The organism is Microbulbifer sp. GL-2 (assembly GCF_007183175.1).
GTDB lineage: Bacteria > Pseudomonadota > Gammaproteobacteria > Pseudomonadales > Cellvibrionaceae > Microbulbifer.
Genome location: NZ_AP019807.1, coordinates 3,658,698 through 3,716,368, shown reverse-complemented (window position 1 = coordinate 3,716,368; position 57,671 = coordinate 3,658,698). Strand labels below are relative to the sequence as shown.

Genomic DNA, 57,671 nt, shown 5'->3' with positions numbered 1-57,671 from the left:
CATTCCATGCTGCTTCAACAGAGTATGACTGGCATACTGGCTGCCTCGATCAGAGTAGTGTAGAAGACCTTTTGGTGGTGTATGCAAATTGACAGCTATCATCAACGCACGACTTATTAAGGCCATTTACATCTGGCGATCTAAATGCCAACCAACAATCCAGCGTGAATAGAGATCAATCACTACCACCCAGTACAGCCAGCCCTGCACAGTCTAAATATACGTAATATCAATAGTCCAAACTTGATCTTTAGCGCTCGGAAATAAATCACTATTCAGAAGGCTTTCTGCGATCGGCAGTTGGTGTTTGTTATCTGTCGTCACTGTAAATTGCTTCTTGTTTTTTACTGCCAAACGTAGCCTTGTATTAGCCTGTGGACATGATAGCGCCCAATTTTACGCCTTCTTTGCGTAACGGTTTCATTAACCGGCGGCTTTCGAGACTCTGTCGAGATTCTGAAAATAAAGCGGTCAAACGATGGCATAGTTTCCATGTCTGGCTATCTATTGAGCTATCACTACGACGACACCACTCGCACTCGTAATAGCTACTCTTATTTACTTGCATTACCCAACAGAGAGCCCTAATTGGAAAGTTGCTTTGCTGCTTTTTTATAAAGTTGTACTTTATTTCATTTCTTTGTCCATCCGCAACTGCTTGTTTTCGCGTCGCAACCGATCCAATTCAGCGCGCTCACCGGCATCCAGCAATATTCCGCTCTCTTCCTGCTTCAGCTCTTTAATCCAGTGCCTCCGCAGTGGCTCCTATAGCCTCTGCGGCCTTAGAGATCGGATACCCTCGCTCATCGACTAGGGCTATGCCACCTTTTTTGAACTCCGGCTTGAATTGCCGGCGTGTCTCTTTTTCTTTTATGCTTCACCTCGCTTAGTAGTTTTACCTTCTTAGCAAAGTGTCCGGAAGTATTAGACCGCCGTAGCACGTCTTTCGTTTTTTGTATACATTGTTTTCTTACCTTTATAGAAATTATACAATGCTTCATGTGACGCTTTAGAAAAAGTATCATCCCTATTGGTGTATTCCGCTATCCATTTTATCAGCATGTCTAAATTTTCGTCTTGAGCTTCCTTTGAAACGTACTTATGAGGCTCCCAAGGTCGATTCTTTGCATTGGAGATACACATCTGAACTGGCAAATTCAGAAATATAACTTCGCTGGATACTGGGAGAACTATTTCCAGTAGATCTGAGTAACAGCCTTCAATAACCCAACTTTCGTTGTCATTTAAAAACTTGTCAATCTCTTTCCTAGATTCGTCAATAGGTCTTCGAATGGGGGGAGATACTGGCTGCCATGCAACTGTATCCAGGTCGAAATGCGCCAAACCTTCTGACTTGGATAATTGTATGGCCAGGGTTGATTTCCCTGCTCCAGAATTCCCAAATATTACTATTTTTTTCAAACTTATTTCCTTTCGAACAGACAGCACCAAAATCAGCTATGGCTTATTTGGCATGTATTTTTGATGAAAAAGGGAGTACAACACTCACCAAAAATCCACAAATAAGACTTCGGCTACATTTAAATTTTATGGGCGAAGTCTCGCATACAGGTGTTCATCAACATAGACCCCTTCATGAACCACTGCTCCTTTTAAAACACCTTCCAATTTGTACCCAGCTTTCTCTAGTACCTTTAAGGATGCCTTGTTTAGAGATGTAACAGGGTTAAATAATCTTTTGAGGTCCGTGGTTTCAAAAATATATTTTGTAAATTTTATCAACGCCACAGTAGTGATACCTCTATTCCAGTGATCGTAACTGAGCCAATAGCCTATTTCGGCTGAATGCGAGTACTCAAAATTCTGGGTGTAAGCACCGATAACACCACAAAATGAGCCGTCAAAATCAATAGCTCGAACAACCCCAACCTCCTTACTACCAGATTCTATCCACCACTCAGCGTCTCCTCTCGTATATGGAGAAGGGATTCTCAAGGAAAGATATTTTGTAACCCGATCATCATTCAAGTGACGAATCAGTGAATTTTCATCTCCTCTGTGTAAGTTTCGGAGTTCAATCATTTCTGGTTCATATTAGGGTAAGATCTGAAGGCGCATAGCAGCGAAAGGGCCTTCCGAGGCCCGCTGGAGCAACAGTGCCCTATTGGCACATATCTAGGTATCTCGACCGACATAAAGTTCATCCCCGAGTAGCTCTAGAAACCCAAAAGGCTCATTTTCCTCAGAGCCAAAGAACTGTATGAGGATAAAGTTCTCCGCTTGAAATACTATACCTTTTTGCTCAAGGCTCTCGATTTCTAAATAAAGCGTCTTAGGATATCGCATTTTCGCCAAGTGCGGGGTCCGGGAAACAATATTTTTGAGTAATTACGAATTTTCAAGGGTTATCTTAATAAACGGGGGAAGCCCGTCTTTTGGTTGAGGAAGGCCATCACAGGTAACGTTTAACTTGTCACCATTATATTGCCCTTCCTCCAAATGATAAGTGCTTCAAAACCTTCCCATCCATAAGCTGAAGCCTGCCCGTTGATACCTCATGGATTTGGAATAGCCTCACCTGTCCATCCGAAAGGAAGCCATAAACGGGATGGCTATCACCCTCCAAGCTGCGTAGTACCATAATGCATGGACCTATTTGATAGCTTCCAGGCCTGCTATCACCCGGATAAAGGGAGGGGATTCCATCAATCCAGGTCAGGAATACAAGTGGAGGTAGAGTTGGCACAGGCATTACCGGAGGCACATGGAGATCCTTACTCGCTTTACGCGCTTATTGGGATTCGTCTATGCCCTGCCCCTGAATACCAACCCCTCAAGTTTAGAGATCTCACGCATAGAGCCTGGCAGCCCAGCCCTACAGCACAGCACTGTGACGCTTTATCTGCCCTACCTTCTCTGGTCGCTAGTTTGCCCTGATAGGGCCCCATAGAGTTGGGCTCTCCCCTTCTCGTAGCTCCCATGGTCAACCAGCGTCAAGTCCAAACTCCACAGTTGCAGTCTCTTGCCGTAGGCACCGGCCTCCCAGGCCCCTATTGTTATCTTCTCCATACATCATCATAAACTTAGGTGTTTAGACCGATATGGCTTAGAAAGGACTATACCTTGATGACCTCATACTGGAAGGTACGCTAAGACTGGCTTGGAAGATAGATCGGTGGAGATCACATCTGCCACCCCCTCCTCCATAAAAACTGTCCGAACTGAGCACCCCTAAATTCTGTTGAAGTGCCAAACTGTCACAGGATAAAAGCAAATGAAACTCCCAAATGAAGACCAACTATTTGGTTGCAAATGAAACCCTCGCCCTATTCTTTGCGGCACAGTAGGATAAGCTATCCGCCTGTAGGTGCAGCGCGGCACTAAGGAACAGAGTAACCAGAAGACGCCATGACCACACAGCAGTTCGATGACTTAAATGTTGTCTCACAGGAAGTTCTGATCAGTCCAGAGACGCTGAAAGCAGAACTCCCCATCAGCGATGCCGCCGAAACGGCTGTCGCTACAGGACGCGCCGCCGTGCGCGATATCCTCGATCGCAAAGACCACCGTTTGATGGTGGTTATCGGGCCTTGCTCCGTTCACGATGTGGACGCCGCGATGGATTATGCCAAGCGTCTGAAAGCGGTGGCTGACAAGGTTTCCGATACCCTGCTAATTGTCATGCGTGTCTATTTTGAAAAGCCTCGCACTACGGTTGGCTGGAAGGGCCTGATCAACGACCCCCACCTGAACGATTCCTTCAAGATTGAGGAAGGCCTGCATATCGGCCGCAAGTTGCTTTTGGATGTCGCCGAGCTGGGACTTCCCACCGCTACAGAAGCGCTGGACCCAATCTCTCCCCAGTATCTGCAAGACCTGATTTCCTGGTCCGCCATTGGCGCGCGCACTACCGAGTCCCAGACTCACCGGGAAATGGCCAGCGGCCTCTCCTCTGCCGTAGGCTTCAAAAACGGTACTGACGGCGGTCTGGAAGTAGCTATCAACGCCTTGCAATCCGTCGCCAACCCCCACCGTTTCCTCGGTATCAACAAGCGTGGTCAGGTCGCGATTATTCACACCGCAGGTAATTCCTACGGGCACGTAGTACTGCGCGGCGGTAATGAAAAGCCCAACTACGATTCTGTGAGTGTCGCCATGTGCGAGCAGGAACTGCGCAAGTCCGATATCGTGCCAAATATTATGGTGGACTGCAGCCACGCCAACTCTAACAAAAACCATGAGTTACAGCCCTTGGTTGTAGACAATGTGACCCACCAGATCCTCGACGGTAACCAGTCGATTATCGGCATTATGGTGGAAAGCAACCTGAAAGCCGGCAATCAGAAAATCCAGCCAAAGCTCAGTGATATGGAGTACGGAGTTTCCGTTACCGATAAGTGTATCGATTGGGAAACCACCGAATCACTATTACTGGGAATGGCTGAGCAGCTTCGTGAGCCTCTAAAACAGCGAAATACTTAATCGAATACTTTACTGGTATCAGGGTTTACTATTTTGCCCTGATACCCGGTTCTATTAACCCCTTTTCTTCGAAATAATTCTACTTAATAACCACTGACAATCTCAGTTTGCAGGAGTATTCTGCAGCTGGAGCCCCCGACTGATGGCACCATATTCCACTTATAGATTATGTTCAGTTATTAAGATGACGGTATTCTCCAACCTTGCTCTGACCATAAAAATGGAACTCCAGCCCATAACGCCTTAACCTATATACTCGGTGGGTTCGTCCTCGCTTGGTTATTAGTAAGCCTTAGCTTTGCCTTGGAAAGCAACTCAGAATTTCCCCGGGTTGTTACTGCCCTCCTTACGCTTCTCGCTTGCATCACTTTCCCATTCAAAAAGACATACGATATCGATTACCCAGAAAAGTTACTTATTCCCAAGGCCCGTATTCTTTGTCATAGCTGGATAGAAAAACAACTCCTCAGTATTTTTAAAGGAGTAAAGGCCATTTTCCATCACTCAGAGCGCAGTAGAAACAAGAGAGTTTTAGCCAGATTTTCTTCCAAGGAGGAGGAAGCCCAGGCTTATATAGAAAGCCTTTCAAAGTTAACCACACTTCCAGCCCTTGAATGATTTTTTTTGGTTATTGGTGCGAAACTATTACCTCAGAAAGAAGATAATTTTTAGGTTAGACATATAATTACCCATATTTTTCTACATGCATTGTTTGAAATAGAACCAACACACCTTAAGATTCCGCCCTACCTACTTGACTCCATACCCCTAGACCCGCAGTTTTATGACTTACCCGCATTATGACTATTCAGTCAACCCTTAAATCAACACAGGAGAGGTAAATATGGATTCCATTCAATGGGATATGTCTTCTTCAACGATTGTTCGCAAACTTTCTGTAGAAGCTAAGCAATCTACCTTCGCCCCACCCCATCTGGATAAGGTGAAACAGGGAGAGCTACTGAAATTCCATGCGCACATCAATGTGGAGCAAATGCCCGAGGGTCACCACCTGAAAAAAGCAACCATTTTTTCCAATGTCCCCAATGGAGGCACATGGGAACTGATCTGTGATGAAGGTACGGCAGTCGGCGGCCGAGGCAGCGCCCCCTCTCCTATCATGTATTTCTCCGCTGGATTGGCACTTTGCATGATGTCTCACGTAGAGATGCTGGCGAAACTGGCAGATATAAAGCTTAAAAGCGTGAAGCTTGAACAAAAAACCGAGTTTTCTACCACGTTGGATTTTGGGGGTATCAAGCCCGAAGAGGTTTTCGGCAAAGGTGATAAAGTGGAAATGCATTTGATCATTGAGAGTGACGAACCAGAGGAAAAACTTCTGGATTTTGCCCACTATTGTCGACAAGCTTGCATGTCGCTTCAAACTGTTGCTAATGAGACCCCAGTTTCAACCAAACTCTATTTAAATAATAAGGAACGACCATTCAAATAGTCGTTTAATACCTGTGATTACTAACTATACATTAGAAGGGAGACATCAATAACAATAGTTTTTTTCGAGCTTCCTTAGGTTCATTTATGTATTTATCAACTTAAGAAGACGTGTGACCATGCTGAGGATGCTGCAAAAACTGAAATAACAAATAATTCAAAAAAACTCTCTTCTTCTTTTGCCCACACGTAAATATCCAGATTGAACTTACTCACACCTATACATACTAAAAACAAAATTTATAGGTGAAAGATAAAGATAACACAACCATAGAAAACAAGGCCGCCATAAAATTACCAGGGATTCAGCCTTTAAAAATACTATTCCGAGGAAGGTATTTCTAACGGGAATCAACACTTCCTCAGAAGAATCAACACAGACCTCAAAAAAATGACAGTCTAGTCACCGCATAAAGCGCCAAATAGAGCGTTATCGGAACCCCCAACCATCTTCACAAGGCCATGTAAACATGGGCTTAAATTCCAAATCGAACCGGGGGTCTGGAACATAATTTAACCTATATAAAAATTACTAAAATATTCATTGCCTAAGCGCTAAAAAATTCAGACTTTTGAACATCAAAAAATTAATGCAAATAATATGAAACTTTCTAAATAGCACATTGGGACTGCACACATGTTCGAGTAGACTTGTTGCCAAGTTGGAGAAGGAGAAAACGTTATGCGTTATGTATTTTCAATGATATTACTGCTCTCTCTAGCAGGTTTCAGTTACGCGCAAGATCGTCTTGCACAGTTACCTGCTGGTTCTTCACCGGTACAAATACTTGGTAAGACCTATTACCAAAGCGGCAATACTTTCTATGCATTTAATGAACAAGGTCGTTATTTTTACCCGGTACAACCGCCTACCCGCATTCGTCAGTATGAGCAACCGAGAAATATGTACTGGCGTGGGCGCGATCATCGTGCTCGTTACTACAGAGGTACTCAACCCCGTTACTATATGCGTGGCACACAGCCCCGTTACTACATGCGTGGCACTCAGCCCCGTTACTATGGTCTGACTCGAGACCAAGTAGAGGGCTGTATGAATGCCGCAGCGGATAAAGCAAATGCCAATCATGCCATCGGTGGTAAGATATATATCCGCGAATATAACCAGTGCATTAGTAACCTGCGTTATTAGCGAGATGCTTCGCAAACTCAAGAAGCAAACTTCCAAGGGGCCTCAGGGCCCCTTTCTTATTCAGCCACCAAAACGGTTTCACAGTAAATTTATAGCTTAACGAGACCCACCGACCTGGAAGGCTGTGCTCTAACCTCAAAGGTACTACTTGTAAATTTGACCATCACTTATCGGTTACCTCCAAAGCCTCCCTATTGCAATAAGCAGATTTTACGATCTCCCGGACTTCTACCGATAGCGTCTCCACACCCGGCAGGCTCTCACACATAGCTTTCGTCAACAATTGAGACAGATTCTGGCGCTGCTCTAAGGTACGACCCGATAATAACGAACATTCGAGGTGCGCAAATACCGCTGAAGTATGCCCCACCAAGTAATACTCAGTGGGCATTATTCGAACTTTTATATCACCTTGCTTAAATAATCCGGAAGATTCTGCTGCATGATATACAGCTGTCATGAGAGCTGAAATATCAACTTCTTTAATAAAAACGGATGGGCAGTGGATAACACAGTGGGGCATAATTATTCCTGTAAATTAAAAAATCACGCAGACGTTAATTATCTGGTTATGACCGATCAGTGTTCCAAGAAACTGAGCCGCTGAACACTCCAGTTCAGGATTTGTGTTATCCATAAGCCATCTTTATCTGGATAAATTCCGTGCACAAAACCAAATTGATGAGGACCACGCCCAGGCTGCCCTTGATAACGGGAGAGTAACTTTCCAGATAGGTTGTATCGGCGGATCTCCTCTGCACGCGCATCTGTCACCCAAATATGGCCATCAGCCAACGCAAGCACATAGGGATATCCTGCATCCTCCCACTGGGCTATGTAGGTACCCTGTCGATCAAAAATCTGTATTCTTTGATTTTCCCGGTCTGCAACATAGAGTTGGTTATCCCAAATTACGAGTGAGTGAGGAAAATTAAACTGCCCCGGGGCATTTCCAATACTCCCCCATGCCTGAACAAACAACCCATTGGGGTCAAGTTTAACAATACGGCTATTCCCCTTATCAACAACATAGATAAATCCATCACTATCAACTGCAACATCCTGTGGTTGATCAAAGAGGACCAGATCATAATCTCGATCAAACCAGCCTTTACCAGCCAACCCTCGCTTACCAAGCACCATGGATACATCTCCACTCGGGGCAAACCTCAAAACCAAATGGGTAGAAGTATCCGTAGTCCAAATATTTCCATTGCTATCTATGCGCAACCCATGGGGGTTCTCAAATAAGCCCGCTCCCAACTCTCGTATGAAGCGCCTCTGACGATCAAACTCCAACAGCTGGTGGGCTCCTCTGTGAAGCACAAAAAAATGACCCTCTCTTGTGCGGGCTATTCCAGCAACTTCTCCCAAGGACCATCCTTCTGGTAGAAGGAACCTCTCTACCTTGCTTTGTAGAACCATACTTGTTTCTTTTTGGTCTCCAAAAGCCCATAACGGCAAAAGAAACAGAGTCAGAAATAACAGTCCTGTAGATTTCATAAGTCACCCCTAATAAATAGTATCCAATTACGCTATGCCGCATATTGTTACTGTTTCCCCAGGGGATATTAATACGATAGAATATTGATTCTTATTTTCCTAAACGGAAACAATAAAGGAAGGGACTGTTGAACAAGCTTCAATTGATGACTGTTTTCCGTACTGTCGCTCGCCATAGCTCCTTCACTCAGGCAGCCAAGGAGCTAGGGACCACGGTCTCAGCTGCCAGCAAGCATGTACAACAACTGGAGAAACACCTGGGTACTCGCCTTTTAAATAGAACAACACGCAGCCAAAGCCTGACTGATGCCGGTAAAGAATACCTTTCAACGACTGATCGTTTATTGACCGAACTTCAAGAGATTGAGGAGCGTATCGCTAACCGCGGCAGCCAACCAGCCGGACATATCCGTTTAACTGCGCCCACGGCACTTGGGCAGTTTTGGCTCAGCCCACTTCTTCCCCGGTTTACTGCTCGATATCCCCTGATTCGACTGGAGCTGGTCCTTGATGATCAGCTGAGAGAGATCACAAAAGAAGGGTTTGACCTTGCGCTGCGTACCAAAGCAGTATCAGTGAACTCCTCCCTGTATTCGCAGCAGCTGGGTGAACATCGCCGACGATTGGTGGCCTCACCGGAATATGTGCAGCAATCCGGCATTCCACAAGACCCTAAGCAGTTGCCTGACTATGCTTTACTCGCCTACAGCCTCGGCCGAACGTCCATTCACTGGAAATTTTCGAACAGCTACCAAGAGGTTACAATTAACGTAAATCCACAATACACGGCCAATAATTATTTCGCTCTGTACCAAGCTGCCCTGGCTGGAACCGGGATAGCCAGTTTATACGACTATCTGGTAGATAAGGACATTGCATCAGGCCGTTTAGTTGAAGTGCTGCCAGAGTGGACACAACCTAGCAGGCCAGTATTTGGTGTCTATCAACAAAGGCGAACCGCCTCACCCAAGCTCGATGTACTGTGGCACTTTTTAGAGGAAATTTTTGCTGGTGAAAGAGAGGAGTGCTCCCATAATTAAATTGATACCCTTGATTATAATGTCCATATGAATTGGGCTTGCATTCTGGGCACTACTATCTGGATTTTAAGAAGGTCTCCCCCTAAAACTCTAAAACACCCTCCTCTCGCAATTCTATTTTCTTGTGCCGCGATATTTCCTGCGAATCTTATCGACTATCTCAGGTATAAAACTCCAGTCATACACGAAAAATAAGTGTCAATTTTGTCTTCAATGACACTAATTTCATTATGATCCCTGGTTTTGAATACCAGGCTCTCAGTCCCACAGATTAACTATCGAAACACTGATAAGTGAATTGCACCGCAATAGAGAGAGATAAATTTCTCTTGGCACCTAAATCTCTCAAGATAATAAATAAAACGCTATCGATTGTTATCGAGCCCTTGGCTCTACACTATGCTTGGGCTGCCTACATACCACCATTCAACTTTACAGAAATTATCGGAGGATTCTATGACATCCAACCATAAGGAAACGTCTAAAAATCTGATCGAACAGTGGGGGGATAACACACCACATAAAGCCACCAGCTACCTGTCTCCTGACTATAAAAACCACCAGATGCCCGATGCAGGCAGTGAAACCTCGTGTAAAACACTACAAGAATGGCAGAAGCTAGTTACTGATTTCCATCAGGGATTTTCAAACGTGAAGATGGAAATCCTTCTTCAAGTATCTGAAGGTGATTACGTTTGCACACGCTGGCGTGTAACTGCCACGCACACAGGGAAATTTATGCAATATGAACCGACAGGAAAAACCAGCTGCTGGACCGGTGTACACACTGATCGATATGAAAATGACAAGATGGTGGAAAGCTGGGTTGACTGGGATAAATATACATTCCTGGATCAACTAGGGCTAACAGGATAAACATCGGTAGAAAAATACCTAATGACTACTTTCAAGCTAATTGGGGAGGTTTGTAGATGACAAAAGTTTTAGTCTCCGGTTTTGAAGCTTTTGGGAATACTCCAGTAAATCCGGCTGAGTCAGTGATGCGTGTATTGGATGGAACACGTATAGCTGCGGCCGACATCTGTGGCATACTGGTACCTAACAATTTTTTCGAAAGTATTGATGTCGTCACCGAAGCAATACAAGAGCTACGTCCAAAATTGGTAATAATGCTGGGAGAGTATGGTGGCCGCTCAATGGTAACCGTTGAGAGAATCGCACAAAATTACAACGACTCGACAAGATATCACCTTAAGGATAATCGCGGGGTGGAAATGCAAGGTGAGCCAACGGTACCAAATGGGCCTGTAGCCTACCGCAGCACACTTCCTATTAGGGCTATGGTCCAGGCCATGCGTGATGCAGGGGTGCCGGCAGATATCTCCGATACCGCTGCCACCTTTTGTTGTAACCACCTCATGTACGGCGTACTACATTATATTGTTACCAATCAACTAGATATACCTGCAGGATGGATTCATCTCCCGCAACTACCCCAAGTGGCCGCTTTACCAGAAAATATTGGCACACCCAGTATGTCCAGGGAGACTGCAGCACTTGGTGTACATATCTGTATAGAGACTGCACTGAAACATTCTAAAGATATCGATAGATCTATCCCATCTAGGTTTCAGATATAGAAAAAACTTGTGACAACTGCCAGCACTGGCAACATTAAAAAGAATTTTTTCCAGTCTTTATAGTTTCAACTAACTTTGAGCTGTCTGCGGACCTTAGGTTTTTAATATGGGAGGATCAAATCGATTGTGCTCTTCAACGACTAACGACTTCCGAACATCATTTAGATAAGTTAAATCACATTGGGATTTTACCCACCCCTCACCACTGGCTTTTTGCGCCAAAATTCTCCCCCAAGGATCTACTATCATACTTTGGCCCCAAGTATGTCTTGACCCTCGGTTATGAGAACCCCACTGAGCTGCAGCAAGTAGGTAGCACTGGCTATCAATAGCTCTTGCTTGAATGAGAGTCTGCCAATGTGCCTCCCCCGTAGGTTTTGTAAAGGCTGCGGGCAAGGCGATCAACTCAGCCCCTGCTAAACGCATAGCCCTAAATAACTCTCCAAAGCGTATATCATAACAAATGGCCAAACCCACTTTTCCAAAGGGAGTAGCAATAACAGTGATGTGTTCACCTGAGCAAAAAGTATCACTCTCACGGTAACCACGAATACCATCTTTTACATTTGCATTAAACAAGTGCAATTTGTCATATTGTCCTAAAACCTGACCCGAATCATTAAAAAAATAACTACGATTCACCACTGTATCTTTTTGAGTTAAAACTGGAATGGTTCCCGCTACCAAATAAACTCTGTATTTACGAGCAAGTTCTGATAATGATTTTTTTAGTGGGCTATTTTCATCAGGCAAAGCATAATCTGATTGATCGACTTCATCTCCACCAAATACCAAACAAAATTCAGGAAGCACCACTAATTGCTTCTCATTTTTGTCTACACTTTCACTCAACGCATGAAGTTGAGATTCTATCTTGAAAATGTTTTCCTGAACGTCAGCACTACTGCAGCACTGTAGTAAATTAATCTGCAAAATTTAATCTCCCTATATGATTCTAGCTGATACTTTTTCCAAATTAAAAAATGAGAGATACTTAGAAAGCTAGGGCTGTTTTAAGCTTCTGACCACGAAACTGCTGCAATGACAAAACCAGAACCAAAAATCCACAAATGATAAAAATAAAGTCAATGCTAATTAGATAAAGATCAGCAATTGCACCGGAGACCATCATACCTAGCGGGTAGGTCAGCCTGGTTATCACTCGATAAATACTCATCACACGGCCACGTTTAACATCAGGAGTATTGGTTAAAATTGCCGTTTCTATCATAACATTTATCAGGCCAAAACAATAACCACAACCGAAAAATATAATTAAAGTAAAATAAATGTTATCACTCAGGCCAAGCCCTATAAGTAAAAATCCAAAAATAAGAAAACTAGCCAAACCCAAAGAAGACCAATCTTGAACTATTAGTTTGAAATAAGGCAAGGATAGATAGCCTATTAATCCACCACCACCAAATACTGAAATCAAATAACCGTACCAAAAACCAGGTGCATATAGAGATTGCTCAATATAAAAAGGTAGTAAAACTACGAACGGCCCAGATAGAAAATAGACACCACCAATGAGCACTAATAGAGATTTTACTGATGGATCGTTAGAGATATACTCAAGCCCCTCCTTCATGCTATAAAATAATTTTTGGAAATTTGGTCGAGACCAAGATTGAGATGAAATCTCCCCAACTTGTTTGGGAGGTTTAATCCATGATTCAGCCAAAGCAGAAAGATAAAATGAAAAGCTATTAGCGAATAAAATAACGATAATGCCAAATTGGCCATAGAGCAATAACCCTACACCCTGCCCAATTAACATTGCCCCTTGAATAGTGGCATTCTTTACGGCATTAGCAAGAGGAAGTTGTTTTTTAGAGACTACATTTGTTAACAATGATGAATAGGCTGGATCATAGACACCCAAGGCGGCACCTAAGACTAATTGAATCAAAAGTACCAAAGTAACAAGTAGGTAAATTTGATCAGGGAGAAAATAAAATGTCACAGGCAATATCAATGATGCCGTACCAGATAGTATATCACTACATATGATAATTTTTTTCCTCGAATAGGTATCTGCAAGAACTCCTCCTAATGGAGAAAACAAGGCTATAAAAACCGAGAACAGCATAGCAGAAAGGCCCATCACTGAAGCTAGGCCTACCTCTTCCTTTAACCAAAACATCAATGTAATAAATGCGATCTGGCTACCAAACTGGCTGATAAAATTCCCAAACCACATCAATTGAAAATTACGGCGCGACAGTTTATCCGATAGTTGCATGTTCAATAATACCTCCAACCCGGTCATATGACCGGGCTCCCGAATACAAAAGAAATATATCAAATTAAGTGAAATCTAGAACAATTCACTAGCAGCTTCAAATACAGATCCTGAATACACCATGGCTGGGTGTTTAGTTTCTCCATTAAGTAATACAATCAACTGGATATCATTATTAGCTAACATTGCAGCTTCATGACCTAGCAGATCACCTATGTGCCCCAAACGACCCTCCAGGTTAAAGACCCCCAAACCAGCCTGGATGTCCTGTTCTAGACTTACATGATCTGGCAACTCTTTTAAATCAAAGCGTTGTTCTTGCATCTCTTGGCTTAATAACTTACCGGAAATGAAAGCGTCTTGCCAAACAAGCATGTCCTCAACAGTTGAGATCAGTCCGCCAGCTGCCCATACAAAACTGATACAACTTTCACTTAAAGGGCTCAATTCATCGTTATGCCCTGTGGCCAGATTTTCATTGTATACCTCAAAACCCTGCAGGTGAGTGTTATTTAACCCTAGTGGTTGGGTGATGCGTGAAGATAGTTGATGTTCAAATTTTTCACCGGTTACTTGTTCTATAATAAGACCTAGTAAAATATATCCACTACTAGAATATAGCCATTGTCCATCTGATTCTGGGCCGAAAGAGCTTGTTTCAGCATTAAAGTAAGAAAGCAGCTCCTCTGGCTGCCATGTTTTTCCGGGCTGCTTTTGTTGACAATCTCTAAAATTATCATCCTTCATATAATCTTGTAATCCAGAAGTATGATTAAGTAGTTGTCGGATCGTTATCTGCTTACTGATTCCTGAGCCAGAAAGCACACCAGGGGGAAGAATATCCCATATAGCCTGATCAAGAAAAATCCTTCCTTCATCAACGAGTTGCAGGATAAGTGTAGCGACAAAAGTTTTTGACAAACTACCGATCCTAAATTGGTGATCTTTTGTTAACTTCTCTTCTGTTTGGCTGTTTGCGACACCCTGACAAGCAACCGCGGTCGTTCCGTCAGGAAAGCGTGCACCCAACACTAATCCAGGTATATGATAGCGCTTAAGTATTTCCTTAATGCCTTTTTTTAGATTAGGCTCAAGCGTCCGTCGTAATTCAGCAGAATTAACCTCGCCTTCAAGGTAAGTATAATCTGTTAATTCTCTAGTAAGGTGTTCAATCCATTGCTGCGCCATGTCTGATGTTAAGTATTTTTTGTCGTACTTGAGTTCAATATGAAGCCTCCCGTCACTAATTGCCCCGGAAATTTCCATTTCATGCTGTAATGCCGGGCAAAGATCTGGCAAATCGAAATCTGACACATCAAGAACACGATTTTTCTCACTATTTCGGTCTAGAAAACCGTAATAATTAAAACTAACCTGTGGTCTTATTATGCCGAATGATCTCTCTGTAGATTCACAGCTAGAAAGATACCTAAGCACACCGTAACCCAAACCTTTATTGGGTACTTTCCTCATATTTATTTTAGTTTTTATAATGTCCTCAACTAGAGGGCATGATTGATTGTCTTGAGATATAACAAAAGGGAAAAGACTGGTAAACCAACCAATAGTTCGGCTGACATCTAAATCTTCAAAACAATCTTCACGACCATGATTTTCAAGGGTCACCGCATACTTGTTTGGACCAAATATCTTAGTCATGGACCTGGCATGCAAAGTGAGCAGTAGCTCATTTACTGAAATACCTTGTTTGGAATTTTTCTCCAACATCTCCCTAGTTTGAGGCTTGCTCAAGGTATAACTAATTTTATCATTTCCAGTCCCTAATGTACTTTTCGGTAATTTGAAAGACGACAGTAAAAGCTGTTCTGTTTGACTCCAAAACTCAAATTCATCCTGTAATGAATTACTCTTACTAAATTCTATCAACCGGTGAGACCACAACTGTAATGAACTGGTTTTACCACCTAAATTCACCTTTTGCCCACAGATTATCTGTTCGTAGGCTTTCTCAAGATCCTCAATTAAGATCCACCAGGAGACAGTATCAACTATTAGGTGATGAGCAATAAGGAAAATTTTATCATCACCAACTTTTGATTTAAAAATAACGCCTTGCAGTAGCGGTGACTTATTAAGCCAGCTTTGATTGGCCAATACATTCATATGGGCAGACATAGATTCCAGATCCGCCTTATTCACAGATATACTATGTAAATTAGCAGGTATCTCATTAGCTAAAATTTCTTGTTGCCACTGTTCATTTTCAGGATCATAGATAAATGTTGATCTCAAACCATCGTGATGTAGCATCAACTCACCCATGGCTTGTTGCATAGCTTTCTGATCAATTTTATTGCTGAAATTTAATAGAGCATGCTGGAAACATTTATGCTTATCGCCGTTATAGTCCCTAAAAAACCAATGCTGAATTGGTGTTAAAGGGAGCTGTCCCTGAACGAAAACATTATCCTTTTCTACAACAGGACTGACATATATCTTTAGCTGCTCTATAGTAGGATATTGTAGAACATGGCTAGCCTTAACCTTTAGACCAAATTTCTTTAATTTCGCAACGGTTTGGATTGCCTTTATCGAGTCTCCACCCAATTCAACAAAGCTTTGCCCTGCACTTATGTAGTCAACACCAAGGAGATTTTTCCAAACGGTAGCGATAGCTTCTTCTATGCTGTCTTCACTTTGCAATCCTATACCATCCTGTATTTGACTGGCAGAAAGTTGACGCAAAGCAGATTTATCCACTTTATCATTCGGTGTCATTGGGAATTTATCTAAAGCGACAAAGGTAGATGGCATCATGTACTGAGGTAACTGGGTAGATAAGGATTGGCGGATAGCACTTTCATCACCCACCACTCCAATATAATAAGCAGTAAGATATTGATTGCTAGGTTCTCCATTTACTAAGACTCGGGCGTCTAAAACCTGATCAAGTTGCTGTAATTGATATTCAATTTCGGTTGGCTCTATCCGGTAGCCTCGAATCTTGACTTGATCATCTATCCTGCCTAAAAATTCAATATTTCCATCAGGCAAACGACACACCAAATCACCAGTTCTATACATATCCAATTCCGGCGCATTTGGGTTTTTCTTAAAACATCTGGTAGTTTGCTCCTCCCTATTGAGGTAACCTCGGCCTACTCCAATTCCCGAGATACATAATTCACCAGGAATACCAACAGGTTGGATATTATGATTTTCATCTAAAACATCCATACGTAAATTAGCAATTGGCTTGCCAATTGGAATGGACTTGTACGTTTCTTTCAATACCTTTAAGGGTATTGCAGAGATATCAAATGCGCTTGATACTGCCGAGACTTCAGTAGGCCCATAAGCATTTATGTATCTGAGTCGTTCAGACCAGGTCTCCGCTAAGGTAAAATCCGTTGGCGACCCCCAAGTCATTAAAGTATTTAGGCTGGAAAGCCTTTCTGGATGCAGTTGCCTTACATAAGTAGGAGGCATAAAAGCCATTGTGATTGCGGTTTTTGTTACATAATTCTCAAACTCATCTATATCTTGAATTGTCTCATCATTTACAATTACTAGAGTGGCTCCATTCAATAAAGTCACGAAGATTTCAAACACTGAACCATCAAAGGATGAGTTAGCAAATTGTGACACCCGTTCTCCTGGGGCGAGACTTAGGTATTCACCAAAACCATGCGCAGTGTTAACTACACCTTCATGGTGCCCCAAAGTTCCTTTAGGTTTTCCTGTAGAGCCCGAAGTATAAATGATATAAGCTAAACTCTTTGATGATGGTCCGGAAATAAGATTATCGGTTTTATACCTTCCAAGTTTAACTAAATCTAGCTGAAGACATTTAACTCCGCTTAAAGAATTTATTTTTGAAGAAGACGTGGACAGTATATGGGAAACTTTACTGTCAGAGAGCATATAATCTTTACGTACCTGAGGATATTGGAGGTCAATAGGGACATAAATAGCGCCTATTTTCAATACCGCCAGGATAGATTTGATCATTAGCGGAGAGCGGGATAAATGAATACCAACAATACTACCTGGAACTACGCCTTGTTCGAGTAGATAGTTTGCAAGCTGATTAGCTTCTTGATTTAGCTCATCGTAAGTAAACCGCTCTTCTTTGTATATTAGAGCCAAAGAATTTGACTCAACTTGTGCCCAATATTCAAATCCTCGATGTAGGCTTGTATATTTTGCAGGTTTACAAGCCTGATCAAAGTCATGCGCAAACTGCTGAATTTCCTGATTATTGAGCAAAGAGATTTCCCCAATCAAACAATCTGGATCTTTTAATATTTGCTGCGCTATCAAGGTAAAGTGTTGTCCTAGTCGAACAATCGTTTCGCGTCTGAAAAGATCTGTATCATAGAGAACATTACAGCGTAACTTTCCATCTACTTCCATCCAATTTAGAATTAAGTCATACCAAGCTGTTCTCTGTTTAACATCCAGGTTTGAAAACTTTAATTCATGTGAATCAAGCTCTGGTTGTGAAAAGTTTTGAAATACTAGCAAGGTATCAAATATTGGAGAACGACTCATATCCCTCTTGATATCAAGATCTCTAATTAAATTTTCCAAACCATAAGATTGGTGAGATATGGCTTCATTAATATTGGAAATTGTTCTCTTTAAAAATTCATGAAATCGGATATCACTGTCGCAATCACTGCGTAAAGGTAAGGTATTAACAAACATACCCAGCAATGAATCTAGATCTGGGTGTTCTCGGCCAGCAGTGGGGAACCCAACAACAATATCTCTCTCGCTAGAATATTTGGCCAGCAATACCTGATATATAGACATCAAAAGCGGAAACAAACCGATTCCTTTCTTGGTACACATCTCCTTAAGGTTCTTACTAAGATCAACATCTAAAATAAATTGTTCCTGATTACCCAAAAAACGTCTTTCACTCGGTCGAGCAAAATCTGTAGGGAGTCTTAATGCAGGTGCCGGCCGTGAAAAACGATTCATCCAATAGGCTTTATTTATCTCCTGCTTTTCACGCTGCTGTGGTAATGTTTGCCAGCAACAGAAATCATGGTATTGAGCCATCGTGGATTCTGGGCAGTAGTTATTACCCGACATAATTGAACTATAAGCTGACATCAGCTGCTGGCCAAAAATGCCTAATGACCAAGCATCACATATAAGATGATGAAAGCAGTAGTAAAAATAAAATTCATGCTCATCTAATCTAAACAATTTTAACCGGAATAAAGGTGGTTCAGATAAGGTAAATGCTAGCTTACAGTCCTCGGCAATTAACGCCTGGGCTCTCTTATCTGGCTCGACTTCATGGGTTAAGTTAACGACCTTAAGTGGGTTCTTTAGATGACTCTGAATGGTCTGTACTGGTTTATCTGCAGTATAATCAATGATCGTACGTAAGATATCATACCTTTCGATTAAGGCTTCAATAGCCTTATTAAAAGCCTGAAGGTCCAAGTTACCTTTTAATTTACATGCACCAGGTATGGCGTAAGCTCCTGATTGTTCTGCAAGTGTTTCATTGAGCCAAATACTTTGTTGTTGTCTGCTCAGTGGATAGCTTTTTTGTTTAGGTGCTACGGGAATTGTTTGATAACTTTTATTTGAAGCTATCAACATTTGATCTATATAACTAGCAAGCCTAGAAATTGTATCATTTTGATAGAATTCCAGAATCGAAACTTCTACATCTAACTCTCGGTATACTTCACCTAGTGTTTTCATCGCAGTTAAGGATGTACCACCCAAATCAAAATACTTTTGATGAATACTGACTTTAGGTAGACCAAGATTAGCTCGCCAAATCTCACTCAATTTCAACTCAAATAAGCTTAATTCCTGCTCATCACATGCTTCAAATTCAGTCAAATAGCCTGAAGGATTTGGAAGAGATTTTTTGTCAATTTTTCCATTAAGCATCAAAGGGAACTTATCTAATTTTATCATTATACTTGGGATAAAATTATTACTAAGTTTTGGAGCTAGTAAAGATTTGATTTCTTCTGTAGATATATCATTATGACAAGTGTAGTAACACACCAGTAGATTACTCTGGTTATCATCCTTAAAAATGCTTAAAAAACATTGATCCAGTTCAGGTATATCGAGAATATGGCCTTCTATATCGTTAAGCTCGATTCTAATACCATTTATCTTTACCTGTCGATCAAGACGACCGAGCACCTCGACAGTATGGTCAGCTTGATATCTACCCAAATCCCCTGTTTTATAAATGACATCTTCTTCACCCTGATTTAGGGGGTTCTGTATAAAATTGGCCTGAGTCAATGAAGGGTCATTAAGATAACCTTTGCTTCTAAATGGTGTTTTAATATAAATTTCACCTATTTCTCCAATACGACAAAGTTTTGTTCCCTTCAATATTAATACCGCAGTATTAGGAATAGGCTTACCTACAGGAAGAACTCTATTCGGTTCATAAACACCCGTTTCAATTCGATAATATAGTTTAGCCAAAGTCGTCTCAGATGGCCCATAGAGATTAACTAAGCTGGTGTTACTTCCTGCTACTGAAAACCAGTGATTAACATCACGACCTAACAAGGGTTCACCAGCAAGTAAAATGTATTCCAAATGTTTTAAACTATCTTTACTCTGTATCGTAACCTCAACTTCAGTCGTTAATAGTCGAAAGATGGATGGTACACAATGAATCAAGCTAATTCTCTGAGATATAATCCACTCTAACAAGCGTCTGGCATCCATCTGCACATCATTATCGGGAATGCAACAGACGCCACCTGTCAATAACGGTAAAAATATATCTCTCAAACTTACATCAAAGGTGCTGGGTGCTAACTGTGCTACGCGATGTTGATGCTCGCTGGAAAATTCACTTATTTCCCAATGCATAAAATGGCTAAGGCTTTTATGATTGCCAACAATTGCTTTTGGATTGCCTGTAGTACCGGAAGTGAACATTATATAACAATTGTCTTCCGGTATTGCTTGCTGTAACGGATCACTCTTAGAATAAGCTGATAATAAGTTAACTTCTTTATTATCGCCTGCCTTTGCGATTGCACCAAGATCATTTTTATAGTCAAATACTACAATATGTATGTTACTGCAATCAATTTCTTCAAGCGTTCTCTTGAGCTGGCTAGCCATAGAGCTTGAAGTTAGGATAATTTCAAGCTGAGATTTTTCCAATATATCCTTAAGACGCTCGCCAGGTAATTGAGGAGATAATGGTAAAAAAGCTTGGTCATTTTTAAGAATTGCCAGTACGCCTAAAATATACTCAATACCTTTAGGGAGAAAAAGGCCTATAGAGCTTCCGTTTTTTCTTAAATTCTCACCGATGTAATGTGCCAACTGATTGGAATAAGCGTTTAGATTTTGATATGTTATTTCACGCTGACTTTCTAAAATCGCTATATTGTTTGGAAATTTGCGAGCTGTCTCAGAGAATTTTTTATGGACAAAGTATTTAGACATTTTTACTTCCTTGAAAAACATTTAATTATAAATTAGATATAACACATTTAAGGTTCCACAAATTCTTTAAGAAAGATTCCTGTGGTTATCGCTATCATTAAAAAATCTGTTTCGAACGTTTGATTAATGTCACCCGTATCTCTGAGAGCATTTTTAGTGAGCCGTTCTATGGTGTCTGGATTAAAAATTCCCTGACGGGTAATTGTCTCCTTGCTGAGCAAATCCATAATCCATTCAGGCCTATTTTTTAGCAAGAAAGGGCTTCCTGGAGCAACAAATGAGAATTTATTACGCTCAACTACGGATTTCGGAACCGTCTTCCTGGCAAGTTTCTTCAGTAGGAATTTTTCACTCCCATTCTGAACCATTAAATGTGGAGGAATCGTTCTAACAAAATTGATTAAATCAATATCAAGAAAGGGGTATCTTGCTTCTACAGAGTTAGCAAAAACTACACGATCACCGTGGTCTGCAAGTAAATGATCAGCGATACGTAGCTTAAAATCCACATAAGATCGTTGATGAATGTGATGGCGATTAGCTATTCGAGTGGGATTAATAACTGCTTGAGATGTGCAATGTTGTTTACACAGAGTCGTATTAGTATACGATGAATACAGAGCAGATTTTACCTCGTGAAATTCGTGATAATTCTTTTCGTAAAAAAAATTGTCATCCCCCCAAATGGTATTTCTAGCTTGCAATTCAAGCATATGTTCCAGATCGAATTCGCACTCATCTATTCTGGACTGCTGATCCAGCCGATAGCCAACATATCCAGCAAATAGCTCATCAGCTCCCTCACCGGTCAAAACTGCTTTTATGCCCTGCTGATGAACCATTTCTGACAAAGCTAATGCGCACGTATTATATGACTCCTTAAGTGGTGACTCTGCGGCAACAACCGCCTGAGTTAATCTTCCTAGAATATGATCAAAATAAAAAATTTTTTCACGATGATTAGAACGTATCTTATTTACTACATGCTGTTGATATTTACGCTCATCGATATCATTACGTCCAAATCCAATTGAAAATGTGTCAAATACTCTAGTTGGATTCATATCACTGGCTAAAGTAGCAATAAGTGATGAATCCAGTCCTCCACTTAAATAGAAACCAACAGGCACATCTGCATGTAACCGGGTACTGATTGCCTCTCGCAATAAGTGATCAAGTTTATCTACATAGTAATCATTTGAGCATATGTGTCCATAATCACCACTTGCTGGATAATCAAGATCCCAATATTGTTCAAGTTTCACTCCTTGCTCATTAATCACCATCAAATGTCCTGGGGGTAGACACTTAATATCACTAAACATAGTTCTTGGACTAATCATGCCAGGAAAGGTCACAATTTGATCCAAACTGATCAAATCTATGTTACGACTTATATTTTTACTATTTAAAAGAGCCTTTATTTCTGACCCAAAAAATATTTTTTTATCATTTAAATGGTAATATAGTGGAGCAATACCCACATGATCTCTGGCAAGTATTAATTTTCTCTCTCGCACATCATGCAAAGCTATGGCAAATTGGCCATTAAGTTTATTCAAGAAATCTGTTCCATACTCTTCATATAAGTGTGGAATTACCTCGCAGTCCATTTCAGTTCGAAAACTGTGCCCCTTTTTAATCAAATCCCTTTTAAGAGATTGATAATTAAATATCTCTCCATTGACTACGCAAACGACACTTTCATCTTCATTGAAAATCGGTTGATTTCCTGAATTCAAATCTAAAAAAGATAAACGTCTGAAACCGAAACATGCTTGTTCGCTTACATATAAACCTTCATCATCAGGTCCTCGATGAACTATACTTCGTGTCATTCTTTTTAATAACTCAACATCATCTGCCCCCAACGGAATCTCAAATTTTGAAGAAAATACCCCACTAATTCCACACATATCTTTACCTTAAAACTCTTCATCTATCGCTAATGCTGCATCAAGAAATTCAGCTTGTTTTTGTTTCTCTTGCGAGCCGATGAGGCTCATCTTTAAGTCTGATAGAGAAGTTTCAGATCGCTCCAACACTATTGAAATCAAGTTGATCAATTGCTGCTTAAAAGAAATTATAGAATTCTGATCCATCAACTGATTGTTATATTCGATAACCAACTCAAGAAAATCACCTTTTACTAGCATTATATTTAAATCTGCCCTGCTGGTTACAGCCGTCTCAAGTGTCTCTTTGAAAATCAAACCATCCATTTTATAACTTGAATAATTTTTATATTCCATTACGTTCAGAATGATCCGATAGAAGTCGCTTATACTACCCTCTTTAAGGTCAATCATTTCTAGTGTTTGTTCAACAGGGTAAAGTTGATGCTGAATAACATTTCGCAAGTGTGATTTTGTTTTATTGAGAAAATCAATAAATTTTAAATCAGATTCTATGTTAAGTTTTAATATTATATTGCTTAGATAAAATCCAACCTGATCCTGCAATTGTGGCAATTGTCGTGCAGCAATTGGAGAAGAATAAATTACCTCATCGGTACCGCAATAATGGCTTAGCAATATACCGGTCACACTAGACATTAAAGTATATAAACTCACTCCATTTGTTTTACAAAATTTCTGTATAGCATCCGATAGATTTTCATCTATAGTCGTCCTATACCACTCACCACTATACTGAATATTTGTATTAGCATTTGGTAATTGGGTTGGCTTTACCACTCCTTCTAATTGTCTTCTCCAAAACATTCTCTCTTTATCTGCCTGGGCTCCCTCTAGCATTCTGTTATGCCAGATTGCATAATCTTTATACTGAATCTCTAATGGTTTTAAATTTGGTGCTTTATTTTGTTTGAAACAATTATATAGGTGGCATAACTCCTTTATAAGAATGTGATTTGACCAGCCATCACAAATAATATGATGCGCATTGAAAATCAGTGCCTGAGATGATTTATCACTGGCCAGCTCAATCAGAACAACTTGAAATAACGCATCACTCTCCAGGTCAAAATAATATTTAGAAATTTCTTTATATAACTCCTTAAAATCGTTCGAGTTAAATATCATTCCTTTAGGCTTTAATACAGTCAATGGCACATCGATATCGTCATGTATCTTCTGTTGGGGCTCACCCTTGGAAAAAATGAAGTTTGTACGCAGTGATTCATGTCTTTGTATTAGATAAGAAAGAGCTTTTTCCAAAGAAGAAACACAAAGCTCACCCTCAAGCAAAAAAGCGGCGTGTACGTTATAGGCGATACTTTGTTCCTTAGATTGAGAAACCAACCACAATCTTTTTTGTGCAGCAGATAACGGATATAATTCTTGTATGTATGTGGGTTTTATTTCAGGTTGTAGCGGATTATTTTTAGACAACCAAGCATCAAGTTTCGCAACAGTTGGATATTCAAAAATTTCATTGATGGATAATTGAACTGAAAATTTCTTTGATAATTCAGCTGCAATTAGCATAGCCTTCAGGCTATGTCCTCCAAGTGTAAAAAAATCATCATTTAACTCGATGGCTGGTATTTGTAACATTTCCTGCCATGTGGCGGTAATTAGCTTCTGAGATTCAGAAAGCGAATGTGTTAATACCTCTGTACCAGTGTTTACTCTTTCACCCTTTTTCTGAAGCTCTCTAAGATCGAGTTTTCCATTTTCATTAATAGGAAATTCCCGAACCTCAAAATAGTGGCTAGGGCGCATGTAATCGGGCAATTTTCTAGATACAAAATCTCTAAGATCAAAGTTCAATAGTGAATTTTTATTTTGGTAATAAGCAATTAATTCATTCCCTGTCCTAGATTCTTTAGCGATTACTACTGCTCGCTTCAAATCTGGGTGCTCTTCTAGAACTTTAGTGATTTCCCCTAACTCAACTCGATATCCCCTAATTTTTGCCTGATCATCAATACGACCAGAAACATATAGTTCATCACTTTTGATATAACCTAAATCTCCAGTTCTATATAGACGCTCACCCGGCGTGAAAGGGCTATGAATAAATTTCTCTTTCTCAAGGTCAATATTGCTTAGGTAGCCCTGGGCTAGGCAATCCCCTTCGATACATAACTCCCCCTCCTCACCATTAGCTACTTTCTCAAGGTTTTCATCCAATATGTATGCTTTACAATTAGATATTGGCTGACCAATACTCTTAAGTTGACGGTATTGCTTAAATGTATGAATATCAAATTCACGAGTAATACAGCCTATTGTGGCTTCCGTTGGTCCATAATGATTTACAAAAACGGTGTTCTTGAAATATTTAAGATAAATATCAATATCTTCAACTCTTATACTTTCCCCACCAAGGAGAATAAGTCGAAGATTTAAATCCAGTGATTCTGTAAAATCTTGATGGTTAACCAGTATCTGGAATAGCGATGGTGTGATTTTGACAAACGTTATTTGATGCCTTGCAAGATAACTTAAAACAAAGCTAATATTCTGTCTGTCGCATTTTCTCATTAAATGTAAGCATGCGCCTGATAGAATACTGCCCCATAATGATGTATATCCTAAATCAAAGGCATAAGAAGATAGCAGTAAACTGCTATCGGAATCACATACTTGATACTTCTCAATGAACCATTGAAAATAATTGGTCAGTGAACTATGAAGTATTTTAACTCCTTTGGGTCTTCCTGTTGATCCAGAGGTATAAATAATATAGGCAATAGAATCGGGGTTTAGACCAATCTCTATCGGTAGATTACTAAATGAGGTGGAATCTATTCTGTCTAAGTCACAGCGTGAATAGAAGTTTAGTTTTGGCAGATGGGATTCACTTAATAAAACCTTCGCTAAACTGTCCTTCAGTATGAAATCTACACGGTCTTCCGGAGTGTCTGGGTCAATTGGAATGTAGCAGCAGCCAAGCTTTAATACAGCAATCAGTGCTGATATCAAAAATCTCCCTGACTCAATTTGAACAGCAATACGATCTCCTGGAAGTAGACCATATTGCTGCCTAAGCATGTGAGCCCACTGATTGCTCTCACAATCCAATTGACGGTAGCTTAAACTTTGTTTCTCAAAATTGATGGCGGTATTATCTGGATAATGATCTACCATGCTGGTGAAGCGATCTAATATACTGTTACTTCCAGACCATTCGTGATGTAATTTTACTTTCGAGCATTCAGCTTCAATGTTTTCTGGTGGCAATATGGAGTCAATTTCCATATCTGGGGATTGTAAGATATTATTAATTACCACCAGGAATAAATTTTTCCAGCTGCTAATCGTATCAAGATTAAACAGTGATTTATTGTAATGGAAATTTATTTCCAATTCTTGATGCTGTAAAATAGCCTCAAATGAAAAATCGTATGTGTTACCCTTTTGCTCTATTTTTTGAGGAACGAATTCAACACCTTTAATATTCAATACACGCTCATCGGCTTGCTCAAATACAAAATTGACGTCAAATAGTGGATTGCGACTTTTGTCTCGCTTATTTATAGAAGTTCCAAAATATTGCTCAACTAGTTTTTCGAAAGGATACTCTTGATGAGCATACGCATCAATGCAGTTGCCTTTTATTCTATGCGCTAACTCGGTAAAGGTTTTTACACCTTGCAAATTAGGTCTGTAGACCAGGGTATTGGTCATCATACCTACAATATTTTCAAATCCTCTTCTTTGTCGTAAGGCTACTGGTGCACCAACAATTGTCTCATCACTCTTAGTCAAACTCCTAATTAAAAGGATATATCCACTGAGCAGTAACATATACAATGAAACATTTAATTTCTTGGCCAGACCTGTCAATTGCTCAGTCCTTTCTTTTGACAACATAAAGGTAAGCGTATGGCCGTTAAAAGTCTGTATTTTTGCCCTAGGATAATCTAAAGGTAATTCGGGAGATTCCCGATATCCCATTAATTGATTTGTCCAATAGTTTTTATCTTCATGATATTTATCTGATTCATAATAATTTCCTTCCCATTCTACAAAGTCTTCAAACTGGGATGGTTTGGTGAGGCTATTGTTGTTTAAATTTTCATAATAGATCATGAACTCTTGGAATAGGATATTTGCAGAGAATCCATCGGCAGCGATATGGTGAATATCAAGCATGAAAATATGTTTTTCATCTTCCAAAGTAATGAGTTTAGCTCTTAGCATAGGGTCTTTTTCCAAATCATAAGATCTAAAAAATCTCTGCCTAGACTGCTCAAGAGTATCCGTCGTTACGTTTTCCAACTCTAAATTGGGGGGCAGCTCTCTATGTACAATGCGAATAAACTCTCCATTTTCCAGCTTAAAGGTAGTTCTAAGGCTCTCATGACGGCGAGAAAGTAATGTTAGAACTCGCTGAATTTTTGCTGGCTCTATGCTCCCTTTTACTTCTGCCTCATAACTTAAATGATAGGCTTGTTCAGCGCCCTTTAGGCTATTTAGAGCAAATATACGCTTTTGTGCTGAGCTCATTAACTGTTGATTTACACACCCTGTTCTGGTTGGTGTTCCATTTGGTGGTGATGGAGGGTTCATGGTGGTAAAGCTAAAACCGCCAGCTCTAAGTTCACTAATACTTTCACATACTATGTTGTAAACTTTATCTATGTCTTCATGCGTATGCTGTGTAGATAAAAAACATATACGACGTTCCCAAGTGTATACGCCTTTAAGCATCATTAAATAGAAAAGTAAATCCATTTCTATAGGCTGTAAGGCTAGCGCATATTGGCCAAAGGACTCAAAACGGAATATAGAGCCACAAGACTTAACTTTAATGGGAACGTGGTTAAATGTGAAATAGTCATTAAGTCTTTTCACCAGTAATAACGTCAATTCATTGGTTTTCTCATATAACCTTGGTCCCTTTTTCTTAATTTCCAACAAAACTGACTTAGCTGCTACTAATGCCATCGGATGGTTAGAAAAGGTTCCGGCAATAAAAGTGGCTTCTGTTTGCGGAGTAGATCCATCTTGATATTGCCAGCGTCCTCCATCGATTACATCCATGAAACGACGTTTACCGGCTACTATACCAATGGGTAAGCCACCACCAATAACTTTTCCATATGTAACTAAGTCAGCCTGAATATCAAAAAATGCCTGAGCGCCACCCGCCTGCAACCTGAACCCAGTAATTATCTCATCAAAAATTAACACGGTACCGAATTCTGAAGTCAGAGATCGAAGTTTTTGTAGAAATTGTCTTGGTTGTAACTCCGGATTTCGGCTCTGCACTGGTTCCACTAGAACAGCCGCAAGTTCTGTTCCTAGCTGCTTGATAACATCCAATGATTTGGGATCACCATATGGTAGTACAATAGTGTCTTGTACCGATTCCATAGTTACCCCCGGAGTAGTTGGGTAACTGCCATTTTCATCACTTTCCGCCAGTATTCCATCATAAATACCATGATAGGAACCCGAAAATTTTACAATTTTTGAGCGGCCTGTTTGTGTTCTGGCCATGCGAAGCGAAAGCATTACAGCTTCGGATCCTGTATTACAGTAAGATACACGCTCTGTAGCAGTAATTTCCTTAATTAATTGTGTAACTTCACCTAAAAGTGAAGAATGCGGACTAAGGACAAAACCTTTGTCCATTTGTTGCTTGACCGCATCAATTACAAATTGTGGTTTGTGTCCAAAAAAGTGAACTCCATAACCAATGGCTAAGTCGACATATCTATTGCCATCTATATCCCATAAATAGGCACCATCAGCCTCACTTGATACCAAAGGATACAGTATCTCCTTCAATGTTTTTCTAAAATTTAGACTTGTCAGATAATGTGCAAAATCATCCTTATTCTTACAACTGAAGTCTTTCGATCCAGCCGTCCTCTTATTATACCTTTTAATTAACCCATCAACGAAACTCTGTTGTTTTAGAGATAATTCGTCCTCACTGAATTTTGCCAATCTGAAGTTAGTTTTTGGATACTCCACTCTTAAATTCGAATCATTTTTCTCTGGCTTTTCCCCGACTTCTAATTTCTCACTGCCTAGGTAATCCAGTTGTGCCTGGCAAACTGCCTGTATAGTTTTCAACTGTCGGCTTAGTAAATCATGGGTATCTTTGTTAGAGCTATCACCACTAACCTCAATATTTTCTTCCAGACTTTGCTTTTGATCTATGTGAGAAGCTCCTTTAGAGGACAAATAAGCATGTAATTTATCTACGCTACTGTATTGACCGTATAACTCCATTAGTGGAACATCAACACCAAAAACATCTTGTATCTTATTTTTTAGCTGGCTCAGCATTAGGGAATCCATACCTAGAGAAAGAAAATCCTGCTGCTTTTTGTGCTGATCCATTATCAACCCGGATACGCCTTCAATTAAATTTATCAATGTATATTTGATGTTTTTTTTGTCTACAGTTGAATTGTTCAGAGTCACTTCTCTCGGAATCAACTCTTTTTTCAACTCAGCTTTTATCTCAGGGCCTGTAATATGAATTGGGAAAGTTGTTTTTGAAAAGCAATAGTAAGGTAGATCTATCGCTGTCTTCGACCATTTGCAAGACATTGCTTTCCAGTTCACTGGATAATTATGAATATATAAATCTGCCAAAGCCTGATTTAAGGTTTCAATTGAACAGCGCAATTTTCCACGCAGGGGGGATACAACAAGGCTTTCATTACCTGATCTTAAAGTCTTAGTAATGAAAGAAGATAAAACTGCGCTACCACCGAGTTCAATATAGGTATTGCATTTATGTTTGGATAATGTTTCTAGGCCATCACTGAATCTTATCGATTGTGTAATATGGGAAAGCCAGTAATTTTTTTGGGTTATTTCACTATACTCGCCTATCGGGGCTAGATTACCTGTAAGATCACTGACTATAGGTATCTTTGGTGGATTTAATGTGACACCATCAATGATTTTACCAAAAGGATCTAGAACAGTTTTCATTAATGGAGAGTGGAAAGCGTGTGAAACATCAAGCCTCTTATGGGGTATATTCAGATCTTTGAGTGTGTCTATGAATTCTTGTATATCATCAGCACTGCCACTAAGAGTAACATCACTTGGGCTATTTATAGCTGCAACCGCGATGTTGGCACTACATTTATCAATGATTGCTTGAATATCTGAAATCGACGCAAATGCTGCAACCATGGCACCTGGCATCTTTACTTTATTCATTAAAATGGCTCGGTTTGCCACCAGGTGCACTGCATCGGACAAGTTTAATATGCCCGCAGCAAAAGCTGCGGTATATTGGCCAATACTGTGTCCCAATAGATAATTTGGTCTAACTCCAAACTCTCTTAATAATTTTAATAATGCATAACCAATGGAGAATATTATTGGCTGGGAATACAAGGTCTTATTAATCCTATCAGGCTCACCTTGATACAGTAGTTCTTCCAGCGAAATATTTAAATATGGATGGAATAGTTCAGAGCATTCAGTCATAGCTTCACTAAATACTCTGAACTCCTTGTAAAGCCCCTTGGCCATATCTAGATATTGTGAACCTTGCCCCGTGAAAACAAATGCAAGAGACTCTCGAGCCTGGGTGGGCATGTTATCCGATACATATTTCTCTAACTTTGAAATCAGAGTCTCTTTATCAGGTCCTACAACAGCAATGCGATAGGGGTAATCCTGATAGCTGCGCTGACTGGCAGTCGTGATATCCAAAGCACTATATTGTTTCAGAGATAATAATTCCAAAAAATTTTCTTTGCAGCGATTTAGACTGCTTTCTGTTTTTCCAGCAATTATAAGAGTACTGTTAATATTTTTTTTGTTGGCTAAGGGCTCGATTTTGGGCCTATTTTGTAAGATAAGATGTGCGTTCGTGCCAGACAAACCAAAAGAACTGATTCCACAGTTAATCAATTGACTATTGTCAATTATTAATGATTCACTTAACGGTTTAAGTGGGATGTTACTCCATGGCACCAATGTATTCGGTTTATTTAAATGTAAGCTTTTCGGGATTATACCTTTTTCCATTGCTAAAATGAGTTTAACCACTCCAGCTATCCCGGCAGCCCCTTCTAAATGACCAATATTTGATTTAATGGAGCCTACCGGCAAGGGATTATTAGCGTCTCGATTCTTAAAGACATTGGTAAGAGCATTTAACTCCTGAGGATCACCTAGCTTTGTACCAGTTCCATGAGCTTCGATATAAGCTATATCATTTATATCAACATCAGCCTGAGCTATAGCATCTTTAATTACACTCTCTTGAGCTTGACCGTTAGGTACAGTTAGGCCACTACTTCTTCCATCATGATTGACTGAGGACCCCGTAATAACCGCACGTATTAAATCACCATCTTTCTGTGCATCCGAAAGACGTTTTAGTACCAAAACAGCACAACCTTCACCCCGGCCATAACCATTAGCGCTTTCATCAAATACCTTGCATTTTCCATCGTCAGACAAAGCATTAACTCGGCTAAGGCTGATAGACCCTTGTGGACTCAGAATTAAGTTAACGCCACCAACCAATGCCTGATCTGCCTGCCCGGTAATGAGAGAGGTTCTTGCAAGATCAATGGCCACAAGCGATGAGGAGCAAGCAGTGTCTATTGTCATACTGGGCCCAGTTAGCCCATAACAATATGATATTCTTCCTGCTGCCGTACTTGCCATAGTGCCCGTTAAGCTATGTTCCTTTAGCAAATCACTATTTTTTTGCTCAAAAACTTGATGGGAAAAGTCACTATTGGCCATACCAATATAGACTGCTGTTTTTGATCCATTGAGGCTTTCATTTTTTATACCCGCGTTATCAATTGCATGTTGACTAACAGTGAGGAGCATTCGTTGCTGAGGATCTATCGATTCTGCCTCAACCGGCGTAATCCCAAAGAAATCTGCATCAAACTCATCCACTTGCTCAAGAAAGTATCCGCACTTGGTTTTGATAGATCCCGGGTTATTTCCAGGATCGTAATAGGTATCATTGGGCCACCGTTCATTAGGAACTTGGACATTTAAGTCTATACCGTTAACTAGGTTATTAAAGAAAGCATCGTTCGATGTTTGACTTCCAGGGAACTTCCCTGCAAGCCCTATAATTGCAATTGCTTGATCATTTTTGTGTATAATCTTTGTATTCTGATTTTCAGCTGAATTATCCTTATTGTTTAGCATTTCAAACAAATAGGTTTTCAACTGCATTACGGTTGGATAGTCAAAAATACAAGAAACCGGTATATCTATGGAGAATGCGCTTTCTAATGCAGCACGGAACTCAACCGCTTTTACTGAATTAATACCATGGTCTGCTAATTTAGCATCGCCATTTTTTACATGATAACCAAGTAAAGTAAACAGCAGATCATCCAGCCGTTTATTAATCTGACCTCTGCTTTTTTCACTATTTTCATGCCTACCCTGCTCTCTATTGATTACATCAATTTCATCAAGCCTCGATTTAAATTCACCATTTAAATACCGCTCTTTTAACTTGTAACGCCGCACTTTACCGCTTGTCGTTTTAGGTATAGTTGTAACCGGTATTACCGCATGGATACGCAACCCAAGTTTTGCTTGCATGAGACATCTAAGCTCAGCGGATAATTTTATAAATTCACTCGGGCTCTTTTTATAACGCACAAAAATCAGAAGTTCTTCCGAACCAGCTTGTGTTGCAATACTACTAGCCACCACATTACGCAGTAGCAACTCTGGAATCTGTGTGCAAATTTGTTCAATATCGTGAGCATAGATATTTTGTCCATTGATAATAATCAGATCCTTCGCACGCCCTGTAATTATCAATTGCCCATCTTGGATAAAACCTAAATCGCCAGTATTCAACCATCCATCCGAGCGCAGAACTCTTTTAGTTTCATCTAAATTCTTGAAATATCCTGAAGTCACATTATTACCTTTAATGTGAATTAAACCTATATGACTATCAGGTATATCTTGACCTTTTTCATCAGCAATTTTAATATTGCATTCATCAATAGCAGTGCCCACCTCAAGAAAGGTAATGGCATTAGGGTCTTCCGAATTTAGACTGGTAACTTTTTCCCCAAAATTTAGCCTGGTACGATCCAGATAATGGGGTTTCATTGGTGCGCCCGGTTTAGGTAGAGAGACACCCACACTGGCTTCTGCAAGGCCATAAACTGGGTACATACTGTTGTATGGCAACTTATAATGCTTCAACTCCTTTAGAAATTTGTCTGCTAAAGTTAGTGAAATCGGCTCTGCACCATTAAAAATCACTCTAACACTTGACAAATCCCAGTCGAATTTACGCCTCTCCATTGAAATAAGGGTGATATGTAACCCGTAATTTGGAGTAAACAGCATGGTGCCTTTATGCACAGATGTTTTTTCCATCCAAATAAACGGTCTTCTTACAAAAATTGGAGTATCAATCAGAACTTGCTTTATACCGAGTAATGTTGAAGTAAGGTGTACAGCAATTAGGCCCATATCATGAGTTAATGGCATCCAGCTCACCATGACATCTCTGCTTGTTGCTTCTGAGCAGCTAGCTAGAGCTTTTACATTTGCAATCAAGTTTTTATGGGTTAACACTACACCTTTCGGCTGCCCTGTCGAACCGGAGGAAAACTGAATAAAGGCGATATCATCGGGTTGGACGTCACAAACAAGCTTTGAAAGATTTTTACTGTCACTGGAGGGCAGCTTAGAAAGGTCCAGTGACTTATTACTAATTCTAGTAAACTCACCCTGCAAGCCAAAGCGCTCCGAATACGCCTTCAGATTTTCAAACAACGCTGGCGAATCAAAACAAATAAAAGGATCATCCAAAATATCCCATACAGAAAACACTTTCTTATAGTTTTCATCTTTTTCGCCAACCGAAATAGGCACCGGAATGATTCCACCCAGAATACACGCCCAGAATGTAGTAGTAAAATTATGATTATTTTTAAACTGGAATATTAATTGATCTCCCTTGCTCAGCCCTTTACCAACAAGTTGATCTAGCAACGCCAAGGAATCACTATACATCTGAGCATAACTGGAAACTATTTCATTACTCAAATCATCGCAGTAAATGATCTTCTGCTCGCTATTCTTCTTACTAACCAAAGTGTCAACTAAAGTTTCTGGATTATTGTTTGAGAAACTATTTCCTCTAAGCGACATGACGCAATTCCTTTAAGCCTTTACTCAAAAATTTCTTCTGGCGCTTTAAATTCATGCAATTAAAAGCACAAATTTATGCTTCAGCAATTAAAACCTCATTACAATGAAGTGGTTTTCTGCATTTATATTAATTTACAGCCATCACAACACCCAACCTAAACGTCCGGCCTGGATAGACGATATTTTTATCAGAAAAATTTGACTTGCATTCTCTACTCAAGCGATCTTCACTGGAGTTCGAATTAATTTGGGAGGGGATTCTAAACCTAACAAGTACTGTGAGGCAGAGAGTTACTATAAACTTCCAATAAATAACAGCCAACTGCAAATCCTTTTACTTAGCTTACAACTACAAAACAATAGAATCTATTTATACCACAACCCCTAACGTCATTTGCGACACCAAATATAACGATATTTGTGACGCCAAGCTCAAATATAACAAAAAATATTCTCCTAAAAGATTAAATTTATCACTCAAAACTTAAACGCTAACCGACACACTTTTGTAATCCTTTACAAGCTACACTAGAAAATAAAATATTATTGGAATTGGGGCTGGGACATTTAATGGAGGGGCTCAATTTTATCAACAAATAAACTTTCCAGACTCTTCAGTACTTACATCTACTCACTACAGAAATCCCGCCGCCCAGTATCCCCTAGTGATCCGATAGATAAAAATTATTTATTATTGCTTGAGCATTATGCCAAACAAATCAGGAACCGGCTTAACAAGGTTAGAATTAAACAATCAAATTTCGATTAAGGCCTGGATTTACCTTTATCGTTCGCACAAATAAGCGTGAGCTTACATATGTCACTAGCGGGAGCTGTTTTATGGTTTTGATCTCAGAGGTTTTCTCTAATCTACCAACCTACTTTTTATTCGCTGAATGACACTTACTCTAAAAATAACCTGCTTTTAGATTAATTGCATGAAAGATTGAAAGTGGCTTATTTTACAACTTGAACGCTCTTCAGCTTATAAACCACAAAAAACATTTGCAGCAGAGTCTTTATCAGATTGAACAACCAAGTTATCCCAAATTGAGCAACCTACAAATTATTCAAATTATGACAATCGACCATCATTTAATAACAAATTAATTATCTATCAATTAGTTACTGTTGCCAAACAGACTTCCGGTGGTCACATTACCCCTTGCTTACACAGACCTGATTTTTAGAGCTCATCTCTCTTTATTACCAACTTATGACTTAAGTTTCTAGCGAGTGCAAGTACTTATTAGATTCGATATCATATGTGGATCAAGTTCCAAGGCATAAATCTAGAGATACATTTCGTTATAATATCATTACCTATCAAAATACTAATGATAACTTAATTAACCTTTCGCTTATTTTTGAGCCATTTACAAACATTCAGGTTCACCGATAGATTCCTCTTAGCCAATTGCTGAATTGCCCACCGCACTAATTAACACAAAGGCTATGCAGCAAGGCTTTGTTCCACGATTAATCCAGTTATGAATGGTCGCACGCTGAATCAATACATCACCTGCGTTCAGGTGAACTAACTGTTCCTCTCCCAGCTCCATATCAATCTCACCTGAGAGAACAATAGCGTAATCGATACTGTCTGTCCGATGAATTCTTGGCGTTACACCTGGGCCAAATTCAACCACTTTAAAGATGGATCCACCACGAATAGTTGTACCAGCCTGACGGTGCCCCTTGTCACCATTAACTGAATCTATTTCAACAGGTAAGTCCGTAGTCGTCCAAAGCTGTTGTTGCTGCATATGGGGACGCCAGCTGGAAGTATGCTCTCCCCGATCATCAAAAATTACAACTGGCTTACCAGCTTTGTTATGGCCCGTCACAACACGTCGTAGATTTAGCCCCATAGCAGTACCAGCCCAATGTTAAACACAAGTTTATAGTAGTATTAATTGGAGACAGGCACTTTATTTGACATATAAAAAGTCACTAGGTGATTGCCCCTCTGTAGAGAGAGCACAGATCAATAACAATTCAAAATAACAGGGCAACACTATTGGTCTTTACCCAACTTTTAATTTTGAGGAGGCCCAGTTCCTCTTTTCAATTGAGAAACAAGCAATCCTAATAATTCTCTACTAACTCTCAATATCTTCCAGATAACTATTGAGTCACCTATTCAATGATCAGCTGGAGTTCCTGGACCGGATTCAATTTCATCTTCACTTATAGCCCCTGTCAATGGAGATAATATGTAAATCTCGCATCCATTAATTTCCTTTTCCTCTCGGCAACTTTAACCACTATAATCCCGCCCATGCCAGATTTACCGATACAATCCACCCTACCCAGACTATTCGAGGCCTTGGAAGCGCACAGTAATGTGGTCCTCCAGGCTCCTCCTGGTGCAGGTAAGACCACTGTTGTTCCCTTGGCCCTGCTTAACAGAAACTGGCTGGGGAATAAAAATATCATCATTCTGGAGCCGCGTAGACTCGCGGCACGCACCGCTGCGGCTCGAATGGCTGCTCAAATTGGTGAGAAACCTGGTGAAACTGTCGGGTACCAGATTCGCGGGGAGCGCAAGGCCGGTAAGCAAACCCGTATATTGGTTGTTACAGAAGGAATCCTCACCCGCCTTTTACAGTCTGATCCGGAGCTGTCCAATACGACACTGGTTATCTTCGATGAATTTCATGAGCGCAACCTGCAGGCAGACTTGTCACTGGCACTTTGCCTGCAATCCCAGGAGTACCTGCGCGAGGACCTTAAGTTACTGGTAATGTCTGCCACCCTGGAAACAGACGCTGTTGCAAAGGTACTCAACAATGCACCGGTTATAACTAGCGAGGGGCGTAGCTATCCCGTCAGCGTGCAATACATAGATCAACGGGAAGAACTGGACGATGAACGCCAGGTCTCCAACTTGATGGTACGTAAGATCTTGGATTGCACACGCAATGAAATGGGTAGCCTGCTGGCGTTTCTGCCTGGCGTGGGGGAGATTCGCCAAGTTGAAGAAAAGCTCAAAGAGCGTTTAACCAAAGAAGCACCTTCGTTCAACGATATAACAATAGCTCCATTATACGGAGACCTGACCAGGGAGCAGCAAGACCTGGCCATCACACCGGCAAAGCCGGGCAAGCGCAAGATTGTTCTGGCCACTAACGTTGCCGAGACAAGCCTGACCATTGAAGGGATTCGGATGGTAGTGGACTCCGGATTGATGCGTGAATCCCGTTTTGACCCCAATAGCGGTATGGACCGATTGGTAACCAGCCGCATCTCCCAAGCATCGGCTACCCAGCGCAGCGGTCGTGCTGGCCGCCTCAGCGCTGGCCTGTGCCTGCGCCTGTGGAGCGAAGGGCGCCAGCGTAGCCTGAGCACCAGGAATACCCCTGAGATTCTTCGCAGTGACCTGACACCAGTTGCTTTGGAATTGGCTCAGTGGGGTATCAGTGATTCATCTGAACTCCGCTGGCTGGACCTCCCTCCTGCCGGACCTATGGCACAAGCCCAGGAGCTGTTGCAACAGCTGGGCGCACTCGATGATAAACTACGCATAACTCGCCATGGCAGTGCCATGCTGTCCCTCGGCTGCCATCCCCGCCTCGCCCACATGATGATACGCGGCCTTGATTGGGGGCTACAGCAACAGGCCTGCCTGCTAGCGGCTCTTTTATCAGAGCGAGATATATTTCGCGGCGAGGCCCGTTGGGACAGGGATATTGGCAAGCGGATTGAGGTTTTACAGGGTCTGAACAAAGCTCGTGAAGTAGATCGGGGCGCTATCCAGAGAGTTCGGCAGCAATCCAAAACCTGGCAGACCCAGTTAGGGAAACTCGCTTCCAGCCAAACAACCAATCCCGCAGCTATTGACCACCCCGACCAGATTGGCGCCCTATTAGGGTTGGCCTATCCAGACAGAATCGCCAAAAACCGCCATGATCACGCGCGGCGCTTCCTGCTTTCCAATGGGCGCGGAGCACATTTCTCCCATGATGATGCCCTGGCAATATGTGACTATTTGGTAATTGCTGATCTCGATGGGCAGGGACGCGACGCCCGAATCCAGTTGGCCGCTCCCGTTTCAGCAGGCACCTTAAGGGATTGCTTTGCCGACCAGATAAAGCAAGAGACATATATTCGTTGGGATGAGGCCACTGGGCGCGCAGATGCAGTTGAGCGCACCACTCTGGGAAGCCTGGTATTGCAACAGCAGGCAGCCAGGGACGTTCCTACAGAGTTATTGAGTCGCGCTCTGTTGGATGCCATTCGGCACAAAGGGCTGGCGATACTGCCCTGGACTAATGATGCGATTCAGTACCGCAACCGAGTGGAGTTTCTACGCCAGTGTGAGATAGGACAAGACCTGGTTGCCGAGGCCCATTTACCTGACTGGAGTGATACATCACTTCTGGCCAGTCTGGATAATTGGCTGCTTCCCCACCTCCAGAGCTTTAATAAATTGGAACAGCTCAAACAGCTGGACTTGCTCAGTATCCTGCGAGGCCGGCTCACATGGCCACAACAGCAGTTGCTTGATGAGCTGGCCCCCAGCCATTACAGCGTTCCCAGCGGCTCCCGTATCCAGATTAACTACGAAGAATCCCCTCCGGTGTTAGCCGTGCGCCTGCAGGAATTGTTCGGCATGGCACAAACCCCTGCAATCCTGGGCGGTCGCTTCAGCATGATGATTCACCTGCTATCACCAGCGCGACGCCCGGTGCAAATCACTCGAGATCTCACCAATTTCTGGGCTAATACCTACCAGGAAGTGAAAAAGGAGTTACGCATCAAATACCAGAAGCACTACTGGCCAGACGACCCCCTAACTGCGGTCGCCACCAACAAGACCAAGAAGAGGATGAATACACAGTGAGGCACCACCGTTAAGCCGTCGTTCAGATTAGAGCAAGTAGGCTTTTAACCCCCGTGCTTTTGTGCAGCTTCGGATTCACCTATTCTGAATCAATGATTAAAGCATGAAAAAAATGGTAATCTTTGGGGAACTTAGCCTGGTTCCTCATGCCAATAGAGAAAATCAGCAAGGCTAACTTGCTCTGCCAACAACCGTCCATGGAGATGAATTTTGCACCGGACGCTTCCATTTTTCCTAAGCCCAGTACTTCTTTTCGGCTGTAGCTTTGATGACCTACCCGACATTGTGATCCCAGTTAATGTGGATTACGACCAGGAAATGCGCTATCTGGTGGAGGATATCAGTGAATATGCCAAGGGTTTCGAACGGGATTTTATTATTGTCCCGCTAAACGGCATTGAGTTAATCACTACCGATACCAAGACCACCGGCCAGGTAGATAGCGCTTATGTGAGCTCTACCGATGGTATCGCCCAGGAGGCAGTGTTCTACGGGCAAAACGGTGTTGACCAACCCACCAGCACCTCTGAAAGCGACCGCTTGCAGGACTATCTCGACCTGGCCAAAGACAACAACAGCAACAACAACGTTATTCTTGTCACTGACTTCGCCAGCCGTGAAGACTATGTTGACGATTCCAACGAGCAAAACAAGAGCGTCGGCTATATTTCCTTCGCTGCAAATCAAACGATCCTGAACGATGTCCCTCCCTACCCTGCAGAACCTTTCAACGTCGACAACCGCAATGTCCGTGAATTGAACGAAGCCAACAACTTTCTCAACCTGACCAACACCGGTAACTTCTCGAGCCCACAGGTTCTTGTCGACAGATTGAGTGAAACCAACTACGACCTGATCATTATCGACTTTTTCTTCGATGGCGAGCCCTATACCAAAGAGCAAATTGAACAGCTCAAAGTAAAGGAGAATGGTGGGGACAGGCTCGTAATGGCCTATGTGAACATCGGTGAGGCGCAGGAAAACCGCTACTATTGGCAATCCTTCTGGCCTACCAACCCACCGGCCTGGCTACTTGACGAAGTCCCCAATGAAACAGGTAACTATTACGTGGAATACTGGAAAGCGGGGTGGCAGGACATCATTTACGGCAATAATGATTCTTACATTTACAAGATTGTCGATGCGGGCTTTGACGGTGCCTATATGGACGGTATCGACGCATTTGAATATTTCGACTCCCTGGATACAAACGAAGGGAATTAATTTTACCTCTACCGCCAGGCAGCCAATCGGGTTCTAAACCCGACCTGGTTGCCATCAATCATTTCCTAAAAACAACAATTAAGCTGGCTGAGCATCCTTGTATTGAGTCACGTACTGTGAAAGGCGCCCGGACATTTCCTCCGCCAGCTGCTGCAGGGCGTTGAGCGGGCGTATCATCACCTCAAACTCGACAATCTTTCCGTTTTCATCAAAGCGAATGATATCCAGCCCCTTAAGACTCTTATCACCGATGGAGGCCTTAAATTCCAGGGCCAGATCACGACCGGACTCAGTTGTAAAGCTGCGGTCGTATTCAAAGCTTTCAAAGACCTGCATTACCGTATTGAGGATCAGGCAAACCGCCGCCGAACTATGGTAGGGCTTGAAAAATGCCGGAGAGCGAAATACTGCCTCTTCCGCAACGATACTTGGCAGCCGGCTCAAATCCCGAGCTTCAACCATTTCGTGCCACAGGGCAATTGACTCCGCTATCGGGTTATTGGAATTGTTCATCGACTATCTCCCGTTCAAGCATATGCTTGTGTAAAAATTCCCGGCCATCGGCACAACCGAGTTCATAAGTCTTTTGTGCCAGCTCAGGATTGGTGTAATCCCAGACGCGAATAAATGGTGGCAGTGATGGCTGCACATAGGTCCACAGCTGCTCGCCCTGGCGCCGGTTAAATCTATCCGGATAGCGAGGGTAACGCCGGCTTAACAGGATCAATACACGGCCTGCCTCTTTATCCAACCCCGCTACCGGAATATTGTCCACCACGCCACCATCGAGCACGGTTGCGCCACTTAAGCGCATCTGCGGCGTAAAGGGAGGAGTACAGGAAGAACATAAAATCAGTTCCGCCAATTCCTCCACACTGGTGCAGTCTTGCGCACGGTAGAAGTTCTGCTTAAAACCGAGACCGAGGGCCATCTTCGGATGCAGGCTACGCAATAGGTGTTTGTCGGTATAATAGGCGAGCGCACCCACCCCAAGCGCCACCCCCGCTGTCAAAAAGCGCGGGGGATGGGTTATGGCAATCTGCAAATCTGCAGCATTGCGCAAAGGCTCCAGACCATCGCGAAATAACTCCAGCATGGCATTGCGGAAAATTCCGTACTGGGGAAATACCCGCTCTTTCTTTAACAGGTTGCCCCAATAGGCGTTCTTCGCATTCGCAGCAAATGCCGACCAAAAATGCTCACGTGCCTCCTCGGCCCGCCCCATCAGGATAAGGCTTGCCATGAGTCCACCGGCAGATACCGCAGTCACTGTTTTGGGAGCAAGGCCAATTTCCCCAGCTACCGAATCCCAAAAGCCAATTTGCCAGGTGCAGCGTCCACCCCCACCGGCAAAAACGACCTGATCAAACATAAATCCCTTACCTATAATGTGGAGTTCCCGGCCATTTCCTGGCCCGGCTTTCTCTCACCCTGCTTCCAGTTCCAGGCAGTCCAATACTGAATCTTAAAGTATGCGTTCATATGCAACTAATTGCATAAGCTAATGGATTCAGCTGCCGAGCGCAACAGATCAGCCTACCCTAAACGCTCAATCATGCTGGGCTTATATGACAATGACATATCACCAAGGCAGTACCCCCGGTCACCAAAATCAAATCGCAGAAATAACTCATGTAATCCGCGCCGGGAGAAATCATTGTGAGGAAATACAAGCTGTCCATGCAGCAGGCTTGCCAATAGAACAGCAGCTGATACGACATTAGCCACTTGCGGCATGAGTGAGAAAGGCTGCCTGCTGAACCAACATATTTACAGTACCTGCGCTCCCAGCTCAGTGGCACCGGAGTGGAGCTTGTCCAGCAGCGCCCTGCCATCGATACGGCCAATATTCAGAGTAGCGGTGACGGCTTCTGGACTAGTGAAATCCCAGACTTTGATCGGCAGGACCCTTGAAGGCTGTACGTAGGTCCAAAGCTGTGCGCCCTGGCGCTGGGTAAAACAGTCCGGGTAGCCCGGAAAACGGGCTGTCAGGAGTATTAATACTCTACCCTCCTCACCATCCAGTCCGGCGACTGGCACATTGTCCACCACACCGCCATCAAGTATCTCGGCACCATTCAACTGCAACCGGGGCGTAAAAGGCGGGGTACAGGAGGAACTCAAAATCAGGTGTTCCAGCTCCTCCATATCGGCACAGTCCTGCGCACGATAAAAGGATTGGCGAAACCCCAACCGTGTTGCCGTACTGGAATGCAGGCTGCGTGGAAACTTTTTATCGGCATAGTAGATTACAGCACCAAAGGTTAGTGCCAGTGGTCCAAACATCCATGCCGGGGGGTGACACACAGCGAGACGCAGCTCAGCCACTGCCTGTAAATCCACAAGGCCTTTGTCAAATAGCTGCCTAATCCCATCGCGACATATCTCATACTGGGGAAACACCGCCTCCTCGCGAAACAGGTTACGCCAGTAAACATTCTTACGATTGTCACTGAAAACCGACTGGACATAGCGCACAGCCTCCTGTCCCCTATCAATCAATAGCAGCCCCGCTACCAGGCCACCTGCGGAAACCGCACTGACCACCTTAGGCCTCAGATTAATTTCATCCGCTACCGATTCCCAAAAACCAATTTGCCAGATGCAGCGCCCACCTCCGCCGGCAAATACCACTTGATCAAACATGTACAAAATTCCTTTTCTAATTCCCTGCGCTCTTCCCGAGCCCTCATTCAATGTATGCCTCCTAATCGAGCTGATCGCTTCAGGCACCAGGTTAATTTCCTGGGTAAGTGCCATATCAAAATCCAGCTACCAGGGGCATCGTCTCCCTCCTCCAAATCACCTGCTCAAATATCAATCTCCCCCAACATCTGTGTAATAACAGTGATCAGCCAATACATTGTGTAAAAACAGGCGACCGTCATGACGACCCATTTCACAGGCACTTCTCAGCCCCTCTGCATTAGTAAAGTCCCAGACACTTATTGGTGGTGGTTTTGATGGTTGAATATAGGTCCAGAGTTGCTCACCGTTGCGCCGGGTAAACCAGTCGGGACAGCCACGATAACGACGTGTCAGCAGGATAAGCACTCGCCCTTTACCCGGATCTATCCCCCCAACCGGGACATTGTCCACCACTCCGCCATCCAGGGCTTCCATGCCTTGCCACCACAATCTCGGAGTAAATGGTGGGGTGCAGGATGAGCTCAGGATCAGCTGTTCAAAGTCAGTAACATCGCGACAGTCCTGAACGCGATAAAAATCCTGGTGGTACCCCAAACGCCGCGCCGCGCCGGGATGAAGACTGCGCATCAGGTATTTGTTGGAGTAGTAAATTAACCCTCCCACGGCCAGCGCCAGGGAAACCGGGAGCCAGTGTGGTGGACGGGATACTGCAACCCTCAATTCAGCCCCATAGCGCAAGCGAGGGAAGCACTCTGAAAAAAGTGCCCTGATCCCGTTCCGGTAAATTCCATAGTGGGGGAACACCGGCTTCCCACAAAACAGGTTGCGCCAATATGCATTCCTTTGATTGGCCTTAAAGACAGCGGCAAAATAGTCTACCGCCGCCGAAGCTTTACCGATCATGATCAAGCCAGCGATCAAGGCACCAGCAGACACACCACTCACCACCCGGGGACGCAGTTGGATTTCCTCAGCGACAGACTCCCAGAACCCGATCTGCCATGTGCAGCGCCCACCACCACCGGCAAATACCACCTGGTCAAACATCCCCCGAAACCTCTTTTTTGCGGCTAACAGTCAACAATGCTCCCCCGCCAGCAACATTGCCAGGAATGCCTGGCCGTCGGCACGCCCGGCATGAAAAACACGGGTCAAAGCCTGCGGGTTGGCAAAGTCCCATACCCTGATCGGCAGCGGCCGTATGGGTTGTACATAGGTCCACAATTGATCTCCCTTACGGCAAGTGAAACACCAGGGATACTGGGGGTAATTGCGAGTCAGCAAAATCAGGACCCGACCGGGTTCCGGGTCCAAGCCGCCTACCGGGACACTGTCCACCACACCACCATCGAGAATTTCCGCCCCCTCGCGCTGTTGCCTCGGAGTCAGCGGGGGCGTGCAGGAAGAGGTTAAAATCAGCCGCTCTAACTCCAATTCATCAGTGCAGTTATGCGCCGAGTGAAAAAACTGACGATAGCCCAAGCGTCTTGCACTGGAGGGATGCAAACTACGAGAGAAGTAGGTATCGGTATAGTCGATCCCTATACCCAGAAGTAACGCCAAGGGCCCTGAAAGCCATTCAGGCGAGTAGGCTACTGCAATACGCAGATCCGCTGTCGAGTGTAATTTTTTAAGGCCACCAGTAAAAAGTTTGCGCATCGCATGGCGGTAAATATGATGGTGGGGAAACACTGGTTTTCCCTTAAACAGGTTCTGCCAATGGATGTTTCTGCCATTGGTCCGAAATGCTGTGGCAAAGTGATCTACTGCCGCCAGTGATTTCCCCATCAGGATCAGGCTCGATACCAAAGCCCCTGCGGATACAGCACTCACCACCCTTGGTGACAGCTGTATCTCACTGGCCACCGCATCCCAGAATCCGATTTGCCAGGTACAGCGGACTCCTCCGCCGGCAAATACCACCTGGTCAAACATAAGCCCTCTTCCCCGCCAATCTGGCATATTTTCAAGGTAAACCTCACCCAACAGAAAACCCTTGGGATGCATCAAATATAAACAGGGGATGGGGATGTGGCAGCCGGATTTTCGCCGTATCAAACACGAGAAAGGGCTTTGTCGAATGGCCATTAAAAAAGCGACCCGTTGGGCCGCTTTCTATCCTGCTATCGATTCGCTCAGGCGATCAATAGTAAGCCTGGGATTTATCGGTGTGGTCGGTAATGTCTTTCACTCCGGCCAGTTCCGGGATTTTATCCTTCAAAGTTTTCTCAACCCCTTCTTTAAGGGTCATATCGACCATGCCACACCCCTGGCAACCACCGCCAAACTTCAGCACGGCGTACATGTCCTCAGTAACCTCCACCAGGCTCACCTGACCGCCATGGGCCGCCAGACCGGGGTTCACTTCGTTATAGAGCACGTAGTTGATACGGTCTTCGATGGGGCTGTCATCAGTAATCTTGGGCATGCGCGAATTGGGCGCGCGAATGGTGAGCTGCCCGCCCATTTTGTCTGATGAATAGTCAACGCGCGCATCATCCAGATACGGCACACTGCGGCCTTCAAAGTACGCTTTTAGACCATTCATCTCCATCATCACATCTTCTGCTTCTTCCTCACCGGGGCGACAGTAGGCAATGCAGGTTTCGGCACTGGGTGTGCCGGGATTAGAGACAAACATGCGAATAGCAATCCCCTCGCAGTCCTGCTTGGCCAGCAGTTCCTTCAGGTATTCCTGCGCAGATTCGGTAATGGTGACATTCAATTCTGACATAAGCCTTCTCAAATAACCGAGCTACTTTGTCGGGTATTTTACTCTCAGAAGCGCTCAAGTGAAACCGGTGTCTTTACTGGGAGGTGACAAACAGCCCTTCGCCCCTCCCATCGGACATTTACACCGGAATAAGCCCCATCAGGGTTTGGGCAGTTTCCTCTGATGAGGCGGGGTTCTGCCCGGTCACCAGTTTGCCATCCTGTACCACATAGGGTGCCCAGTCACCTTTCTTCGAGTAGTTGCCGCCTTTATCCTTGAGCATATCCTCTACCAGGAAAGGCACTATATCCACCAGCTCTACTGCAGCCTCTTCGGTATTGGTAAAACCGGTGACGCTCTTACCGGAAACCAGGGGCTCACCATCTTTCCGCAGGGTATGCCGGAATATGCCGGGAGCGTGGCAGACAGCGCCTATGGGCTTGTCGGCGGCGTAGAACTCTTCAATCAGCGAAATAGACTTCTGATCCTCCGCCAGGTCCCACAGTGGCCCGTGCCCACCGGGGTAGAAAATAGCATCGAAGTCCGATTCGTCCATATCTGTGAGCTTGGCAGTATTCGCCAGCACCTGCTGGGTTGCCGGGTCTTGGTGAAAGCGCTCGGTTGCCGCTGTCTGGAAATCCGGTTCATCGCTTTTTGGATCAAGAGGCGGCTGGCCGCCTTTTGGAGAGGCCAGGGTCACTTCTGCCCCAGCATCTTTGAAGATGTAGTAAGGCGCAGCAAACTCCTCCAGCCAGAAGCCGGTTTTCTTACCGGTATCGCCCAGCTGGTCATGTGAAGTCAAAACCATCAGTATTTTCATAAATAGCCTCCCTTAGGATGATCTGAGGAATGAAAAATATCGCTCAAATATTGTGGATATGGAAAAGTTAAAAACTGGAAAACCCACAACACCAGTTAGTCACACTACAGACCTTACTGGTGACCGTGGTTCCCTACCCGGCTTCTTACCAAAATTGAAAAACTCAGTACTGCCGCAGAGAGCATAGACCCGCCAGCTATGTGAGAGAGGATGAGTTGCCACCTGATTTTTTATATCCAGAAGTGACAATTCTGTAAGTATATATTGCTTGTATTTAGCAAAAAAATACCGGTTATTGTGGGGGATCGGTACTCCTACACCAAGTCGCCTCCTTTGGGAGAGAGGTACTGTGCTAAGATTGGGGCCTTTCCCGCCATCGATACATAAGGATTGGTATATGTCCCAGCAGTCCCGCAATCAACGCCTGGAGCAACTTAAAGCTGCAATCGCTCAGCGTATCCTGATTCTGGACGGCGCTATGGGGACGATGATCCAGCGGGAAAAGCTTGAGGAAGCGGATTACCGCGGCGCACGCTTTAGCGATTTTCACCGCGATCTCAAAGGCAACAATGATCTGCTCAGCCTGACCCGCCCCGATTTAATCGAACAAATCCACCGGGAATATCTCGAGGCTGGCGCCGATATTATTGAAACCAATACGTTTAACGCCACTCAGTTGTCCCAGTCTGATTACGATATGGAGCACCTGGTCGAAGAGATAAACCGCAGCTCAGCAGAGATCGCCCGCCGCGCAGCAGACGCAGTCTCCACACCGGAGCGCCCGCGCTGGGTAGCCGGGGTTATCGGTCCCACCTCCCGCACCGCCAGTATCTCCCCAGATGTAAATGATCCCGGCGCACGCAATGTCACTTTTGATGAACTGGTGAGTAATTATGTAGAAGCCGGTCGCGCCCTGGTAGAAGGCGGCAGCGACCTGATCCTGATAGAGACAATATTCGATACCCTCAATGCCAAAGCAGCCATCTACGCCATGCAGCAGCTGTTTGAGGAGTTGGGTTTCGAACTGCCGGTTATGATCTCCGGCACCATTACCGATGCTTCTGGTCGCACCCTTTCAGGCCAGACCACAGAGGCATTTTATTACTCCATCGCCCATGCCAAGCCAATTTCTGTAGGTCTGAACTGCGCCCTCGGCGCCACCGAGTTACGGCCCTATGTCGAGGCGCTCTCCGGCGTTTCTTCCACCTATGTGTCCGCACATCCAAATGCAGGACTACCCAACGAGTTTGGAGAATATGATGAAACCCCGGAGCAAACAGCGGCAATTGTGGCTGAGTTTGCCCGCAGCGGCTTTATTAATATCCTCGGCGGCTGCTGTGGCACTACCCCAGACCATATCCGTGCTATCGCCGAGGCGGTAGTCGATGTCGCTCCGCGCCAACTGCCAGAAATCAAACCGGCTCTGCGCCTTTCCGGCCTGGAACCCTTTGTCGCCGATGAAACCGCCCTTTTCGTCAATGTGGGCGAACGTTGCAATGTCACAGGCTCCGCTCGATTCAAACGCCTGATCCTGGAAGAGGACTACGACACCGCCCTGCAGGTAGCCGCTGCCCAGGTAGAAGACGGCGCACAGGTGATCGATTTCAATATGGATGAGGCGATGCTCGATTCACTCGCCGCCATGCGCCGCTTTCTCAACCTTGCCGCCACCGAGCCCGATATTGCCAAAGTGCCGTTCATGGTGGACTCGTCAAAATGGGAGGTGATTGAGGCGGGGCTGCAGTGTATCCAGGGCAAGCCCATTGTGAACTCCATCAGCCTCAAGGAGGGCAAGGAGGAGTTTATTGAGAAAGCACAGCTGTGTTTGCGCTATGGTGCGGCTGTCGTTGTTATGGCTTTTGACGAGAACGGCCAAGCGGATACCTTCGAGCGCAAAATAGAAATCTGCCAACGCAGCTACGATGTGCTCGTAGATGAAGTCGGATTCAATCCCACAGACATTATTTTCGATCCCAATATTTTTGCCGTCGCCACCGGTATAGAGGAACACAACAATTACGCGGTGGACTTTATCGAGGCCTGCCATTGGATTCGCAAAAACCTGCCTGGCGCCCAGATTAGCGGCGGCGTCTCCAACGTATCCTTCTCCTTCCGCGGCAACAACCCGGTACGTGAGGCCATCCACTCGGTTTTCCTGTTCCACGCTATCAAGGCCGGGCTGAATATGGGCATCGTCAACGCCGGCCAACTGGCTGTCTACGATGAATTGCCTGAGGAACTGCGGGAGAAAGTTGAAGATGTGATTCTCAACCGCAGCACAGAGGCTACCGAGGCTTTGCTTGACATCGCCCCCAAATATCAGGGTGAAGGTGGCGGCTCCACCCGTAAGGAAGACCTGAGTTGGCGTGAACTCCCAGTAAAAGAGCGCTTGGCGCACTCCCTGGTTAAGGGCATCAATAACTATATCGAGGAAGATACTGAGGAAGCCCGAGCCTGCTCTTCCCGCCCCTTGGATGTAATTGAAGGTCCGCTAATGGACGGTATGAATATCGTCGGTGACCTGTTTGGCGAGGGTAAAATGTTCCTGCCTCAGGTAGTGAAGTCTGCCCGTGTTATGAAACAGGCGGTAGCCTACTTGCAACCGTTTATTGAAGAAGAAAAGACTGAGGATAGCCGTCCCAATGGACGTATCCTGATGGCCACGGTAAAAGGCGATGTGCACGATATCGGCAAAAATATCGTCGGAGTTGTACTGGCCTGTAACAATTACGAGGTGATTGATCTCGGCGTTATGGTGCCCGCTGAGACGATTCTGCAAACTGCGCGAGAAAAAGGGTGCGATATTATCGGCCTGTCTGGTTTGATCACGCCCTCTCTTGATGAAATGGTACATGTTGCGGCTGAAATGGAGCGCCAGGAGTTTGATATTCCCTTGCTGATCGGCGGTGCCACTACCTCCAAAGCACACACCGCAGTGAAAATTGATCCCCAGTTCCATCGCAACCAGGTGGTCTATGTAGCCGACGCTTCCCGCGCGGTGGGTGTGGCCAGCAGCCTGATTTCAGATGAGTTGCGCCCGGCATTTATAGAGAAAACTCGCGCTGAGTATGAAAAAGTACGAGTCCGCACCGCCAATCGCAAACGCAACGATACCCGCTTAAGTTACTTACAAGCGCGCGATGCTGCCCCAGACTTTGACTGGCAGAATTACCAGCCCGCAAAACCCAACAAACTGGGCGTCACAGTGATTGATGACTTTCCCCTGGAAAGACTGCTCGATACTATGGATTGGACTCCCTTCTTTATCTCCTGGGACCTGGCAGGAAAGTTCCCTGCAATCCTGGAAGACAAAATTGTGGGTGAGGCCGCCAGTGATCTTTACAGAAATGCCCAGCGCATGCTGAAGGAGATTATCGACAAAAAACTGCTGCGCGCCCGCGCCGTATTTGGACTCTGGCCCGCCAACAGTGTTGGCGACGATATCATCGTTTATACCGATGAAAACCGCAGCGGAGAGCTGGCACGCTTACACCATATGCGCCAGCAGGTACAAAAGCTCGGAGGCGATGGCCTGTGCCGTTCCCTGGCGGATTTTGTCGCTCCACTGGAGTCGGGCCACATTGATTACGTGGGTGGCTTTGCCGTTACCACCGGCATTGGAGCCGACGAACTGGCGGCAACCTATGAAGCCCAGCATGATGATTACAACGCCATAATGGTTAAAGCCCTGGCAGACCGCATGGCAGAATCTTTTGCCGAAACCCTGCACCGTCTGGTGCGCAAGGAATATTGGGGGTATGTGCCAGAAGAAACTCTCAGCAACGAACAGCTGATCAAGGAAGCCTATCAGGGTATCCGCCCCGCCCCCGGCTATCCTGCCTGCCCGGATCACACGGAAAAAGGCACCCTGTTCAAATTACTGCAGGCAGAGCAAAATGCCGGGGTCAGTCTTACTGAGCACTTTGCCATGATGCCGGCAGCCGCGGTCAGCGGCTGGTACTTCGCCCACCCACAAGCAAAGTACTTCAACGTTGGCAAAATTGGCAGAGATCAGCTGCAAAGTCTGGCCGAGCGAAAAGGGATCAGCGAACTGGAACTGGAGCGCTGGCTGCGCCCCAACCTTGAGGAATGAGCCTATGCAAGAAAACAATAAAGATAAGGCTGGTAAACCCGGTTTCGGCCAGCTAGTGCTCAGCACGCTGGCTGCCGCCATTGGTGTTCAGAGCAACAAGAACCGCGAGCGGGATTTTCAGAGTGGCAGCATGATGAACTATGTTGTCGCCGGTATTATTTTCACAACCTTTTTTGTGTTGGCGCTGGCATTGATCGTAAAGACCGTATTAAGCAATATGGGCTGAAAGCACCGATGGACGCTGGTAGCCGCAAAAGCCAGGCTTATAGCCTTCCGACCTCGTCAGGATAAAAGATAGGTTAGCCCGGTAAAGCCTGGCTCCGGGCCACCGGGATACTAGCGGGTGGCAACCCAAAAAATGCAGGTAGCGACAAAAATAGCGACCAGGGCCACAGCGGCAATGGCATCTACAAAATTGTCTTCTTCCGGGGTAACAACTACTTCTTCATTCATCGAATCACTCCGATTGCTCATTATTGTTCTGCAAAGTAGATGAACCGTTTAGAACGGCCAGTCCAGTAGAGCAAATCTCCGTTTATCGCGCAAGACAGCATGTATAAGCAACTTTTCCCGCTTATAACCGTTAGTTACAGAATTAGCGGAAAATATTGTTATTTATTGCATAAGAGCGCTGGTATGTTATGCGCCAGCGGAGAATCGTCCGGGGCATGTCCCTTTCTCCACCATCAGCGCACAAAGGCAATGGAATCAAGCTGTTATGTATCGATACGACGACCGGGATCGCGCCATCATCAACGATCGCGTAGCCCAGTTCCGCGGCCAGACGGAACGTTACCTCGCCGGCGAGTTGAGTGAGGAACAATTCCTGCCACTGCGCCTGCAAAATGGCCTCTATATTCAGCGACTGGCTCCAATGTTGCGTATTGCCGTGCCTTACGGCCTGCTTAACAGCGCCCAGTTGCGTCGTCTCGCACGGGTGAGCCGTGACTACGATAAGGGTTACGCGCACTTCACCACACGCCAGAACCTGCAGTACAACTGGCCACAGCTCGAAGACGTGCCGGCTATTCTGTCCGAGTTGGCAGAAGTGGAAATGCACGCCGTACAAACCAGTGGCAACTGTATTCGCAACACTACCTCGGATCCCTATGCCGGCATCGCTCTCGACGAGATCGCCGACCCCCGCCCCTACTGTGAATTAATCCGCCAGTGGTCCACCTTCCACCCGGAGTTCGCCTTCCTGCCACGTAAATTCAAGATCGCAGTCAGTGGCTCAAAGCAGGATCGCGCCGCCATCCGCGTACACGATATCGGCGTACAGATTGTTAAGCGCGGCGAGGAAACCGGGTTCCAGGTACTGGTTGGTGGCGGTCAGGGCCGCACGCCGGTGATAGCAGAAAGTATCCGTGACTTTCTGCCTGAGGAAGACCTGCTCTCGTATCTGGAAGCCATTGTGCGTGTATACAACCAGCTGGGCCGTCGCGACAACAAGTACAAAGCGCGTATCAAGATCCTGGTGAAGGCTCTTGGTCCGGAGGAATTTGGACGCCGGGTAGAAGAGGAGTGGCAGCACATAAAAGACGGCACTGAAAAGCTGACCCAGGAAGCCTTACAGTGGGCCAAGTCGTTCTTCACCGCACCCGAATACAAAGGGTTCATCGGCACCCATAGCGATACAGCCCTTCAACAACAGGCGGGCAACGATAAAGCGTTCGCACGCTGGTTGGAGCGCAATACTTACCCTCACCGGGTACCGGGTTACCGCGCCATAAAACTGTCCACCAAGCCCACCGGTGTTCCCCCCGGCGATGTTACTGACAGCCAACTGGATGCGATCGCCGATCTCGCCGATGCCTTCAGCTTTGGCGAAGCGCGTGTTACCCACGACCAGAACGTAGTTCTCGCCGATGTTGAACAAGACAAGCTGTATGAGCTGTGGCAGAAGGCGCGTAAATACGGCTTTGCCACTCCAAATATCGGCACCCTTACCGATATGATCTGTTGCCCCGGTGGCGACTACTGCTCCCTCGCCAATGCCAAGTCCATTCCGGTAGCAGAGGCTATTCAGCGCCGCTTCGAAGATATCGATTATCTTTACGATTTGGGCGACCTCAACCTGAATATCTCCGGCTGCATGAATGCCTGTGGGCATCACCATGTGGGGCATATCGGCATCCTTGGCGTGGACAAGAAAGGGGAAGAGTTCTATCAAATCCAGCTCGGTGGCAGCGCCTCAAATGATGCCAGCCTGGCAAAAGTGCTCGGGCCAAGCTTCTCTCGCGCTGAAGTCCCCGAGGTAATCGGCAAAATCCTCGACCTGTACGTTGAGCAGCGCCAAGCTGAAGAACCCTTTATCGACACCTACAAACGCATTGGCCTGCAGCCCTTCAAGGAGAGAGTCTATGCCAAAGCCAGCTAAACTGGGCCCGCAACCAGGCAACCCTACCGAGCTGATTCTCAATGGCGAAGTCAGCCCCAATGAGTGGCAATTGATAGCTCAGGTTGAAGCTGGCCAAGGTCTCGATCTGGCCACCCTGCCGGCCGGCAGGCTTATTCTGCCCTTGCGGCAGTGGCAAAATCACCGCGAAGCTCTCGCGGCACGCAGTGACGAGATCGGTGTTTGGCTCGATAGCGAAGAAGGTGCAGAATTGATTGCCGAAGAAGCCGCCAAGCTTCCGCTGATCGCTGTAAATTTCCCCGCCTTTGCCGACGGTCGCGGCTTTACAGCGGGCCGCATGCTGCGCGAGCGATTTGGCTTCAAAGGTGAATTGCGCGCCGTAGGAGGCTTTATGCGTGACCAGCTTACGTACCTTCAGCGCTGTGGCTTTAATGCGTACGCCTTTGAAGGTGAGCAGCCTCTTGCCAGCTTGAAAGGCTCCCTGAGTGATTTCGGTGATAGCTACCAGAGCGGAGCAGACCAACCTCTACCGCTGTTCCGAAGACGCTTCTAAAGCCAGAGCATGCACGCCCCTATCTCTTCTCTATTGATGGGGGCTCTATTGGAGGGGCAAGTGCCCCTCCTCATCCAAGCCCAAGCCCAAGCCGCGTAAACCCAACTCCAGGATACCCTCCAGTTCACTCTTACATCTGCCCGACCTCGACAGTGAAGCGGTGCCATGAAGGAGAGTCACCAAGTAGAGCGCTGCTCTATCGGCTTGCAAATCCAAACCCAGGCGCTGGGACTCAGGGTCACTGCGAAAGAAATGCACTAATTGCCGCATGTTTTCCTCATCGGCGGCTTTAAGGGCCTGGATAGCCGCCTGTGGCAGTCCCTCCCCTGCCGTCTCGGACAAGCCTTGGGCTAGGTAGCACCCCCTTGGGGTCTCTTCTCCCAACTGCCCGCGGACCGTCGCCAGCAGGAAACCAGAAATCCGCTGTCTCAAACTCTTACCTTCAGCATCGAGGTGCGCCAGGCTGTCTTTGGCATGCTTTTCCAGATATTGATGCAAAGACAGGACAAAAAGCGCTTCCTTGTTACCGAAGGCGGAATAAAGGCTGGGTTTATTAATTCCCATCGCTCCGGTTAGGTCAGCAAGCGACGCTCCAACATAGCCCTTTTTCCAAAATACCAGCATCGCAGCATCCAATGCACTGGTCTTATCGAACTCAGGTCTGCGCCCCGCCATAGTGAAATCTCTTCAAAAACTCATTGACAATATTGTACCGAACGGTACACTTCAATTCAATTTATACCGATCGGTACAGATTAGATACATTAATCACCCACAGGAGAATCAAGATGGGCATTTCCGTTCAAGGCAAAGTTGCACTAGTCACTGGCGCCAATCGAGGCATTGGCAAATCCATCGTGGATGCTTTTGTTAAGGAGGGCGCAAAAAAAGTCTACCTGGCAGTGCGCAACACCGAGACAACAACAGACCTCACCCAGAAATACGGCGACAAAGTCGTTACTGTTCAGCTGGATGTTACTGATGACAATGGAATAAAAGCGTTGGCAACAGAGATCCAGGACCTGGATATCCTGGTAAACAATGCCGGGGTATTATCCCCAACCGATCCGCTTAGTGACCGGGTTGAAGAGGCACTGGAACTTGAGCTGAATGTAAACCTATTCGGGCTTGTCCGGATAGCAAAGGCCTTTGCTCCCCAGCTGGAAAAACATCAAGGCGCACTGGTACAAATGAATTCCGTTGTATCCCTGCGTACTTTCCCCCATGTGAGCACCTATTCAGCATCCAAAGCCGCAAGCTACGCAATTACCCAGGCCCTGCGTGAAACTCTTGGGGAGCGTGGTGTACAAGTACTTAGTGTGCACCCTGGCCCGATAGAAACCGATATGGCAAAGCAGGCTGGATTAGAGGAGGGGGAAGCGCCCAGTACCGTAGCCAATGGTATTGTTGAATCACTTGCAAATGGGGACTTCCATCTATTTCCTGACCCTATGGCGAAAGCTTTCGAGGCTGCATATCAAGGGTTCTCGGATGCGATTGTGACTGCAGACTTGAGTGAATAATCGGTAATTGGAGAGCCCGCCAGATAACGTTATCTGGCGCCCGGCTAACCCACAGTATTTTATGGCCAGCAATCGCTGCTACTGAACTGCTGTGGGTAAGGTTTTAAGGGCATTATCACCAAAAAAACAGGCCGTGAATGAATCCCGACTAACTCACCGGCTAATTGACATATCTATGTGAATCACGCCACCAACTATAAGGCTAAAATTGATTGGACAGCCGAGGCAACGTCTCTGTCATCCGCATCATAGCCCAGAGTAAAAGAATGGTATTGATCGCCACGCAAACCGAACTTACGATCAACCTCTGCCAAACAGTGAACCACACCGCCTTCCAAGACAAATGACAGCTCAATTTCCTTGGCGCTCAGGAGCCCTGTATTCTTGAACTCAATTTCCTGATAACAACCAGATTTTGAAGAAAAGCTTCCTCCTCTCAGGTACCCTTTCTCAACATCTGCTTTTACTATGTTGAATCCACCCCGCTCTATCGCGGTAATCACTTTCTCTACGACAGGTAAAGGCCTTACCTGTAATAGATCTCTATCTTTGGGGTCCAGAGCAAAATCAATATCCAGTGCCGTTTCAAGCCAAACCCGGCACTGGTTTTTACGGGCATTGAGCGAGGTAATAGGAGTTTCATCATTTAACTTAAGCTCAAAGGGGAACTGCTTGATTTCATTTGCATTGATCAAAAATGGCTCAAGAGCCTGGATCTTATCAAGAACAAAGTGCTGATAGCTGATCCCGTTATCGTCTTCTATTTTTACCTCGGTGCAGAGTTTCAAATTGATAGCATCAACCTGTTGCTCTACATCTCCGCCTACGATATGGATATTACCTTTAAGGACATCACCTTGAAGTATACTGCTGTTTTCCAATACCGTATCTACCTTTGCAGCACCAATACCCAAAGATGCTTTTAACTTTTGAAACATGGATTTCCTCTAAAAATACTGACAAATTAAAGCGACGCCGGACAAAAATTATGCACAATTACTTCACGACAAACTGTAACCGCATAATCTCAATCCATTTGCTTTATAACAGTTGAGCCAGCAAAAGCATATCCTTCATTCAAATGTATCTCAATTATTGATCATGATTGGCTCTTAAGGTCTTAAATAACTCACCAATTAAGTTGAGCACTTGACTCAAAATACACGGCAAGGATAAACACCCCGGCCTTGTGGAAATCAATGGCATTGAACAATTAATTTTTTAGCCACAAGCGCCAACTTTTTAGAAAACCATGAAACACTTTAAAAGTGATTTCACCAACAGATAAACGGTATTCTCAACATTTACTCGGCGCCACTTTTTGTGGATCATGCAGTTTTGGCGGGCTAGCGTTGCCACCATGTTGTTTCAGCCAGTCACAGGCATGGATGATATCCTCCGCGAGTCCATTTACAGCATTTAAATTAAGATGGGGACGTACTACAATACGCAAAGTATTGACTGACTGCGCATTAGGCGGCATCGAGTAAGCTGACAACACCCAGCCACGCTCACGCACCTTATCCGAGATATCATATTCATTGAAGTTAGTAACATTATCATTCAGGGTCATAGCCACTACAGGTATGCGCTGGGTCTTATTCATAATTTCAAAGTACCCACTCTCTACCAATCGACTACGCAGAGTCTGCGCATTTTCCAGGGTATGTTGCATAATATCCTGGTACCCCTTAAAACCAAGACGAATAAAATTGTAATACTGATAGGCCACCGTGGAAGCATTGCGGCTAAAGTTCAGGGTGGCAGTAGGCATCTCCCCACCCAAGTAATTTACATAGAACATTAAATCCTCATCAAACACGGCACGCTCACGAAAAATTATCCAACCCAAACCCGGTGGCACCAGTCCAAATTTATGCCCCGAAGCATTGATTGACTTCACCCGTGGCAAGCGGAAATCCCAGTGATAGTTTGGGTATAAAAATGGATTAACGAAACCACCGGAAGCTCCATCAATATGCATAGGTATATCGTGACCGGTCTTTTCCTGATAACTATCTAACCATTTATGGATAGCGCGAAAAGAGTCATCCTCGCCGGTAAATGTCTGCCCGGCAATGGCTACTACCGCGATTGTGTTTTCATCCACCAGTTCACCCAGGTGCTCACTGGTGAAGCGGTAATGCCCTGGCTTAAGTGGGGCGATGCGAGGTTCCACATCGAAATAGCGCATAAATTTTTCCCACACAATTTGAACATTGGCACCAGTGACCAGGTTAGGCTTGCTTGCATCCTTGCCGGCTTTCTCCCGCTGTTTTCGCCAATTCCACTTATGGGCCAGCCCTGCCAACATGCAGGCTTCTGAGGACCCAATAGTCGCAGCACCGTAGGGTTCCACATCTTCTGGGCCATTCCAAAGTTCGTGCAACCAGCGCACCATTCTCGCCTCCATGGCGAATAATTGCGGGTACATATCGTGATCGATATAGTTTTTGAGATAGTGTTTCTTCGCTACTTCAAAAGCTTCTGGCTCGGTAAAAGTGGTTACAAATGAAGATAAATTCATGGCCGGCTTGGCATCGGACCAGGTTTCACTGGTGACAATCGATTCTGCGGCATAAGCGGAGATGCCATTGCGAGGGAAATGATCCTCAGGAATATCCTCATTGTACTCATCAAAGAACATGTCAAATGGGGATTTTTCTTTCATGGCAAATCTCCTTGTTATTCGCCAATGACACAGAAATCAGCTGAAACTACCTACCCCATTACGTCAGATAGGTTTGCGCAAGCAGAATCAGGGTTCCATCAGGTACCAGGAACATAGACCCTGGAATCGGGCACAACCAGTAGATTCGGTGGAAATAGGACACCACCAGAACAAATTCCAAGAGAGCAATTCTGCCGGGAAACCCTGGCTTTCTTACCTAAGGCATTTAGTGCCGCTCAATACCATTAAATCGGCAACCATACAGAAACCATCGATATAGAAACCGGCTTTTGTGTA

The 57,671-nt window shown here is 44.5% G+C and carries 33 protein-coding genes; 13 read left to right on the top strand and 20 right to left on the bottom strand.

Translation table 11 applies throughout. The annotated features are described in order from the left end of the window. Positions 1 to 924 precede the first annotated feature (924 nt). Complete coding sequence (locus GL2_RS16185; protein ID WP_143731621.1) at positions 925 to 1,422, bottom strand: shikimate kinase; 498 nt, start codon at positions 1,420 to 1,422, stop codon at positions 925 to 927. A 126-nt stretch (positions 1,423 to 1,548) separates the two neighbouring features. Next, positions 1,549 to 2,043, bottom strand: a complete 495-nt coding sequence (locus GL2_RS16180) for a GNAT family N-acetyltransferase (protein ID WP_143731620.1) — start codon at positions 2,041 to 2,043, stop codon at positions 1,549 to 1,551. 1,326 nt (positions 2,044 to 3,369) lie between these two features. Between GL2_RS16180 and GL2_RS16175 the strand changes: the two genes are divergently transcribed. The 3 genes from GL2_RS16175 (at position 3,370) to GL2_RS16165 (ending at position 7,045) form a co-directional block, all read left to right on the top strand. Then, positions 3,370 to 4,443 carry a 3-deoxy-7-phosphoheptulonate synthase gene (locus tag GL2_RS16175; RefSeq protein WP_143731619.1) on the top strand — a complete coding sequence of 358 codons (1,074 nt, stop codon included), beginning with the start codon at positions 3,370 to 3,372 and terminating at the stop codon, positions 4,441 to 4,443. A gap of 844 nt (positions 4,444 to 5,287) precedes the next feature. Then, positions 5,288 to 5,896, top strand: coding sequence for an OsmC family protein (locus GL2_RS16170; RefSeq protein WP_143731618.1), 609 nt, complete (start codon positions 5,288 to 5,290; stop codon positions 5,894 to 5,896). A gap of 681 nt (positions 5,897 to 6,577) precedes the next feature. Continuing rightward, positions 6,578 to 7,045, top strand: a complete 468-nt coding sequence (locus tag GL2_RS16165) for a hypothetical protein (protein ID WP_143731617.1) — start codon at positions 6,578 to 6,580, stop codon at positions 7,043 to 7,045. A gap of 163 nt (positions 7,046 to 7,208) precedes the next feature. On the opposite strand, the gene GL2_RS16160 is transcribed toward GL2_RS16165, so the two are convergent. Both GL2_RS16160 and GL2_RS16155 read right to left on the bottom strand, forming a co-directional pair. Next, positions 7,209 to 7,568 carry a 5-carboxymethyl-2-hydroxymuconate Delta-isomerase gene (locus GL2_RS16160; RefSeq protein WP_143731616.1) on the bottom strand — a complete coding sequence of 120 codons (360 nt, stop codon included), beginning with the start codon at positions 7,566 to 7,568 and terminating at the stop codon, positions 7,209 to 7,211. 56 nt (positions 7,569 to 7,624) lie between these two features. Continuing rightward, entirely contained in the window at positions 7,625 to 8,371 is a 747-nt protein-coding gene (locus GL2_RS16155; protein ID WP_172621180.1) for a peptidyl-alpha-hydroxyglycine alpha-amidating lyase family protein, read from the bottom strand. Positions 8,372 to 8,676: 305 nt separating this feature from the next. On the opposite strand from GL2_RS16155, the gene GL2_RS16150 reads away from it, so the two are divergent. From GL2_RS16150 to pcp, 3 genes are all read left to right on the top strand, one after another. Beyond that, the gene (locus GL2_RS16150; RefSeq protein WP_143731614.1) at positions 8,677 to 9,588 is read left to right on the top strand and encodes a LysR family transcriptional regulator; all 912 of its coding nucleotides are present in this window, start codon (positions 8,677 to 8,679) and stop codon (positions 9,586 to 9,588) included. 456 nt (positions 9,589 to 10,044) lie between these two features. Continuing rightward, positions 10,045 to 10,464, top strand: a complete 420-nt coding sequence (locus GL2_RS16145; RefSeq protein WP_172621179.1) for an ester cyclase — start codon at positions 10,045 to 10,047, stop codon at positions 10,462 to 10,464. A gap of 56 nt (positions 10,465 to 10,520) precedes the next feature. Further along, the gene (pcp, locus tag GL2_RS16140; RefSeq protein WP_143731612.1) at positions 10,521 to 11,189 is read left to right on the top strand and encodes a pyroglutamyl-peptidase I; all 669 of its coding nucleotides are present in this window, start codon (positions 10,521 to 10,523) and stop codon (positions 11,187 to 11,189) included. Positions 11,190 to 11,282: 93 nt separating this feature from the next. Here the strand turns inward: pcp and GL2_RS16135 are convergent, their stop codons facing one another. From GL2_RS16135 to GL2_RS16110, 6 genes are all read right to left on the bottom strand, one after another. Beyond that, complete coding sequence (locus GL2_RS16135; protein ID WP_143731611.1) at positions 11,283 to 12,122, bottom strand: carbon-nitrogen hydrolase family protein; 840 nt, start codon at positions 12,120 to 12,122, stop codon at positions 11,283 to 11,285. A 61-nt stretch (positions 12,123 to 12,183) separates the two neighbouring features. Further along, positions 12,184 to 13,464, bottom strand: a complete 1,281-nt coding sequence (locus GL2_RS16130) for an MFS transporter (RefSeq protein ID WP_143731610.1) — start codon at positions 13,462 to 13,464, stop codon at positions 12,184 to 12,186. Between the two features lie 48 nt (positions 13,465 to 13,512). Then, complete coding sequence (locus tag GL2_RS16125) at positions 13,513 to 20,865, bottom strand: non-ribosomal peptide synthetase (protein ID WP_172621178.1); 7,353 nt, start codon at positions 20,863 to 20,865, stop codon at positions 13,513 to 13,515. Between the two features lie 47 nt (positions 20,866 to 20,912). Next, a complete protein-coding gene (asnB, locus tag GL2_RS16120) occupies positions 20,913 to 22,781 on the bottom strand; it encodes an asparagine synthase (glutamine-hydrolyzing) (protein ID WP_143731608.1) in 1,869 nt (622 codons plus the stop codon). Positions 22,782 to 22,790: 9 nt separating this feature from the next. Next, positions 22,791 to 33,923: a non-ribosomal peptide synthetase/type I polyketide synthase gene (locus tag GL2_RS16115; protein ID WP_143731607.1), complete on the bottom strand. Its 11,133-nt coding sequence runs from the start codon at positions 33,921 to 33,923 to the stop codon at positions 22,791 to 22,793. A 1,409-nt stretch (positions 33,924 to 35,332) separates the two neighbouring features. Then, on the bottom strand, positions 35,333 to 35,794 hold the full coding sequence (locus GL2_RS16110; RefSeq protein WP_143731606.1) for a cupin domain-containing protein: 462 nt from the start codon (positions 35,792 to 35,794) through the stop codon (positions 35,333 to 35,335). 410 nt (positions 35,795 to 36,204) lie between these two features. Here GL2_RS16110 and hrpB point away from each other — a divergent pair, with 410 nt between their 5' ends. Next, the gene (gene hrpB, locus GL2_RS16105) at positions 36,205 to 38,769 is read left to right on the top strand and encodes an ATP-dependent helicase HrpB (RefSeq protein WP_143731605.1); all 2,565 of its coding nucleotides are present in this window, start codon (positions 36,205 to 36,207) and stop codon (positions 38,767 to 38,769) included. Between the two features lie 210 nt (positions 38,770 to 38,979). Continuing rightward, positions 38,980 to 39,993: an endo alpha-1,4 polygalactosaminidase gene (locus GL2_RS16100; protein WP_143731604.1), complete on the top strand. Its 1,014-nt coding sequence runs from the start codon at positions 38,980 to 38,982 to the stop codon at positions 39,991 to 39,993. Between the two features lie 78 nt (positions 39,994 to 40,071). Here GL2_RS16100 and GL2_RS16095 read toward each other — a convergent pair whose 3' ends face one another. From GL2_RS16095 to GL2_RS16065, 7 genes are all read right to left on the bottom strand, one after another. Beyond that, positions 40,072 to 40,506, bottom strand: a complete 435-nt coding sequence (locus GL2_RS16095; protein ID WP_143731603.1) for a nuclear transport factor 2 family protein — start codon at positions 40,504 to 40,506, stop codon at positions 40,072 to 40,074. Beyond that, complete coding sequence (locus GL2_RS16090) at positions 40,490 to 41,365, bottom strand: patatin-like phospholipase family protein (protein ID WP_143731602.1); 876 nt, start codon at positions 41,363 to 41,365, stop codon at positions 40,490 to 40,492. The genes GL2_RS16095 and GL2_RS16090 overlap by 17 nt, the downstream gene beginning before the upstream one ends. A gap of 398 nt (positions 41,366 to 41,763) precedes the next feature. After that, on the bottom strand, positions 41,764 to 42,753 hold the full coding sequence (locus tag GL2_RS16085) for a patatin-like phospholipase family protein (protein ID WP_370452064.1): 990 nt from the start codon (positions 42,751 to 42,753) through the stop codon (positions 41,764 to 41,766). A gap of 57 nt (positions 42,754 to 42,810) precedes the next feature. Beyond that, a complete protein-coding gene (locus tag GL2_RS16080) occupies positions 42,811 to 43,689 on the bottom strand; it encodes a patatin-like phospholipase family protein (RefSeq protein WP_143731601.1) in 879 nt (292 codons plus the stop codon). A 30-nt stretch (positions 43,690 to 43,719) separates the two neighbouring features. After that, a complete protein-coding gene (locus GL2_RS16075) occupies positions 43,720 to 44,577 on the bottom strand; it encodes a patatin-like phospholipase family protein (protein WP_143731600.1) in 858 nt (285 codons plus the stop codon). Between the two features lie 208 nt (positions 44,578 to 44,785). Next, a complete protein-coding gene (nfuA, locus tag GL2_RS16070) occupies positions 44,786 to 45,376 on the bottom strand; it encodes a Fe-S biogenesis protein NfuA (RefSeq protein WP_143731599.1) in 591 nt (196 codons plus the stop codon). Between the two features lie 118 nt (positions 45,377 to 45,494). Beyond that, on the bottom strand, positions 45,495 to 46,175 hold the full coding sequence (locus tag GL2_RS16065; protein ID WP_143731598.1) for a type 1 glutamine amidotransferase domain-containing protein: 681 nt from the start codon (positions 46,173 to 46,175) through the stop codon (positions 45,495 to 45,497). A gap of 397 nt (positions 46,176 to 46,572) precedes the next feature. Between GL2_RS16065 and metH the strand changes: the two genes are divergently transcribed. From metH to GL2_RS16045, 4 genes are all read left to right on the top strand, one after another. After that, complete coding sequence (gene metH, locus GL2_RS16060; RefSeq protein ID WP_143731597.1) at positions 46,573 to 50,268, top strand: methionine synthase; 3,696 nt, start codon at positions 46,573 to 46,575, stop codon at positions 50,266 to 50,268. A 4-nt stretch (positions 50,269 to 50,272) separates the two neighbouring features. Beyond that, a complete protein-coding gene (locus tag GL2_RS16055) occupies positions 50,273 to 50,494 on the top strand; it encodes a DUF2970 domain-containing protein (protein WP_143731596.1) in 222 nt (73 codons plus the stop codon). Between the two features lie 492 nt (positions 50,495 to 50,986). After that, positions 50,987 to 52,648 (top strand): nitrite/sulfite reductase, encoded by a 1,662-nt coding sequence (locus GL2_RS16050; protein ID WP_143731595.1) that lies wholly within the window; start codon positions 50,987 to 50,989, stop codon positions 52,646 to 52,648. Continuing rightward, on the top strand, positions 52,632 to 53,180 hold the full coding sequence (locus GL2_RS16045) for a DUF934 domain-containing protein (RefSeq protein WP_143731594.1): 549 nt from the start codon (positions 52,632 to 52,634) through the stop codon (positions 53,178 to 53,180). The genes GL2_RS16050 and GL2_RS16045 overlap by 17 nt, the downstream gene beginning before the upstream one ends. A gap of 45 nt (positions 53,181 to 53,225) precedes the next feature. Here the strand turns inward: GL2_RS16045 and GL2_RS16040 are convergent, their stop codons facing one another. Then, positions 53,226 to 53,855 (bottom strand): TetR/AcrR family transcriptional regulator, encoded by a 630-nt coding sequence (locus GL2_RS16040; protein ID WP_143731593.1) that lies wholly within the window; start codon positions 53,853 to 53,855, stop codon positions 53,226 to 53,228. A gap of 113 nt (positions 53,856 to 53,968) precedes the next feature. Here GL2_RS16040 and GL2_RS16035 point away from each other — a divergent pair, with 113 nt between their 5' ends. Then, entirely contained in the window at positions 53,969 to 54,703 is a 735-nt protein-coding gene (locus GL2_RS16035) for an SDR family oxidoreductase (protein ID WP_143731592.1), read from the top strand. 194 nt (positions 54,704 to 54,897) lie between these two features. On the opposite strand, the gene GL2_RS16030 is transcribed toward GL2_RS16035, so the two are convergent. Both GL2_RS16030 and GL2_RS16025 read right to left on the bottom strand, forming a co-directional pair. Beyond that, the gene (locus GL2_RS16030) at positions 54,898 to 55,641 is read right to left on the bottom strand and encodes a sporulation protein (protein ID WP_143731591.1); all 744 of its coding nucleotides are present in this window, start codon (positions 55,639 to 55,641) and stop codon (positions 54,898 to 54,900) included. 359 nt (positions 55,642 to 56,000) lie between these two features. After that, positions 56,001 to 57,374 (bottom strand): glutamate decarboxylase, encoded by a 1,374-nt coding sequence (locus GL2_RS16025; protein WP_143731590.1) that lies wholly within the window; start codon positions 57,372 to 57,374, stop codon positions 56,001 to 56,003. Positions 57,375 to 57,671 lie beyond the last annotated feature (297 nt).

What these genes read in the sequence shown, in the direction of transcription:
- GL2_RS16180 (WP_143731620.1), bottom strand. Translation starts at nt 2,043, where the DNA reads ATGATTGAACTCCGAAACTTACACAGAGGAGATGAAAATTCACTGATT.
- GL2_RS16175 (WP_143731619.1), top strand. Translation starts at nt 3,370, where the DNA reads ATGACCACACAGCAGTTCGATGACTTAAATGTTGTCTCACAGGAAGTT.
- GL2_RS16170 (WP_143731618.1), top strand. Translation starts at nt 5,288, where the DNA reads ATGGATTCCATTCAATGGGATATGTCTTCTTCAACGATTGTTCGCAAA.
- GL2_RS16165 (WP_143731617.1), top strand. Translation starts at nt 6,578, where the DNA reads ATGCGTTATGTATTTTCAATGATATTACTGCTCTCTCTAGCAGGTTTC.
- GL2_RS16160 (WP_143731616.1), bottom strand. Translation starts at nt 7,568, where the DNA reads ATGCCCCACTGTGTTATCCACTGCCCATCCGTTTTTATTAAAGAAGTT.
- GL2_RS16145 (WP_172621179.1), top strand. Translation starts at nt 10,045, where the DNA reads ATGACATCCAACCATAAGGAAACGTCTAAAAATCTGATCGAACAGTGG.
- pcp (WP_143731612.1), top strand. Translation starts at nt 10,521, where the DNA reads ATGACAAAAGTTTTAGTCTCCGGTTTTGAAGCTTTTGGGAATACTCCA.
- GL2_RS16130 (WP_143731610.1), bottom strand. Translation starts at nt 13,464, where the DNA reads ATGACCGGGTTGGAGGTATTATTGAACATGCAACTATCGGATAAACTG.
- GL2_RS16125 (WP_172621178.1), bottom strand. Translation starts at nt 20,865, where the DNA reads ATGTCTAAATACTTTGTCCATAAAAAATTCTCTGAGACAGCTCGCAAA.
- asnB (WP_143731608.1), bottom strand. Translation starts at nt 22,781, where the DNA reads ATGTGTGGAATTAGTGGGGTATTTTCTTCAAAATTTGAGATTCCGTTG.
- GL2_RS16115 (WP_143731607.1), bottom strand. Translation starts at nt 33,923, where the DNA reads ATGTCGCTTAGAGGAAATAGTTTCTCAAACAATAATCCAGAAACTTTA.
- GL2_RS16110 (WP_143731606.1), bottom strand. Translation starts at nt 35,794, where the DNA reads ATGGGGCTAAATCTACGACGTGTTGTGACGGGCCATAACAAAGCTGGT.
- hrpB (WP_143731605.1), top strand. Translation starts at nt 36,205, where the DNA reads ATGCCAGATTTACCGATACAATCCACCCTACCCAGACTATTCGAGGCC.
- GL2_RS16095 (WP_143731603.1), bottom strand. Translation starts at nt 40,506, where the DNA reads ATGAACAATTCCAATAACCCGATAGCGGAGTCAATTGCCCTGTGGCAC.
- GL2_RS16090 (WP_143731602.1), bottom strand. Translation starts at nt 41,365, where the DNA reads ATGTTTGATCAGGTCGTTTTTGCCGGTGGGGGTGGACGCTGCACCTGG.
- GL2_RS16085 (WP_370452064.1), bottom strand. Translation starts at nt 42,753, where the DNA reads ATGGCACTTACCCAGGAAATTAACCTGGTGCCTGAAGCGATCAGCTCG.
- GL2_RS16080 (WP_143731601.1), bottom strand. Translation starts at nt 43,689, where the DNA reads ATGTTTGACCAGGTGGTATTTGCCGGTGGTGGTGGGCGCTGCACATGG.
- GL2_RS16075 (WP_143731600.1), bottom strand. Translation starts at nt 44,577, where the DNA reads ATGTTTGACCAGGTGGTATTTGCCGGCGGAGGAGTCCGCTGTACCTGG.
- nfuA (WP_143731599.1), bottom strand. Translation starts at nt 45,376, where the DNA reads ATGTCAGAATTGAATGTCACCATTACCGAATCTGCGCAGGAATACCTG.
- GL2_RS16065 (WP_143731598.1), bottom strand. Translation starts at nt 46,175, where the DNA reads ATGAAAATACTGATGGTTTTGACTTCACATGACCAGCTGGGCGATACC.
- metH (WP_143731597.1), top strand. Translation starts at nt 46,573, where the DNA reads ATGTCCCAGCAGTCCCGCAATCAACGCCTGGAGCAACTTAAAGCTGCA.
- GL2_RS16055 (WP_143731596.1), top strand. Translation starts at nt 50,273, where the DNA reads ATGCAAGAAAACAATAAAGATAAGGCTGGTAAACCCGGTTTCGGCCAG.
- GL2_RS16050 (WP_143731595.1), top strand. Translation starts at nt 50,987, where the DNA reads ATGTATCGATACGACGACCGGGATCGCGCCATCATCAACGATCGCGTA.
- GL2_RS16045 (WP_143731594.1), top strand. Translation starts at nt 52,632, where the DNA reads ATGCCAAAGCCAGCTAAACTGGGCCCGCAACCAGGCAACCCTACCGAG.
- GL2_RS16040 (WP_143731593.1), bottom strand. Translation starts at nt 53,855, where the DNA reads ATGGCGGGGCGCAGACCTGAGTTCGATAAGACCAGTGCATTGGATGCT.
- GL2_RS16035 (WP_143731592.1), top strand. Translation starts at nt 53,969, where the DNA reads ATGGGCATTTCCGTTCAAGGCAAAGTTGCACTAGTCACTGGCGCCAAT.
- GL2_RS16030 (WP_143731591.1), bottom strand. Translation starts at nt 55,641, where the DNA reads ATGTTTCAAAAGTTAAAAGCATCTTTGGGTATTGGTGCTGCAAAGGTA.
- GL2_RS16025 (WP_143731590.1), bottom strand. Translation starts at nt 57,374, where the DNA reads ATGAAAGAAAAATCCCCATTTGACATGTTCTTTGATGAGTACAATGAG.